The sequence below is a fragment of the Ruegeria sp. CDSB029 genome (assembly GCF_059611125.1).
In genome coordinates this window covers 57,672-111,573 of the sequence record NZ_JBXWOX010000008.1, presented here as the reverse complement: position 1 = coordinate 111,573, position 53,902 = coordinate 57,672, and the positions used below count along the sequence as shown (strand labels likewise).

The following is a 53,902-nucleotide window of genomic DNA, read 5'->3' as shown; positions in this document are numbered from 1 at the left end:
CGGTCGACCATCTTGTCCGACATGGTCTGCACCACGTCCTGAAAGGTGAAATGCCCGGCTTCCTCGGCCATTTGTGCGTGAAAAACCGACTGGAATAGCAAATCGCCCAGCTCGCCTTTCAGCTCATCATAGGCTTCGCGCTCGATGGCATCGGCGACCTCATAGGCCTCTTCGATCGTGTAGGGGGCGATGGTGGCAAAATCCTGTTCGATATCCCACGGGCAGCCCGTTTGCGGGTCACGCAGACGGCGCATGATTTCCAACAGGCGCTCGATACCTGCATCGCTGTCGTGGATCAGAGGATTTTCGGCCATTGCGAACCCTTTCGTTCCGGTGTCAGATGCATCCATTCCGCAGTCCCGATCAGGAGTCCACCCCAGATGCCCGTCGTCAACCGAATTGCCGATTACTCAGCCGATATGGCCGCATGGCGCAAACACTTGCATTCGATCCCCGAGTTGGAGTTCGAATGCCATGAAACGGCAGCGTTCGTAGCGGACCGTCTGCGCGAATTCGGAGTGGACGAGCTGCACGAAGGTATTGCCAAGACCGGGATCGTCGCGATCATTAACGGGCGGGGTGACGGGCCGACGATCGGTCTGCGTGCTGACATGGACGCGCTGCCGATCCCTGAAGAGACGGGGGTCGAGTACGCCTCGACCAAGCCGGGCAAGATGCACGCCTGCGGCCATGACGGGCATACCACGATGTTGCTGGGTGCTGCGCGCTATCTGGCCGAGACACGGAACTTTCGTGGCCGCGTGGCGCTCATTTTTCAGCCAGCCGAAGAAGAAGGCGGCGGCGCGGGCGTGATGGTCGAAGAAGGCATCATGGACCGGTTCGACATCTCTCAGGTCTATGCGCTGCACAATGCGCCAAACCTGCCCGTTGGCGCGTTTCACACCACTCCGGGGCCGATCATGGCGGCTGTGGATACGTTTGAGATACATATTCAAGGCGTTGGCGGCCATGGCGCCATGCCACATGAAACCAGAGATCCGGTAATGGCGGCCTGTGGCATCGCGCAGGCGATTCAAACCATCGTCAGTCGCAACCATTATGCGCTCGACGATCTGGTTGTCTCGGTGACACAGATTCACACCGGGACAGTGAACAACGTGATCCCCGACACGGCATTCATCAACGGAACCGTCCGAACCTTCGATCCAAACGTTCAGCAGATGGTGATCGAGCGTATGCAGCAAATCGTGCAGGGGCAGGCGACCTCATACGGGGTCGAGGCGCGGCTGGACTATGAAAAGAACTATCCGGCCACGATCAATGATGGCGAAAAGGCCGGGTTCGCTGCCGAGGTGGCCCGAGATGTGTCGGGGGCCGAGCGTGTGGTGGGCAACATGGGACGCGAGATGGGGGCCGAGGATTTCTCGTACATGCTGCAATCGCGCCCCGGCGCCTATCTGTTTCTAGGGCAGGGCGAGAGCGCCGGGCTGCACCATCCGAAATACAATTTCAACGACGAGATCGCGCCGATCGGCGCTTCGTTCTTTGCACGGATCGTCGAAAAGGCGCAGCCGCTGGGCTGACGGGGGGAAGACATGGCACTGGAAGACGCAAAGAACCAGGTGGACGAGGCATTCACCAATCCTGATCTCAAGGGACTGTCCTACGAGAACACCTTTGGCGGCGCGACCTCGTTCCTGCGTCGCCTTTACACTAAGGACCTGAAAGGCGTGGATATCGCAGTCACAGGTGTGCCCTTTGATCAAGCGGTGACGAACCGTCCGGGTACCCGTCTTGGACCGCGTGCCATACGTGAGGCCAGCGCGCTGCAATCGCCGGATGCGCCCTACGGCTGGCCGTTCGATGCGCTCAGCGAGTTGGCAATCGTGGATTACGGAGACATGGCTTATGACTATGCCAATATCCCTGCCTTTCCCGATACGTTGACCGACCATATCCACACCATTCTGGCCGCTGATGTGTCTTCGGTTACGTTAGGCGGGGACCACTATATCAGCTTCCCGATCCTCAAGGCCTATGCCGAGAAATACGGCCCGATGTCTCTGCTGCAATTCGATGCGCACACCGACACTTGGGCCGATGACGATATGTCCCGCGTGGATCACGGGACGATGTTCTACAAGGCGGTGAAGTCCGGGATCGTGGATCCGAAACGCTCGGTTCAGGTCGGAATTCGCACGACCAACGAGGATACTCTGGGCGTCAACATCATCGACGCGCGCGAGGTGTACGAATCCGGCCCCGCCGTCGTGGCGCAAAAGATCAAAGGTATTTTGGGCGACAGCCCGGTCTACCTAAGCTTTGACATCGATGGTCTGGACCCGGCCTTTGCCCCCGGCACCGGCACGCCCGTTTGGGGTGGTCTGAGTTCCATTCAGGCGCAGATCATCCTGCGCGATATCGCCGGGATCAATATCAAAGGCGGGGACGTGGTCGAGGTCTCACCGCCCTATGACACCTCAGGCGCGACGGCCATTGCCGGTGCTCACGTGGCGACTCAGATCATTTGCCTGCTGGGGTGGAACAAGCTGGTGCAGGATTAACCTTTGGTTAGCCATCTTTCCTGTATCTGATTAACCAAAAGCCGGACGGGAGAAATACGGGCATGACGGACTTTAACCAACCGATCAGCGGCAATGATCTGGCGAGGTTTTCCGGGCCGAACACATTCATGCGGTTGCCGCAGGCTGACTCGCTGGCAGAACTGGACGTAGCCGTTCTCGGCATTCCGATGGACATCGGCACCTCATGGCGGTCCGGCACGCGGTTTGGGCCAAAACAGATCCGCAGCGAAAGCGCGATGATCCGGCCTTATAACATGGCCAATTCCGCAGCTCCGTTTGATAGCTTGCAAATTGCGGATATTGGCGATCTGGCGATCAATACGTTTTCGCTGGCGGAAAGCCTGAAGATCATCAAGGAAAGCTATGATTCCATTCTCGATCAAGCGGTTATCCCGGTTGCGATGGGAGGTGATCATTCGATCACGTTGCCGATCCTGCGCGCCATTGCCGCCAAGCACGGACCGGTGGCGCTGGTCCATGTGGATGCTCACGCCGATGTTAATGATGAGATGTTTGGTGAGCGTGAGACCCACGGCACCGTCTTCCGGCGGGCTTACGAGGAAGGGCTCATTGTCCCGGATAAGACCTTCCAGATCGGTATTCGCGGCTCGGGCTATGCCGCCAGTGATTGCACCGAAGCCCAGGACTGGGGCTTTCGCCAATTCCCGGCGTGGGAGCTGTGGCAACAGAACCTGACCGAGATCGGCTCACAGATCCGCAAGACCATCGGCGATCATCCGGTCTACATCACCTATGACATTGACAGTCTGGACCCTGCATATGCCCCCGGCACCGGCACGCCGGAAATCGGGGGTCTGACCACGCCGCAAGCGCTGCAACTGATTCATGCGTTGTCGGGTGTGAAAGTGGTCGGATGCGATCTGGTCGAGGTGTCGCCGCCATACGATCCGTCAGGCAACACGGCACTAACCGCAGCAAACCTGTTGTTTGAACTGCTGTGCATATTGCCGGGCGTGACGTCACGGTAGAAGAGTTCGCACCTTGTTTGCCAAAGCTATCCGAATATGGTCAGCGCAAGGGCTGGTCCGGGGATGAAAAAAATGGTGCTGTGGCTGATTGTTGTTCTGGTAATTTTGCTTGGAGCATACATTCGTTTTGCACCATCAGACCCGGCAAAATGGCATGTGGCACCGATAGGTGATCAGGACCGTGATCTTGATGGAGGTGTCGTCCGTGTGGTCGAAACGGGGCCGGATGGCCTGCTGCGGCTGGATGCGTTCGCACGCATTTCAGACCGAACGTCAGTTCTGGCCGGGTCTGTTGATGAAGGGATGATTACCTACATCACGCGTACGAAAGTGATCGGCTTTCCGGACTACACGACAGTGCAACAGGACGGAGACACGCTTCGCATCTACGCTCGTCTCAGGTTTGGCCGGTCAGATTTTGGGGTAAACCGCGCTCGTGTTGATGAGTGGCTTGCTCTGTTGCAGCCCTGAGGACAAGCACCCATCCTGAACCTCGCGCCACATCGGTACGTTCAGAGACATCTGGCATTGCGCCATGAACATGCGGCCATCGACTTGGAGGCAGATCATCTCGCCCAGTTCGACGCGGGTTCCGGATTTGTCGGTGCAATAGCAGTCCTGCACCTTGCCGCCGGGGCCGACCACGTCGGCCAGGGCGGGCGTTACGAGCAGTGTAAAACCAAGTATCAACCGTTTCATGTGCATTAGCCTAGCATAGTGAGGGGCCTTGACCAAAGGGCCGGATTGATAGACACCGCCCGGATGATCCCCGAAGAACGACTTGAACAGATAACCCAGCGATTCCAGTACCTCGAAGCGGCCATGGCAGATGGTGCCTCGGGTGGGGATATTGCGGCCTTGGCCAAAGAATATTCCGACCTCAAACCGGTTGTGGATCAGATCATGGCATGGCGTCAGTTGGTGGCCGATCTGGCCGAGGCCGAGGCGATGCTGGCCGACCCCGACATGAAAGAATTGGCGGAAGAAGAAATTCCCGCGTTGAAGACCCGCATCCCCGAATCCGAACACGCCTTGCAGCTTGCGCTGTTGCCGCGTGATGCGGCGGATGCGCGTCCGGCGATGCTGGAGATTCGTCCCGGAACTGGCGGAGATGAGGCCGCATTGTTCGCCGGGGACCTTCTGCGCATGTACCAGCGCTATTCCGAGGCGCGTGGATGGAAGTTTGAGATTATCGAAGAACAGGCTTCGGATCTGGGCGGGATCAAGGAGGTCGTGGCCCATATCAAGGGCGAGAACGTGTTTGCCCGGATGAAGTACGAATCCGGTGTGCACCGGGTACAGCGCGTGCCGGAAACCGAAAGCGGTGGGCGCATTCATACTTCGGCTGCAACGGTCGCGGTTTTGCCCGAGGCCGAGGATGTGGACATCCAGATCGACGCCAATGATATCCGCATCGACACTATGCGCAGTTCAGGTGCGGGGGGGCAGCACGTGAACACAACGGACTCGGCGGTTCGGATTACCCACCTGCCGACGGGGATAGTTGTAACAAGCTCGGAGAAATCGCAGCACCGCAACCGCGAGATTGCGATGCAGGTGCTCAAGACCCGGCTGTATGATCAGGAACGTCAGCGGATCGACAGTGAACGGTCGGCCGATCGTGCCAGCCAGGTGGGGTCGGGGGATCGATCCGAGCGGATCAGAACCTACAATTTCCCGCAGGGGCGCATGACCGATCACCGCATCAATCTGACGCTTTATAAGCTGGATCAGGTGATGCAGGGCGATTTGGATGAGGTGATCGACGCGTTGACAGCTGACGATCAGGCGCGGCTGCTGGCCGATATGGCGCAATGATCGCCGCACTGACAGCAGCACAGGCGATGGTCGCGGCTACAGCGCGATTACGGGCGGCTGGCGTGGCTGACCCGGCGCGGGATGCGCGCGTTCTGCTTGCCCATGCGGCGCGGATCGAAGCCAGCCGGGTCACTCTGATTGCGCCCGAAGAGCTGTCCCCTGAGGTTGCAGAGCGTTATGATCAGTTGATCTCGCTGCGTGCGGTGCGTGTTCCGGTGTCACACCTGTTGGGCGAGCGTGAGTTTTATGGCCGACGGTTCCGTGTCAGTCGCGATGTGCTGGACCCACGGCCGGAAACCGAAGCGCTGATCGAAGCCGCGCTCAGCGAACCGTTCGATCATGTTCTGGATCTGGGGGTCGGATCAGGTTGTATCCTGATCACGTTGCTGGCCGAACGGGCCAGCGCTTCGGGCGTGGGCGCGGACCTGAGCGAGGCCGCCTGTCTGCAGGCCAGCGCAAATGCAGTGCAGCATCAGGTACAGAGCCGGGTGGAAATTCTGCAATCGGACTGGTTTCAGAATATTGACGGCCAGTTTGATCTGATCGTTTCGAACCCCCCCTACATTTCACTGCAAGAAATGGCCGACCTTTCGCCAGAAGTGCGCGTGCATGAACCGCGCATGGCGCTGACGGACGAAGGGGACGGGCTGGGTGCCTATCGCCGCATCGCCGCGGGTGCGCCGGACTTTCTATTGCCCGGCGGTCGTCTGCTGGTGGAAATCGGGCCAACGCAGGGGCAAAGCGTCGCGGCTTTGTTCGAGTCGGCGGGTTTGACAGCCACAAGGATCATTCCCGATCTGGACGGCCGCGATCGCGTCGTTTTTGCCAAAATGCCGCATTAAAGCGGCAACCTGAGGCCGAAATACGCCGATTAATGTAAAAAAGCTGCGATTTTTGGGACAACCCCCTTGTCTGTACGCACAGGACGTGTTTACTCAACACCAGTCGGAGGGCTGACGCTGGTTCAGCGGGCCCCGGACGCCAAGCCCAAAATAGTCGACATCGCGTCACAGCTAAGCTTTTGAGCAGTGCAGGATGCGAGATGATCGACAGCGAATGACAAGGCTGACGTAAAGTAAATGAGATCTTCCAAATCCCGCTCTCGGGTCAAGAGTAACCGCAACCGTCCTTCTGGGGGCAATGTCGTCAACCGGGTTTTTGACAGCTCGGGTCCCGAAGGCAAGGTGCGTGGTACGCCCCAGCAGATTATCGACAAATACAATCAGTTGACGCGCGACGCCCAACTGTCCAATGACCGTGTGGCCGCCGAGAACTTTCAGCAGCACGCAGAACACTATCTGCGCCTGTTGAGTGAGGCACAGCGCGAAATGGAAGCGCGCCGCGAAGAGCAAGATCGCCAGAACCGTGAGCGTCAGGCCGAGCGGGATCGCGAACGCGCCGAGCGCCAGGAACGCGAAGCTGCTGCCCGTCAGTCGGACCCGGCCGAAGCGCCGCAACCGGACGTGATGGATTTTACACCCGAGGCAGCCACCCCGGAATCCGGTTTGGTCGAGACCCCGGAAAGCAAGGATGCCGCTGCGGCCGCCGAAGCACCGGCGAAAAAAGAAAAAGCACCGCGTCGCCCGCGTACGCGTAAGCCAAAGCCCGCGCCAGAGGGGGCAGAGGACGCACCGACAAGCAACGGTGATGCACCGGAAGCGGCTGAGTAATTTCTGCCATAGAGTTCAAAAAGCCCCGGAGTTCACTCCGGGGCTTTTTCTTTGCGCATTAGCTTTTTTGAACTTCCCGGGCCAGCGCACAGAACGCTTCGAGCGGGACTTGTTCGGCGCGCTCTGTGGGTTGGATACCAGCCGCGAGCAGGCGGTCCTCGATATCCGGCGCCACGCCTTTTAGCGATGCGCGCAGCATCTTGCGGCGCTGGTTGAAGGCTGCGGCCACGACGCGCGACAAAACCCGGGCATCTGCCGGGTAGCGCGGTTCGGGCAGGGCCGTTAGATGCACAACAGCGCTTGAGACCTTTGGCGGAGGCGTAAAAGCCCCGGGCGGCAGGGACATAGCGATGCGCGCCTCGGCCCGCCACTGGGCAAGGATCGCAAGTCGGCCATAGGCTTTGCCCCCGGGTTGGGCAACGATGCGTTCGGCGACTTCGCGTTGGAACATCAGCGTCAGACTTTGCCAGAACGGCGGCCATTCGGGTGGGGTCAGCCAGCGCACCAGTAATTCGGTGCCAACGTTATACGGCAGGTTTGCGGCAATGCGGATAGGTGGGGTCAGATGCGCCAGCGGGTCGATTTCCAGTGCGTCGCCGTTGATGACCTCAAGACGACCCGGGTAAGCAGCAGCGATGTCGTTCAGGGCAGCGATACAGCGGGTGTCTTTTTCGACCGCGACGACCTTGCGCGCACCTTCGGACAACAGACCGCGGGTCAGACCACCGGGGCCGGGGCCGATTTCCAGCACGTCGCATTCCGTCAGATCCCCTGCCTGCCGCGCGATCTTGGCTGTCAGGTTGAGGTCCAGTAGAAAGTTCTGCCCCAGCGATTTACGCGCCGAGAGTTGATGTGTCGCGATAACCTCGCGCAGAGGGGGAAGGGTGTCGATTGAACTCATGATCCGATTACCGTGGCGCGTGTCCGGGGGGGAACGCCAGTGATTTTTTGCCTCCGGCGGGGATATTTTCAGCCAGGTGAAGGATCAAGCGCTTTGTGCCATCCGTTGGGCCAGTTTCAGTGCCTCGATCAGACTGGTGGGGTTTGCTATGCCCTGTCCGGCGATATCCAATGCGGTGCCGTGATCGGGCGAGGTGCGAATGAAGGGCAGGCCGAGGGTCACGTTCACGCCACGGTCGAAGTCGAGTGTCTTGATCGGGATCAGTGCCTGATCGTGATACATGGCAATTGCGGCGTCATATCGGGCGCGGGCGGCGGCGTGGAACATCGTGTCCGCCGGGTGTGGGCCGGTAACCGTGCAGGTATCGCCCGGCAAATCAGATATCAGAGGGGCGATCCAGTCCAGTTCTTCATGCCCCATTTTACCGCCTTCGCCCGCATGCGGGTTGAGGCCTGCAATGGCGATGTGGGGATGGGGGATACCAAACTGTCTGCGCAGGCCTTCAGCGGTAATGGCGATGGTTTCGCGCAGCAGATCGGGGGTAAGCTCAGACGGGACGCGCGACAGCGGGATGTGGATCGTTGCGGGCACCACGCGAAGCAGATCGCTGGCGAGCATCATAACGACACGCTTGCGCCCGGCTAGAGCGGCGAGAAATTCGGTATGGCCGGGATAGGCGAACCCGGCCCCGTCGATCAGGGCTTTTTTGTGGATCGGTGCAGTGCACAGCGCCGACGCCGCGCCGGATTGCACCAGAGAAACACCGGTTTCGATGGCGTCGATCACACTGGGCGCATTGGACGGATCTGGTTGGCCTGCTGTGTTTGTGGCGGGAAAGCTCAATTGCAGAACAGGCAGGGCATTCGCGCAGATATCAATGGCCTGTGCCGGATCGCTGATCCGCTGCGTGGGCGTGCCTGCCGGCAGATGCGCCGCATCGCCGATATAGAAAAACGGGCAGCTCGCGCGCAGTTTTGACCATGCTTTGGCGGCGATTTCGGGGCCTATTCCAGCAGGATCGCCACAGCTAAGCGCGATGGGCGCGGTCATTGCTCGATAATCGTCGCGTCGGCGCGGAGCTGTTCAACCAGACTTTCGGCAAAGGCCTGCAGGCGCTGTTGCGTGAGGGCGTTGGCCACATCCACACGCGTCGTGTCTTCGCCCCGGTCCAATGTGCGTGTGCACAGCATCAGGAACTTCAGAGTCTGGCCATTGTTCCCCGTCAGCGTCGTGGAAACTTCGTTCAGGTCCAGCTTGGACAGCTCAAGCGCTACGTCGCGGGGGATCTCGGAGGGGTTGGCTTCAACACGTTGCAGCACTGCGGCAGGTTGATCCTTGGCGATGCCATAGAGGTCGTCGCAGGTATCGATCTGTTCGCGCAGCTGGGCAGCGCTGGCCAGAGTTTCGGCACTGCGACCGCCGGCCATGTTGTAAATCGCGTAGTCGATCTTGGAGTATCGCGGCGCGCTGGTGCTGACTTCGCGCAATCCGCGCAGCTGGAACAGGGCGATGGCATTGGGCAACGACAAAGGCTGCGTGATGTCGCCTGATTTGAGACCCAGAATCACAGGTTGCAGGGCAGGGGGCAAGTCGGTCAGGTTCAGCCATTCCAAACGCCCGCCGTCATCGCGTGTGCCAGCAGCTGAATACTGCGTGGCAGCAGCAGAAAACGCATCGAAACCTTCAACCTGAGCAATCTCTTCGGCCAGCAATTCGGCCTGTGCAAGGGTCTGCGGAGTGACCGGAATGATTATCTCCGACAACAGAACCTGAAGCCCGCCGCTCCCGGCCTGTCCTAAAGCCCGGTTGATCTCGTCGTCGCTCGGCCTGGCTTGGGACAGAAAGCGCGAACTGACGTAATCGCGCCACGAAAGCTGATCAGCGACGAAATCCCGTACGGTTTCGGGGGAAACGCCGGCTTCGCCCAGCAATTGCAGGAATTCATCGGTCGAAAGGCGACCACGGGCTGCAAATTCATCAATGCCCACCTGAATGTCTTCTGGTGCAACCTCGATTCCTGCGTCGCGCATGGCCTGCTTGCGCAGTCGTTCGTCGATCAACGCGTCGCGGACTTCGTCCTCGGTTGCGCCAGGGGCACCCAGAACGGTCAGGAATTGCTGGCGTTGCTGAAGTTCGTACCAGGTGACAATGTCCTGATTCACCTTGATCGCAGGTGAAAACAGGCTCTGAGCCTGGCTGTGACCAGTGGACAGGGCCAGCAAAGCAGCAGCCAGTGCCGGTGCAACCGGCTTTAACCAACCGGAACGGACTATTCGCGAGAAACGTGAAATCAACTGCATCTTCTCTTGTACTGTTGGCCGCCACCCTCAACGGAGTAACCTGTCAGGGCAACGGTAAACCCGAATTCTGTCGAAGGCTCAATACTTGATGATGAGGTAAATCGTCTGCTGACGGTCATGTTAACCTTTACACACTCATTCTGGTACGTAATGCCCAGACCATAGCGGATCGGTTCGGATTCGCTGAGGTCATAACGCGCATAAGCCTGTGTCAGCCAGTTTTGGTCAACAAGGTAACGCCCATTCATCCAAATTTCTGATATCTCGTCATTCGCATTTTCTGCCGGATCCTTTTCCTGCCACACATAGCTGCCGGTTAGGCCGACATTTGGCTTGTTCCAGCCTGCGCGTACCTCGGCCTTGGCAAAGCTGAAATCACCATTCAACAGGCCACGACCCGCCAAGGACCAGCCATTTGCGGTTTGCAACTGACCGGCCAGCAACACGTCGGAGGCGGTGCCCTGAAGGCCCGATGTCAGGTTGAAGTTGGGGTCAGCGGTCGAGCGGAAGACCTGTCCGACAGTGGCAAGCGCGCGCCAGCCATTTGCGCCATAACGCGCCCAATTGACCCCGAACACAGCCGTCGCGCCATCTTCGCGACGATCCGGGGCCGGAAAGCGGGACAGGGACAACAGGTTCCCCTGGTCGAATTCCTGAAACGTGCTTTCGTCATTGGGAACGTCCTGATCTGTCACGTTCGTCCAACCGACTTGCGCGATGGGTTCAAGCACCTGCGTGGCGCCTGACTTTTCCCGCCGGGTCATCGGGTAACGCAAGGTGAGTGCAGCGCGGGGGGCCGCGCGGGTCACCTGGTCAGGAAACTGGCTGTCATCTCGGATGTCAAAGATATCCACCGATGTCCCGAACCGGGCATCAGCCCTGAGGCCCGATGCGAAAATCCAGCTGCGCATCCAATCCGCATCGAATGTGGCGCGCGCGACATCGCGGCCAACGATGTCCTGATCGCTGGTGCGTGTGTGATTGTGGGCCACAAAGCCCAAGCGTACTTCGCCGCCGACAGAGGTTGGGAAGTAACGTTTCTGGAAATACAGGTCGAAGATCCGAGATGGGATCACTTCCTCATTTTCACTGTCTCGCAGGGATTTGTAATGGATGAAACTGGTGCGGAAGGCGGTATCGCGTTTGATCCGCTCAAGCGCGATTTCGCTGCGCAACCGGTCAAAATCAGGCAGACCATAGTCGGCGAGATACGCGTTATCCGAGGTCGTCTTCACATCAAACAAAAGGCGGAAGTCGTTGTTCAGGAAGAAATAACCGTTGGCAAATAGATAGCCCCGATCCTCATTTTCTTGCAGGTCGTCGCGGGTGAAAGCACCGTTCAGCTCAATCCGGCCGCGTTTGAATGCCTGGCGATAGCGATAGCCCAGTGTTCTAGTTTTCCCCGAGATATAGGGGGTCAGCGTCAGGTCCCTGTGGTCGCCAAGCTTAAAGAAATACGGCACCTGCACGCCAGTTCCCAACTGCGATGTGGTGCGAATCGACGGAACAAGAAAGCCCGTCGCGCGGTCCAGCGTCGGGTCGGGCAGGCGCAGATAGGGGAAGTAGAAAACCGGGAAATCCAGTATCCGGAACTGTGCCCCTTCGAAATACAATTGGCGTTCCAACTGGTCATGCGTGACCTTGCGGGCGCGGATTTGCCAAAGCGGCGGTTTACCATTGGCGCAGACGTGGCAGGACGTGGCCGAGACCTTGCTGAACTGTGTGTAACGCCCCCCCGCGCGCGCAGCCTGGACCGAGGCGATCTGAACCTGCTGATCGAACACCATGCGGGCTCCTATCAGCAGACCGTTCATGATTCCGTCATCCAGTTCGGCGGAATCGGCCAGCAACGTGGTTGCGCCGCCCTGATCAATGCGCACCGGGCCTTCCAGCGACAGATTGCCGGTTTCGCGGTCATAGGTGATGCGCTTGGCAGTGACCTTGATGTCGCCCTGAAAGGCTTCAACATTCCCTTCGGCCACCAGATTGCGTTCGGGCGTGATAAAGATCCGGTCAGCCACCAGCAGGGCAGGCTGATCCTCTTGCGTGGTACCCTGTGCAGCGTTGGCAGCGGGTTGAGATTGCGCGAATGCGCCCGCTGGCATGTTCAGTGCGACCGCACCGGACAGCAACAAACTGGCAATAAGCCGCATCAGCCGTCCTCCGCATGCAGCAAAAGGCCGAGGGACAGAAGAATGGCTGCAAAGGGCGGGGCCCAGGCCGCGACTAAGATAGGCAATTGACCGTTTTCCCCCAGAATTTGGGCAAAGTTGCGAATAAAGTAGATGCCAAAGCCCAGCAGGACGGCGGTCAGAACCGCGATACCGGTGCCGCCAAATCGCACGTGGCGCATGGTGAAGGCCGCGCCGATCAGAACCATCGACATAAGAAACAAGGGACGGGCCAGTTGGACCTGCAACCAGACCTCATATTGCTTGGTCGAAAACCCGGCTTCGCGCAGGTCACGGATCAGTTCCGGCAGGTCATAGACCGAGACGGAATCCTGATCGCCAAGCGTGTCCAGAATCCGTTGGCGTGTCAGCGATGTGGGAACCTCAAGCCGCGCGTGTTCAGTGGCGTGGGTTTCTGGATTCACACCGCCTTCCAGCGCCCAGATCTTGGCATTGGTCAGAACCCACGTACCGTTCTCCAAATCGGCTTGGTCGGCCACGATCTGCTGGGTCGGTGTGCCGTCCGGGGCGAAGGTAATGATCGTCACCTGATTAAGGGTGAACTTGTCGCCGTTGGATGTATCCTGGGCGTGAATCACGGATTGGCCATTGGCCGATCCCTGCCGCAACCAAAGACCATCTGCGCTGATCGACAGCGTTGATCCACCGTTGTTTTTGTAAGATTCGGCAAGCTGTTTGTACTCTTCCGACGTGGCGGCTGCGATGGGGTTCAGCATGCCCACTGCCAGTGCACCTATGATCAGGGCGATCACCACTGGGGCCAACAGGGCGCGGATGCCTGAACGGCCAGTGGCGCGGGTCACGACCAGTTCCGAGCTGCGGGCAAGACCGATAAACAACGCGATCGTGGACAAGATGACCAGCAGCGGCAGCATTTCGCTGATTGCGGCAGGCGTATTCAGCAACGTCAACTGCAACAGCTGACCAAAGGACAGGTTCGCATCGTCAAAGCGGCGCACCTGTTCGATCAGGTCGATCAGAATCATCAGCGTCAGGAAAATGCTGCCGATGACCAGGAAACTCTGAATGAATCGGCGGGCGAAGTAGCGGTCGAGGATCACGAAGGAACTCCTGCCGAAATGACGCGCAAACAGCCCGTGGTCGGGTGCAGACTAGAATCACCGCTGCACGCAATTGTGCGTGACGGCCTATGCCTGCTCTGTCTTGCCAAAACCTTCTCCCCCGAGCCTGTCGGATTTTTTCCGGGACTGTAATCCAAATGCGGGCCGGGGAAAACTGCTATCTGGTCAAGCCGCGCGGCGCGGGCTAGGTCTTGGGGAACTGATTTTGAGGAGTTCGCAATGAGCAGTCTTGTACCGATCCGTTTCCAGGACCCCGACATGGATGCGATGGCGCAGGCCGAAGGGCGCGTGGCCATTATCATCCCGGCTGACGGCAAAATGAACCCTGCCGCCCGCCGCGCCAACCGTCTGACCCGCGGGGCTGTGACACGGCTGGTCGAAAGCGAGCGGTTCGAAAAAGTGAAAACCGGTGACGTGATCTCGATGGCGTGGCCATCCGGCATGGCAGCCGAGGCGCTGGACGTTCTGGTTCTGCCGCGCCGTCCCGAACCCGCCGAGGCCCGCAAGGCCGGTGCCGCGCTGGCCAAGCTGGCGGGCAGCAAGGACCTGCTGGTGATGTCGGGCAATCAGGTTAAGGCCGAGGATCTGGCCATGGGCATCGCGCTGCGCAGCTATGATTTTGATGCGCACAAGACCAAGGATTCGGGTGAAGCTGGTTCGGTCATCATAACCCACCAGAAGGCGGATGAGATCGAGGCTGCGTTTGCACCGCTCTACGCGGTCGCCGACGGTGTCCGCATGACCCGCGATTTGACCAACGAGCCCGCGAATATCCTGACTACCACGGAATTCGCCGACCGGCTGGACGAGATGAAGGCACTGGGGCTTGAGGTCGAAGTGCTGGAAGAAGACAAACTGGCCGAGCTGGGCATGCGTACGCTGCTGAGCGTGGGGCAGGGGTCGGACAGCCCTTCGAAGGTTGTGGTGATGCAATGGAATGGCGGCGACAAAGATGACGCGCCGCTGGCTTTGGTCGGTAAGGGGGTGGTGTTCGACACCGGTGGTATTTCGCTGAAACCTGCGGGTGGCATGGAAGACATGACCATGGACATGGGCGGCGCTGGCGTAGTGGCAGGTACCATGCGCGCGCTGGCCAAACGCAACGCCAAGGCCAACGTTGTCGGCTTGGTCGGATTGGTGGAAAACATGCCTTCAGGCAACGCCACCCGTCCCGGCGATGTGGTCAAATCCATGAAGGGCGACACGGTCGAGATCATCAACACCGACGCCGAAGGCCGTTTGGTTCTGTGCGACGTGTTGTGGTACGCGCAAGAGCGGTTCAAGCCCGTGGGAATGGTCGATCTGGCCACCCTGACCGGAGCGGTCATCATCGGACTGGGGCATGAGAATGCGGGTGTCTTCTCGAACAATGACACATTCTGCAATGCCTTCCTGAAAGCCGCAGGTGCCGAAGATGAAGGCGCATGGCGCATGCCATTGGGCGAAGCCTACGACAAACAGCTGAAATCGCGGATTGCCGACATGAAGAACGTGGGCGGACGTCCTGCGGGTTCGATCACTGCGGCGCAGTTCCTGCAGCGGTTCGTAAAAGAAGATATGCCGTGGATTCACCTGGATATTGCCGGTGTGGCTTCGGTCTCGTCCGAGACATCCTACGCCCCGAAGGGCGCAACCGGCTGGGGCGTACGCGCGCTGAGCCGTTTCGTTCAGGACAACTTCGAGTAAGCCGATGGGGGCCGTCTATTTCTATCACCTGACCCGCCAACCGCTGGAGCATACCTTGCCGGTGTTGCTGGACAAGGCACGGCAGGCCGGGTGGAAGATTGCCGTGCGAGGCAGCGATCCCGCACGGATGGACTGGCTGGATGAAAAGCTGTGGCAGGGGCCCGAAGAAGGGTTCTTGCCACATGGCCGCGCAGGCGGTCCGCACGATGCCGCGCAGCCGATCCTGCTGACGACTGAGGCGCAGGCTGCCAATGACCCGTCTTGTGTCATGGCGGTAGATGGCGCGGCGGTCGACCCCGATGAGATCAAGAAACTGGACCGCGTATGTATCCTGTTCGACGGCAATGACGCAGAGGCCGTTCAACACGCGCGCGGGCAGTGGAAGGCTTTGACCGGTGCGGGATGTTCCGCCCAATACTGGTCCGAAGAATCCGGGCGCTGGGAAAAGAAAGCTGAGGCTTAGGGCCCGAGCCACTTTCCGGAAGGCGTGGTGGTGATTGCGCAAAGATGTGCGATCAGAAATGCCTCAATGACCGGATTGAAGCCCAAATTGACGGATGCGGTGCAAGGCAAAAATGACTGTTTTCGACTGTTAAGGCAAAAGTTTGAGGAACCAAATGTCCAATAAAACCCAGTCTCTCTTGCGCCAGCCGCTAATTCTGCCCTGCGGCGTAACTCTAAAAAACCGAATTGCTAAATCGGCGATGTCTGACTCGCTTGGTGACGGCAAAGGCAATCCAAGTGATGATCAAATCAAGCTCTATGAGCGTTGGGCAACTGGCGGCCTCGCCCTGTCGATCATCGGCGAAGTGCAGGGCACACCTCATTTTGCAGAGAAGCCCGGCAATTTGGTTTTGAACGATCAATCCGATTTCGCAATCACAAGAAAACTTGCACAGGCAGGGGCAACCAACGACGCTCATTTGTGGCCGCAACTTGGACACGCGGGGGCGATGGCGGATGCTCCGATCAGCTCGCCGAAAGGTCCGAGTCGCCTTGATTTGCCCGGTCTGAAATGCGGCGCGCTGTCCTTGGATGAAATCCACGCGCTGCCGGCCGAATTTGCACGCACGGCAAACCTTGCCAAGCGGCTTGGGTTCGGTGGCGTTGAGTTGCATGCGGCCCATGGATTCTTGCTCAACCAGTTTCTGTCTCCGCTATTCAACAAACGCGAAGATGCCTATGGCGGTTCTTTGCAAAACCGGATGAGACTGCTGCTAGAAGTGATCAGCGCCGTGCGTAATGCCGTTGGCCCGGATTTCCCTGTGGGCATCAAGTTGAACGCGACAGATCAACTTGAAGGCGGCTTCGCTGAAGATGAATCCCTTGAGGTCATTGCGGCATTAGACAAAACAACAATTGATCTGATTGATGTCAGCGGTGGCACATATTTTCCGGGTGCTGCGTCATCATCAGATCGTGCGGGTTCCGGCGCCTATTTTCTTGATTTTGCTGAACGTGCGCGTGCGAAAACGAACATTCCCCTTATGGTGACGGGCGGTTTCAAGACGCTTGCACAGGCCAAAAGCGCCATTGCAGAGGGCAAAGCCGATCTCGTTGGATTGGCCCGCGCATTGGTCGTTGATCCAGAATTGCCATCATTTTGGCTTTCCGATCAACGCGACGAGCCGCAATTCCCGCGTTTCAAAAACCCACCGGAAGGCGGTGTGACTGCATGGTACACGATGCAAGTCACGCGGATCGCCAGAGGTGAGGACGCGCTTGAACCAGATGATCTAGACGAAGCAATAGCGGCATACGAGGCCAGAGATGAGATTCGACGAGAGATTTGGAATTCTCATTTCGGCTGAACTTCACGAGCAACCTCAAGCCGACATTGGTGCAGCCGCAGTGATTTGCAGCATTGGTTCGTATAGCCACTCAAAACCTTGAAATGAAAGCGCATTTACTGGAATCTGAGTGGATACCCGTATGGTTGCGGCAGAAACGCCATGCGCTGCGTTTGGCTTTATGCCGCTTTTTTGCAGCGAGGTTTGCATAAGCCCAACCCCTTGTTGCACGGGAATTGATCGCCTGCACCCTTGCCCTACCTGATCTCTGCATTAGGGTGCGCGACGTTGCGAGCGGAAGGATTTTGAGATGAAAAAGAACCCATTGGGGCGCACTGGTATTGAAGTGACGGATCTGTGCCTTGGAACCATGACGTTTGGCGCGCAGACCTCTGAGGCCGATGCACATACCCAGATCGATATGGCGCTGGAGGCGGGGATCAATTTCGTTGACGCTGCTGAAATGTACCCGGTGAACCCGGTCTTGAAAGAGACCGTGGGGCGGACCGAGGAAATCCTGGGCAACTGGAACGCGGTGAACCCCGCGCGGCGGGCGGGGTATATTCTGGCGACCAAACATTCCGGTGCAGGTTTCGCCCATGCCCGCGACGGAGCACCGATTTCTGCGCAAACGATCCCCGAAGCGATCGAGGGGTCTCTGCGTCGTTTGCAGACAGATTGCATCGATCTGTATCAGTTTCACTGGCCCAATCGCGGCAGTTACATGTTTCGACAGAACTGGGACTATGCGCCGTCTGGTCACAACACCAATGACGTACTGGAGAATATGGAGGAGTGCCTTGTCGCTCTGCAACAGCAAGTCGATAAGGGCAATATCCGCGCGTTCGGCCTGTCGAATGAAAGCGCATGGGGCACCGCGCAATGGCTGCGGTTGGCCGAACAGACAGGCGCACCACGGGTCGCTTCGGTCCAGAATGAATATTCTCTGCTGTGCCGCCACTTCGACACCGATATGGCCGAGTTAAGCGTGCACGAAGATGTGGGCCTGATGGCGTTTTCTCCGTTGGCGGCAGGGTTTCTGACGGGCAAATATCAGGGCGGATCGGTGCCTAAGGGCTCGCGCATGGATCTTGTTCCGACCATGGGTGGGCGTAAGTACGAGCGTGTGTTTGGTGCGGTCGATGCCTATCTGGAGATCGCGCAGCGGCATGGCCTGGATCCGGTGCATATGGCGCTGGCATGGTGCCAGACACGCCCGTTCATGATGACTGCCATTTTCGGAGCGACCACGGTTGCGCAACTGGCCCATATTCTGGCGGGCACGGAGGTGGTGTTGGCGGATGATGTCCTGGCGGATATCAGTGCCGCGCATCGCGCGCATCCGATGCCGTTCTAAGGGGGCTCTGCATCCGTCGCGCTTTGCGCGACTCCCCCGGGAAATTTTTAGCCAGATGAAGCGGATCCGGTCAGTGATGTGTGGGCTGGATCCGGTCCTGACGGAGGTCTCTGGCCGACAGGCCGTGCGCGGTGCGGAAAGCACGGGCAAAGCTGGATTGTGAGGCAAAGCCTGTGGCGAGTGCCACGTCCATCAGTGGCATATCCGTATCGGTGACCAGACGCCGCGCTTCGGCCAGGCGCAGTTGCAGATAGTGATCCTGCGGCGTTGTGTTCAGGCGCAGACGGAACTGTTGTTGCAGAGTACGAGGGCTGGTGCCCAAGGTATCGGCGATGTCGGCCAATGGCAGCGGATCCTCAAGAGACCTTTCCATGAGAGAGTTCGCCTTTGCTGTCAGAGCCGTATGACGATGCGGCACGCCTGTACGGCTTTGTGGCTTGGACGGTTCCGGTGCGCCCTCGTAGAGGAACAGGCCGGACACGCGGGCAGCAAAACCTGCGCCGTGGCGCGCGGCGATGATGTGTAGCATCATCTCGACCGCGGGGATCGCGCCGCCTGAGGTCAGACGGTTGCCGGACACAGTGAATCGGTCGGGGCGAACATCGACTTCGGGGAAGCGGGTCGCGAAATTGTCCAGATCCTCCCAGTGCGTTGTGGCGGAGTGGCCGTTCAGCAGGCCGGCTTCAGCCAGTAGCCAGGGGCCGCCGTCGATGCCAGCCATGGTGGCTCCGGTACCGGCAATGCGGCGCAGTCCGGCGAGCAAGCTGGGTGTGGCGTGACGGGCCAGTTGGAAACCTGCAATGACGATCATCAGGTCGCAACCCTGCAACCGAGCCAGTGGTGTGCCTGGAACATTCAGGGCGCTGGTCAGCATCGCCGGTTCCGCTGTGGCCGTCACATAATCCCAGTCAAAGGCTGGGCGGTCCGCCAGACGGTTGGCGGCGCGCATGGGATCAACGGCCGAGGCAAAGCTGAGCGTGTTGCATTCATCCAGAACCAGCACGGCCGTTTTTAGGGCGCGATGTTCGGGCTGCAATATGTTTTTTGCGGATTTCATCAAGTTCGATTCGCATTCTGGCAAGTTGTTTCCATAAAGCTGCGCCAGAGTCGGGGATGAACGCAAATCGGAATCCGGGGAGAAGCCTGAGGATAACTTAGGTCAAAACCGGGTATAAGTTGGGGAAAACACCATGCCACTGGAAATGAACCGCGAAGTCTTCATCACCTGCGCTGTCACCGGCTCGGGCGGAACACAGGATCGCAGCCCGCATGTGCCGCGTTCGCCCAAGCAGATTGCCGAAAGTGCGATCGCCGCGGCCAAGGCAGGCGCGGCCATCGTGCATTGCCACGTGCGTGATCCGGAAACCGGTGCACCCAGCCGTCGTCTGGACCTGTACCGCGAGGTGACTGATCGCATTCGTGAAGCCGAGGTCGACGTTGTGCTGAACCTGACCGCCGGTATGGGCGGTGACATGATCTTTGGCCCGACGGAATCTCCGCTGCCGTTGAACGAGGACGGCACCGACATGATCGGCGCGGCTGCTCGGGTGGAGCATGTGGCTGAATGTCTGCCCGAAATCTGTACTCTTGATTGCGGCACCATGAATTTTGCCGAAGCTGACTATGTCATGACCAACACGCCAGGCATGCTGCAGGCGATGGGCCGGATGATGACGCATCTGGGCGTGAAGCCTGAGATCGAGGCCTTTGATACCGGTCATCTGTGGTACGCCAAGCAGTTGGTGAAGGACGGCGTTCTGGACAGCCCGGCACTGGTTCAACTGTGCATGGGCGTGCCGTGGGGTGCTCCGGATGATCTGAACACCTTTATGGCCATGGTGAATAACGTGCCTGATGACTGGACCTTCAGCGCATTCGCGCTGGGACGGAACCAGATGGCATATGCGTCGGCTTCGGTGCTGGCGGGCGGCAATGTGCGCGTTGGCCTTGAGGACAATTTGTTCCTCGATAAAGGCGTTCTTGCGGAAAACTGGCAGCTGGTTGAACGGGCGAACACCATCGTTTCGAACATGGGCGCGCGGGTGATCGGCGCGCAGGAAGTGCGTGAGAAGCTGGGGCTGGTGAAACGAGCACCTAAGGGCTGAATTTTCTCCTTGTAGGAAGTTCGCCTTGCCATGACACCGGGGCATCAACTGAGGGAATGAGACTCATGAAAGTGATGTTGCGGTGTCTGGCTGTCGTTGGAGCGGGGCTTATGGCGGCTTGCCTTCCGGCGGATGAAAAGGCGGAGGCGGCTTCTGTGAACAATGGGAGGCAGGCCTGCGAAGCCAAAGGCGGTGTCTACGAGGTTGCAGGCAAAGCCCAGCAATATGTGTGCGTTCTGCCGCTGGCAGATGCGGGCAAGACCTGTGAAAAAGGTTCGGACTGTCAAGACTTTTGCCTGTCCGAGACCAAACAATGCAGCGCGGTCACGCCGCAGTTCGGGTGCATTCCTCATCTGGATGAGACCGGACGCGAGCTGGTGATCTGTATCGACTAGGAAAAGAAATGACAAAAACAGCAGCTATCATCGGTGGTGGTGTAATCGGCGGCGGGTGGGCCGCGCGGTTCTTGCTTAACGGTTGGGATGTCCGCGTGTTCGATCCGGACCCGGAGGCCGAGCGCAAGATTGGTGAAGTTCTGGACAACGCGCGCCGGTCTCTGCCGGGGTTGAGTGATGTGCTTTTGCCGTCTGAAGGGGCGCTTACCTTCCACGACGATCTGACGGACGCCGTGCAAGGGGCCACTTGGATTCAGGAAAGTGTACCTGAACGGCTGGATCTGAAGCTGAAGGTTTACAAAAGCTTGCAGGATGCCTGCGATCCGGAGGCGATCATCGGGTCGTCAACCAGCGGGTTCAAGCCGTCCGAGTTGCAGGAGGGCGCGCTGCGCCCAGAACAGATTGTTGTGTCGCACCCGTTCAACCCAGTGTATCTGCTGCCGCTGATCGAATTGGTACCGACCGACAAGAACCGGCCCGAAATGGTCGACCGCGCAAAGGACCTGTTGAAATCGGTGGGTTTCTTCCCTCTGCATGTCAAGAAAGAGATCGATGCGCATATTGCTGACCGGTTCCTCGAAGCCGTCTGGCGCGAGGCGCTGTGGCTGGTCAAGGACGGTATCGCCACGACTGAAGAGATCGACGAAGCAATTCGCATGGGTTTTGGCATTCGCTGGGCACAGATGGGTCTGTTCGAAACCTATCGCGTGGCCGGTGGCGAGGCAGGGATGCGGCATTTCATGGCGCAGTTCGGCCCGGCGTTGCAATGGCCCTGGACCAAGTTGATGGATGTGCCCGAGTTCACTGATGAGCTGGTCGACATGATCGCGGATCAGTCTGACGCACAATCGGGCATGCACTCGATCCGGGAATTGGAGCGTATTCGCGACAATAACCTCGTTGGCATGATGCGGGCGCTCAAGGCGCAGAACTATGGGGCCGGTGCTGTTCTGAACCAGCATGACGCGGCGCTGAAGCCGGGCGCACTTCCGACGATGGATCAGGCCGATCTGAGCCAGCCAATTCTGACCTTGTCGCGCGCGGTGCCGTTGGACTGGACCGACTATAACGGTCACATGAACGAGGCGCGTTACCTTGAGGCCTTCGCCGCGGCGACCGACCGATTCATGGAGATTATGGGGTGTGATGCGGATTACATCGCCTCGGGCGGCAGTTACTTTACGGCCGAAAACCACATCCGCTATATCGACGAAGTCCACGCGGGCGCAAAGATCGAAGTGCGCACACAGATGCTGTTGGGGCAGGGCAAGAAGCTGCACGTGTTCCATTCCATGTACGAAGGCGACAAGTTGTTGGCCACCGGAGAAAGCTTCCTGCTGCATGTCAGTCTGGAAACCCGTCGCCCGAGCGCACCTTCGGCAGAGATCGAAGACGCTATGGCCCGGATCGCCGAAGCTCAGGCTGGATTGCCTTATCCTGAAGGTGCGGGTGCTGCGATCCGCAAACCGGCATGAGTGGGCGCGTTCTGATCACGGCTGGCGCGTCGGGCGTTGGCCGCGCCATGGCCGAGGCCTTTGATACAGCCGGTGCGCAGGTTTGGGTGGCTGATGTTGACCCGAATGCCCTGTCTGATTGTCCGGCCCATTGGCAGCGGTCCGAGGCGAACGTCGCGGATGAGGATGCCGTGGCCACCTTGTTCAATGACATCGAGGCGGAATGGGGTGGTTTGGATACCCTGTGCGCAAACGCAGGAATCGCGGGACCAACCGCTTTGGTTGAAGACGTTGCATTGGACGATTGGCGCATGTGTCTTTCGGTGAACCTGGAAGGGGCCTTTTTGTGCGCCAAATACGCGTCTCCAATCCTGAAACGACAAGGCAGCGGCGCGGTGGTCATAACGTCTTCGACTGCGGGACAATACGGTTATCCCAATCGCGCGCCCTATGCGGCGGCGAAATGGGGGATGATCGGGCTGGCCAAAACTCTGGCGATGGAGCTGGGCGCACACGGAGTGCGGTGCAATGTCATTTGCCCTGGCTCGGTTGAGGGTCCGCGGATGGAAGGCGTCCTGCAGCGCGAGGCCGATGCCAAGGGCATGACACGCGATCAGGTCTATGAGGGTTATGCCTCAGGCACTTCAATGGGTCGCTTCGTCGAAGGGCACGACATCGCCAATATGGCCGTGTTCCTTGCATCAGATGCGGCGCGGTTAGTGTCGGGGCAGGTGATTGCGGTCGATGGGCACACCGTCAACCCCGACCCCAAGGTTTAAGCCTGATTGGGTCCGCGAATCTGGCGGATGCTCTGGCGAACCGCCTGCCAGTCGCGGGCTTGCTGCATGTTCCCGGCGTCTTTGCATTCGCGCATCTTCTGCGCGGCCTCGGCCTCGGCCTGATCTCCGTGGGCGGAATAAAGCGCCCGTGCGTATTGAGCGGTTTTTAGTGCGTCCATTCCTATGGTCCTCCGTCTGTGATCGGATCGCTCGAAAGTTCGCGCCAAGTGACGATATCACACCTTGCTCGCTTCTGCATCTATCGGACTGCGATCAGGCGGATATTGCTGATCGCAGCTGCCTGAGGTGTTCGGGGAAATCCCGCGCCGTCACATCCGCTTCGCGCACCAACGTATCGAAATGACGGGAAAAAACTTCGATCCTGTCGCGGTCCCGAAAGGCCATATAGTGGCTGCCCGCGTAGAACACACACAGCAGCGGGCCAAAAATCGTGACGGGCGCAGAGTAGAGGCGTTTGGCGTCAAACAGATAGATGCGCATGCGGGGATAAAGCTGGTCGCTCAGCTCTAACAGATGGTCGATCTGTTCCAGACGGATTTTCGGGCACAGGCCTTCGTAATAGCCGGTCGCGCGGGCAAAGCTGTCGATCTCATACAGTGGCATGGCGATTTCATAGTCTGATTGCGCGCTGCGCATCCATGTCAGGCGGTCTTCTGATGCGCCGATGGCCTGATCCGCTGTTCGCCCCAGATGCGGGGCGTATTCCCACTCTAGCACGGCGCGGGTTTTCAGCATGTCGGGCAGGGTGGCAGGTACATAGCGAACCTTGTAGCCAGCCGCCTCTTTATGCCATTCAAAAATGCGCTCATCGACCAGCGCGCGTGGCGCCTTGGTCATACTCAGAGAAAGCGCCAGAAGCTCTGCAGCGCTTTCGGGCCGATCCGATAAGCTCAGCAGCCAGTCAGCCGAAACACCAAGCGCTGTGGCGCAGCTGCCAACGACATGCGCGTTCGGCAGGCGCGCACCTTCGCCAGTCAAAAGTTGGGATACGGTCGATCGGTCGACACCGATATCCCGGGCAAGCGCGCTTTGGCTGATGTCACGTTCTTCCATCGCGCGGGCAAGGCGTTGGCGAAACTGCGCAGCGCGATCTCGTTTGTCTAATTTATCCGTCATATGGTGATTTATATCATAAGTGATGAGTTTTGTTAATCATATTCAGAATTTTCAACTCGGCCACGATCCGTAATTCTTAAAACATAACAATATTATGGGTGACGGAATGGAAACGCGACGAAGATCGGTCGTGAAGGCTGTAGTGTGGAACGCGATGGGCCTGGTCATGATGACGCTGGTGGGTCTTATCGCGACAGGCTCTGCTGCAGTTGGCGGGACGTTGGCGATTGTGAACACGGGCATCGGCCTGACGATGTACGTGATCTACGAGCGCGTCTGGGCAGGCATCACATGGGGCCGAAATGTCTGAGCGGCCAGGTCCCGAGTGGGGCACCTTTGCCCTTATAATCGCATGCTACGCAGCTTGGCTTGCTGTGATCTTTATGTTCCCGGTTTGGCTGGCCATTCCCGCAATGGGATTGGTCGCGGCGTTGCACTCATCGCTGACACATGAGGCGCTGCATGGACATCCTTTTCGCACCCGTTGGTTGAACGAGGCACTGTTGGCGCTGCCGTTGACTTTGTTCATCCCATATAACCGGTTCCGCGATCTGCATCTGGCGCATCACAGGGATTCGACCCTGACTGATCCGTATGACGACCCTGAGTCGAACTATCTGGACCCGAAGGTTTGGAATACGCTCAAAGGCTGGCAAAAGCGACTGCTGAGAGCGAATAACACGCTGCTTGGACGCATGGTGCTGGGCCCGGCGATTGGTCAATTCACCTTCATTCGGGATGAGCTGCGCGGCGCTAAACGCGGAGACAAAGACATATTACTGGCCTGGGGGCTGCACCTGATCGGAGCCGCTGTGGTTTTGTGGATAGTCGCGCAATCGCCAATGCCGCTGTGGGCCTTTGTTCTGTCAGCTTACATTGGGTTGGGTTTGGTCAAGATCCGGACGTTTCTTGAACACAGGGCGCATGAAGACTCGGGTGCGCGTACCGTCATAGTTGAAGATCGCGGACTATTGGCTTTCTTGTTTCTAAACAACAATCTGCACGTCGTACATCACATGAATCCCGGTGCGCCGTGGTACCGATTGCCCGCTCTGTATCGGGCTGGAAGAGATCGGTATCAGTCAACGAACGAGGCCTATGTCTATCGGTCCTACGGCCAGATCTTCCGCTCGTACCTTTGGCGCGCGAAGGATCCGGTGGCGCATCCGCTCTGGCCAAAGGGTTGATTTGACGACACAAGGGAATCCATGAGTTTGTGGATTCCCATCACCATCGCCGCCGCGGCATTTCAGACCGTGCGGTTCATGCTGCAAAAGTCGCTGAGCACCGTGAAACTTTCGGCAGCCGGCGCGACTTTTGCGCGGTTTGCGTATTCCATGCCACTGGCCGTTCTGGGCCTGATCGTGGCGATGCAGTTGACTGGTTTCAACCTGCCGGCCCTGACCGGGCGTTTCTGGTTGTTTGCAGTGATCGGCGGGACAACGCAGATACTGGCGACCATCTGCGTGGTGGCCCTGTTCAAACAACGCAATTTTGCCGTCGGTATTACATTCAAGAAGACCGAAGTTATCCAAACCGCCATCGTCGGATTTCTGGTCCTGGGCGATCAGGTGTCCTCGGGTGCGTTGTTCGCGATTGTTCTGGGACTGGTGGCTGTCTTGCTGTTATCGAAAAGCCCTGGTGGGGAAGGGGCTTGGTGGGCACACCTCACCAACCGTGCATCGCGCCTTGGGCTGGGTTCGGGCGTGCTGTTTGCTTTCTCATCCGTCAGCTATCGCGGTGCCTCGTTGGAGCTGGGGGATTTGAACGCCTGGTTCCGGGCGCTGGTCACTTTGGCAGTGGTGGTTTCGTTCCAATTCCTCAGCATGGGACTGTGGTTGCTGTGGCGCGACCGGGCCGAGCTGCGCGCAGTTTGGGACACACGCCGAACGGGCGTTTTTGTCGGGCTCACCAGTCTATGTGGATCGTTCTGCTGGTTCTTCGCCTTCACGCTGCAAAACGCGGCCTATGTCAAAGCTCTGGGGCAGGTCGAACTAATCTTCAGCCTGTTCGCCTCGCTCTTGTTTTTTCGCGAAAGAATCACCCGGCGTGAGATCGCCGGGATGATGTTGCTTGGTGCCTCGATACTGGCATTGGTGCTTACGATTTAGCCTGCGCGGCGTTCGTCAAAGCTGAGGGCGATGAAGCTGGGCAGGTGATCGCCCATCCCGACAACTGCAGGGCCCCTGTCGTCTCTGCGGCCGCGGTCACGGCCTTTGGACTCTTTGTCCTTACGGGGCTCTCTATCCTTGCGCGGTTCTCTATCCTTACGAGGCTCTCTTTCCGTGCGGGGCTCGCTTTTGCGCCGATCGGACTTTTTGGTGTCCGGCGCTTTGGACTGATTCTCGGTCTTTGGGGTATCGGCTTTGGAATCATCCGCCTCAATCGGGTTTTTCAGGCGGGGAATTTCCTTCTGAATCAACTTCTCCACCGCCGCCAGCGCCTTTTCATCGCGGGAAGAGCAGATCGTGATAGCCTTGCCCTCACGCCCCGCGCGACCGGTGCGGCCAATGCGGTGGACGTAATCCTCGGGGTGACCGGGGACATCGAAATTGATCACATGGCTGACGGATGGCACATCCAATCCGCGCGCAGCCACGTCCGAGGCCACGAGTAGGCGCAAAGACCCGTCCCGGAAGCCGTCGAGTGTTTTCGTGCGCTGGGATTGATCCAGATCGCCGTGGATCGCGGCGGCGTCATAGCCGTATTTCTTGAGAGACTTGGCGCAGATATCCACGTCGGTCTTACGGTTGCAGAAGATGATGGCGTTGGTGCACTTCTCGCCTTCAGCGTCGATCAGCGCCCTCAGGACATTGCGTTTCTGGCTGGCCTCACGATCCCGACGACCGCCTTTGAACATGACAACGCCCTGTTCAATAGTTTCCGAAGCAGTGGCCTGACGCGCAACCTCGACCCGCGTGGGTGCGGACAGAAAGGTGTCGGTGATCCGCTCAATCTCGGGCGCCATAGTGGCCGAAAAGAACAAGGTCTGGCGCGTGAACGGCGTCAGCGAGAAGATGCGTTCGATATCGGGGATGAACCCCATGTCCAGCATCCGGTCAGCTTCGTCGACAACCATGATCTGAACACCGGTCAAAAGAAGCTTACCGCGCTCGAAATGGTCCAGCAGGCGACCCGGTGTGGCGATCAGAACGTCCACGCCCCGGTCGATCAACGCGTCCTGCTCTTTAAAGCTGACGCCGCCAATCAACAGCGCTTTGGTCAGTTTTAAATGTTTGGCGTACGTGTCGAAATTCTCAGCCACCTGCGCGGCCAGTTCCCGCGTCGGGCACAGTACCAGCGAACGCGGCATCCGCGCACGAGCGCGCCCACGGGCCAGCAAGGTGATCATCGGCAGCGTGAAACTTGCAGTCTTGCCGGTCCCTGTCTGCGCAATGCCCAGGACATCGCGCCCTTCCAGAGCCGCGGGTATTGCGCCTTCCTGAATTGGGGTAGGGGATTCGTATCCGGCTTCCTCAATGGCTTTGAGGACCTTCGGGTTCAGGTTCAGTTCGTTAAATTTTGTCATGTATGTCCGGTTCATGCGGACACTAGACCTGGCCCGCGCGTCAATGGAATGCCGGGCCCGGATGGCCATGCGCTGTCAGGCACATTTCGGCTTTGCGCGGACATAACAAAATCATGAGGCAGGGTCAAATGAAGAGGTTTTAACCTGACGTCGCTAGCGCCCACTGCTGGTTTTCCGCAACAATTCAGCAGCTTCCGGGGAAGTGTTTCGCAACTTTCGCGTCCAGATCCAGCGGTCTGTGCCGGATCAACCCATATTCTTCGAGACGAGCGCGTACGCCGGGATCGGCACCGCTAATTTCGTCAAAGAACGCGCGCAAGCCGTCCTGGCCCTGTTCTGTCTCGATCCAGTTGAACAACTCATTCTTGTTCAGACCGCCCAGTTCGCGCGGAACATTAGGGGACATGCCGGGTTGATAGGACCCACGCGCCATCCGAAACTGATAATGCGCCGCCCAGTGGTCCCAGCCAGGGGCGTGGCGATGACACAGCTCCAACCCCGGAAGTTCGAATTTGCAGGGCAGAAGCTTTTTGTTTTGAAACAGGTTGTGGATGCGAAAGTTCAGCTTTTCCATGCCTGTGCGGACGAACAGCTTACCCTGAACGTGGCTGAGGAACCCGCCGAGTACAAAGCCGCCATAGTTGGGATAGATGGACTGCACCATGGCTGAGCGGTCCGGGCCGCTGGGGATATGCGCCTTGAACAGATCCTCGCCGCTTGCCATTGCCTCCATTGGCCGGACGCGGACGGCGGGGATGTCGGCGGGGACGGATTGCAACTGCTCCCGGATGGGTTTTGAAGACCACAGGAACTCGTCCACGTCGATATGGGCCAGCCAGTCCAGATCAGTGTTGCGATAGGCGAATGTGGCATGCAGCGTCTGACGAACCTGATGGCGTTCCGGTCGGTCGCGTTTGCGTTTCTCCCAAAAGGCATCGTCGCAGATTCGCGCTCTGATTTTCGGGTGTTTCCTGATGGCCCGGTGCGCCTCACGATTGGGTTCGTCCAGGTAGATGTACAGATAATCCACACCCAGATCGAGGTGATGGGCCGCGAACCTGAGTATGTCGCGGGTCGATCCGCGAACCATTGAGACGATACCCCAGGTCGTCATGCCCAGACCTGTTGTGCGACGCCATATTCACGCGCAACGCAAGAATGAGGGTCGGGCGATTCCATGCTGAATTCAAAAAGTTTTTTCTGGGCGCCGAACCCGTGTAGTGCGCCTGTGGGCGTCTGGAAGTCGTCATTCATGCGGGTAAAATTGCACAGGCCATGTTGCCTGTGCAATCAGTCTGACGCATCACACCATCATTTCTTTCGTGGCCGTCAGGTTCAGTTCGGGATAGTCGCGGATGACCCGGTCGATGTCCCACTGAAGACGCGTCAGATAGACGATGTCGCCATCATGATCATGGGCGATGTGCTGCTTGTTGGCGTTGACGAACTTTTCGACCTCGGCCTTGTCACCACTGACCCAGCGGGCCGAGGTGAACTGAGATGCTTCGAACCGAACGGGCAGGCCGTATTCCATCTCGATCCGGCTGGCGAGCACTTCAAATTGCAGCGCGCCAACGACGCCAACGATAAAGCCCGATCCGATTGAGGGTTTAAACACCTTGGCCGCGCCTTCTTCGGCAAATTGCATCAGCGCCTTTTCCAGATGTTTGGCTTTCATCGGGTCGCCGGGCCGCACGGTCTGCAGCAGTTCAGGCGCGAATGAGGGGATGCCAGTAACCCGGATCGCTTCGCCTTCGGTCAGCGTGTCGCCGATGCGCAATTGGCCGTGGTTGGGGATGCCGATGATATCACCAGCCCAAGCCTCTTCGGCCAGTTCCCGGTCCGATGCGAGGAACAGCACAGGGTTCGAAATTGCCATCGGTTTTTTCGACCGCACATGGGTCAGCTTCATGCCACGCTTGAAATGGCCCGATGCCATACGAACAAACGCCACGCGGTCGCGGTGCTTTGGGTCCATATTGGCTTGAACCTTGAAGACAAAACCCGCGACTTTCTTTTCGTCGGGTGCAATCTGACGCGGTTCGGCAGACTGGATCTGCGGCTGGGGGCCGTAGGCACCAATGCCTTCCATCAGTTCCTTCACACCGAACGAGTTGATCGCCGAGCCGAACCAGATCGGGGTCATATGCCCCTCAAGCACCGCCTGCGGGTCCATGGCGGGCAGCAGCTCGCGCGCCATCTCAACCTCTTCCAGGAACTTTTCCAACAGGTGCTCGGGCACGTGTTCGGCCAGTTTCGGGTCATCCAACCCGTTGATTTCGATACTTTCGGCCACTTTGTTACGATCGGCGCGGTCCATCAGTTCCAGCCGGTCGCGCAGCATGTCGTAGCAGCCGATGAAATCGCGACCTACGCCGATAGGCCATGCGGCAGGGGTAACGTCGATCGCCAGCATTTCCTGAATTTCGTCGATGATCTCGAACGTATCGCGGCTTTCGCGGTCCATCTTGTTACAGAAGGTCAGGATCGGAAGGTCACGCAGGCGGCAGACCTCGAACAATTTCTGCGTCTGGCTTTCCACACCTTTCGCGCCGTCTATCACCATCACGGCGGCGTCCACAGCGGTCAGCGTGCGATAGGTGTCTTCCGAGAAATCACTGTGGCCGGGCGTATCCACCAGATTGAATCTGAAAGTGTCATAGTCAAAGGACATCGCCGATGCGGAAACCGAGATACCGCGGTCCTTCTCCATTTGCATGAAGTCCGAGCGTGTTCGTCTTGCCTCACCCTTGGCGCGCACCTGACCTGCCATTTGAATGGCGCCCCCGTACAACAGGAACTTTTCAGTCAGCGTCGTTTTGCCCGCATCCGGGTGCGAGATGATGGCGAATGTCCGGCGCCGGGCGATCTCGGGCGGCAAAACGGGTTGGTTGGTGGCGGTATCAAGCATGAACGCGCGTATATGCGGGGAATTCTGCCGAAGCAAGACAAAGGGGGTGTTCAGAATCGCCTGACGGTGGCAAAAAGAACATATAGTGAACAAATTATGGAGAGGTGTGATGAATTTAAAAGAAATCGCAAACGAACTGGTCGCTGGTTGCCGAGAAGGCCGGGCCAAAGCGAATTTGGATAAGCTCTATGCGGACGATGCCGTTTCCGTCGAAGCCGTGGATTACTCGGGCATGGGGCGCGAAGTCGCCGGCCGCGACGCGATCCGTGGCAAACAAGAATGGTGGGAAGGTGCACATGATGTGACAAAAACTTCGGTAAGTGATCCATTTGTGCATGGTGAGGACCGCTTTGCCGTAATTTTCGAAGTAAAGGGCACAGTGAAGGAAAGCGGTGACAGCTTTGATATGCGCGAAGTCGCCATTTACCACGTCGCGGATGGCAAGATTGTGCGTGAAGAGTTCTTTTATTGATCAAAGGTCCATTGCTGGTCTTCCCTGAAAGGCTGGTGCTAGATGTGCGGCAAATACAGGGAGGATCAGATGGATCTTGGTATCAAAGGTAAACGTGCGCTGGTCTGCGCCAGTAGCAAAGGTTTGGGTCTGGGTTGTGCCGAGTCGCTGGCCGCCGCGGGTGTTGATCTGGTGATGAACGCGCGGGGGACTGAGGCTTTGGAGGCATCGGCTGACCGCATTCGCGCTGAACATGGCGTACAGGTTCAGACTATCGCCTGCGATGTGACTTCGACTGAAGGACAGGTGCAGGTAATCGAAGCCGCGCAGGGTGTTGATATCCTCGTGACAAATGCCGGAGGCCCGCCCCCGGGTTTGTGGTCGGACTGGGATCGCGATGATTTCATCAAGGCGCTGGACACCAACATGCTGACGCCGATTGCGTTCATGAAGGCTTTGTTGCCTGGGATGATGGACAAAGGCTGGGGCCGGGTGGTGAATATCACCTCGCAATCTGTGCGCGCGCCGATCCCCGCACTGGGTCTGTCGAACGCGGCACGTACCGGTTTGACGGGGTATGTCGCGGGAACTGCGCGTCAAGTGGCGCCGAAAGGGGTAACGATCAATAACTTGCTGCCGGGCATTCATGCCACCGACCGGGCGGACTCGTTGGATGGTGGCGTGGCTGCGCAAAAAGGAATTTCGATGGACGAGGCGCGCGCTGAACGCGCGGCAACCATCCCGGCGCGACGGTATGGAACGCGTGAAGAATTTGGTGCAGCCTGTGCGTTCCTGTGTTCGCAGAATGCCGGTTTCATTGTCGGGCAGAACATACTGCTAGATGGTGGCGCCACTAATCTGACGATGTGATCATGGCACAAAACTTCTCGCTTAAAGATCAACTGTTTAATGTCGAAAAGACCCGCTATTTGGCGGGGCTTTTCGCGGGCGCGGACCCGTCCTTTGATGCCGAGGCGTTTGAGGCGCAGGTCATGTCGCGTCTGCTGGATCTGGAGCTGAAAGAGAGGATGGCCTGGATCGCCGAATGTCTGCAACAGGCGGTGCCGGGCGACTTGCCTCAGATCGCACCTACGCTGCTGCGCGCCTTGCCGCCACCATTGGATCCCGGCAAAACGGATGACGATTTTGGTGATTTCATCTTTGCACCGCTGGGTGACTGGGTTGTTGCCGTGGGGATGGATCATCCTGAGCAGTCATTGGATGTGCTCGAGGAATTGACCCAAAGGTTTTCAATGGAATGGGCCATAAGGCCGTTCCTCAATACCCATCAGGAACAGGTGCTGGCGCGGATGCAGGAATGGTGCGCGCATGACAGCTATCACGTGCGTCGACTGGTCAGCGAAGGCACAAGACCGCGTTTGCCTTGGGGGCAGGCGGTGGGGCTGGACCTGACCGATCCGCTGCCTTTACTGGATCGGCTGCATGCCGATGGAACGCGCTATGTCACTCGGTCGGTTGCCAACCATCTGAATGATATAACCAAAAAAGACCCCGATCTGGTTTTGGACCGGTTGCAGGATTGGGGCGGGAACGGGCGGCAGGATCAGGCCGAGATGGGCTGGATGACCTCGCACACCTTGCGTGGGCTTGTGAAAGCAGGCCATCCGCGCGCCATGAAGATGCTGGGCTTTGATCCTGATGCTGAAGTTTCGGCCGATGTTACCATCAAGGGTGACGCGCAGATCGGTGGAGCGCTGGAGTTTGATGTCGTGCTGAATGGCAATGGAAAACAACCGGTTCTGGTCGATTACATTGTTCATTTTCAAAGGCCTGGGGGTAAAACCTCAGCCAAAGTGCACAAGCTGAAACAGTCCGCGTTGGCAGATGGTGCTCTTACCCTGACCAAAAAGCACAAGCTCAAAGGTGACGCGACCACGTTCAAACTTATCCCCGGTGCGCATCGGCTTGAGATACAGGTTAACGGCAAACTGCGCGCGGGTGTTGATTTCGAACTGTTGGCATAACCCCTACAACCCCTCACGCTTTCGTCAGATTCTAAAGGCTCGGATTGCGCCAGGCCCCGTGCTGCATTAGCTGCTATTCAGCCATCAGACAGAAGGATAACCGCGATGAAGCATGAGGCAGTGCAGAATTACTATGGCGAAGTCTTGCAGGGCAGCTCGGACTTGCAGACAAACGCGTGTTGTACGCCTGATGACATGCCGGATCATGTCAAAAAGATCCTGTCGAAAATTCATGACGAAGTTCTGACGCGCTACTATGGCTGCGGTCTGATCGCTCCGTACGACCTTGAGGGGATGAGCATTCTGGATCTCGGCTGCGGTGCAGGACGTGATGTTTATGCCTTGTCTGCAATGGTGGGCGAAAAGGGGCGCGTTGTCGGTGTGGACATGACGCCGGAGCAACTGGACATCGCGCGCGCGCATCAGGACTATCACGCGCAGGCCTTTGGGCATTCTGCCAGCAATGTAGAATTCCACCACGGCTATATCGAAAAGCTGGATGAGCTTGATCTGGAACCCGGTTCTTTTGACATCATCGTCTCGAACTGCGTGATCAATCTGGCCACCGATAAAGAAGCTGTTTTACGCGGTGCGCACCGGCTGCTGAAAGACGGGGGCGAGATGTATTTCTCGGACGTCTACGCCGACCGCCGAGTGCCTAAAGAGATGGCCGAGGATGAGGTTTTGTACGGCGAATGCCTGTCCGGCGCGTTGTATTGGAACGATTTTCTGTCAATGTCGCGCAAGGCGGGCTTTGGCGATCCGCGTCGGGTCACACACCGTCCGCTGACCATCGAAAACGCGGTGCTCGAAGAGCGTGTTGCGCCTCTAAAATTCCTGTCTGCCACCTACCGTCTGTTCAAGCTGCCCGAGTTGGAGCCTGCGTGTGAGGATTACGGCCAGGCCGTGATCTACAAGGGCACCATCCCGAACGCCCCGCATCTGTTCGAACTGGATGATCACCACGCGATCGAGGCAGGCAAGGTCTTTCCTGTCTGCGGGAACACTTGGATGATGTTGAAAGACACCCGTTTTGCCCGGCATTTCGACTTCATCGGCGATTTCTCGACCCATTACGGGATATTCGAAGGCTGCGGTGGTGAAAGCCCGTTTGAAGCCACGGGCGAGGCCCCATCCGGCGGCTGTTGCTGATCTCTTGCACCTGAGGGGCGGGGTTGTTATCCCCGCCTAAGCCCGATGGAATTGATCGGGAAATGCAACGGGGCCCATCGGTGACAGAAAACGCTACTCCTCCTCGGTTGGAAATCCGAAATCTGATCGCCCGGTATGAGGGGCGGGTTGTCGTGGATGACGTCTCACTGACGGTGCGGGCGGGGCAGGTGACCTGTTTGTTGGGGCCTTCGGGCTGCGGCAAGTCCACGACGCTGCGCATGATCGCGGGCGTCGAGATGCAGGAATCCGGTGAAATCTACGTCGATGGCAAGCTGATCTGTGACACGGTGTTTCGTGTACCGCCCGAGCGGCGCGAAATAGGGCTGATGTTTCAGGACTTTGCCCTGTTTCCGCATCTTAGCGTTGCCGACAACGTGGCCTTTGGCCTGAAGGGGCATAGGGACGAAAAACGCGCCCGCGTCGAAGCGCTGCTGCGCAAAGTCGACCTGATGCGTTTCGTCGATGACTACCCGCATCATCTGTCAGGTGGCGAGCAGCAACGTGTGGCACTGGCCCGCGCATTGGCCCCGCGTCCGCGGATCATGCTGATGGACGAGCCTTTCTCGGGCCTCGACAACCGGTTGCGGGACGGCATTCGGGATGAAACGCTTGCGATCCTCAAGGAAGAGGACGCCGCAGTTGTTCTAGTCACGCATGAGCCTGAAGAAGCGATGCGCATGGCGGATGAAATCGCCCTGATGCGGCGCGGTAAAGTCGTGCAACAAGGCGCGCCCTACAACGTCTTTACCCGCCCGGCGGACAAGGCGGCGGTGGCATTTTTTAGTGATATCAATGTTTTACCATCCAAAGTGAATGGAGCCCTGGCCGAAACGCCATTCGGGCAATTTCTGGCACCCGGCGTTCCGGACAATACAGATGTCGAGATCGTATTCCGCCCACAGCACGTGCGGCTGGACTTTGACCGTAACGGCAAGGGCCCGCTGCCGACACCGACCGACGGCGTTGCGGCGCGGGGCGTGGTCGAGCGGGCACGGTTTTTGGGCAACGAAAGCCTTGTTGAATTTCGGATGGACCATGATGGCTCAATCCTGAGGGCGACGGTGCCCAATGTCTTTGTTCCCAGTCCGGGGCGGGTCATGTGGCTGACCATCCGCCGTGACAGGTGTTTCGTTTTCCCGGTTTAGGCTGGAAAGCCACAGTTTAACGCCAAGTGGTGCGCGAAAGCATCAGATTGGACGCGCGCTTTGCTTGCCGCGACGCGGGGGCGGGTCTATCAAGGGCAAAACGCCGGGTGGATGGGGCTTATGCGTATACTTCTGACCAATGATGACGGGATCAATGCCCCAGGGCTGATCGCACTTGAGGCGATTGCCGCCGATCTGGCAGGCCCGGATGGCGAGGTTTGGGTCGTGGCACCTGCGTTCGAACAATCGGGTGTCGGCCACTGCATCAGCTATACCCACCCGATGATGGTCGCCAAGCTGGGCGAACGCCGCTTTGCCGCCGAAGGCTCACCCGCTGACTGTGTGTTGGCCGGGCTGCACGACGTCATGAAAGACACGCCGCCCGATCTGGTGTTGTCCGGTGTGAACCGGGGCAACAACTCGGCCGAGAACACGCTGTATTCCGGCACGGTGGGTGGGGCGATGGAAGCTGCCCTGCAGGGTATTCCTGCGATTGCCTTGTCGCAGTATTTCGGACCGCGGAACCTGGGTCTGGATGATCCTTTTGAGGCTGCAACGCGTTACGGGGCCGACCTCGTGCGGCGAATTCTAAAAGCAACGCCTGGAGAGCAGGGCGATTACCGCCTGTTTTACAACGTGAATTTCCCGCCTGTCCCAGCGGATGAGGTTCTGGGGACGCGCATCGCGCCGCAGGGTTTTCGTCGGGATACCAATTTCTCGGTTGAACCGCACAGCTCGCCCTCGGGTCGGAGGTTCCTGTGGATCAAGGGCGGCTATCAGCACAACCCGACCGCACCCGGCACGGATGCGGCGGTTAATCTTGGGGGCTACATCTCGGTCACACCGATGCGTGCGGACCTGACGGCCCATGATGTTCTGGAACAACTGAAGTCGATCGAATGAGCGGGCTTGATCCAGAAACAACCATGCAGTTCCTCTTTGCCCTGCGGTCGCGCGGGGTAACGGATGCGCGCGTTCTGGCTGCGATGGAACAGGTCGATCGGGGCCGTTTCGTCAAGGGTCTGTTCGCCGAGCGCGCTTATGAGGATACACCGCTGCCGATCGCCTGTGGCCAGACGATCAGCCAGCCTTCGGTTGTGGGGCTGATGACGCAGGCGCTGGATGTGCGCCCTCGTGACACGGTGCTGGAAGTTGGTACAGGCTCGGGCTATCAGGCGGCGGTTCTGTCCAAGCTGGCGCGCCGGGTCTATACGGTCGAACGTCATAAACGTCTGGTGCGCGAAACCGGCGAGCTGTTTCGAGAACTGGGAATGACCAATGTGACGGCGATGCTGTCTGACGGATCGTTCGGTTTGTCGGAACAAGCCCCGTTTGATCGTATCATTGTGACCGCCGCCGCCGAGGACCCGCCCGGGCCGCTCTTGGCGCAGCTCAAAATCGGCGGTATCATGGTTTTGCCGGTGGGACAGTCGGATGCGGTTCAGACCCTGATCCGGGTCAGACGCACTGAGACCGGCCTGGACTATGATGAATTGTTGCCCGTTCGGTTCGTGCCCCTGCTAGAAGGGCTTGGCAAAGACGGAGCGTAAGGAAATATTTCGCGATAAGCGCTGGAACCCCGGACAACAGGGGCAGGCGGTGAGGACAGTAAAATGAGAGCAGTTTCCAAATCAGCAGTCGCAGCAGGTGTTGCGTCTTTGGCGTTCCTCGCGGGATGCGAGGGCCCCATAGATTATGATCTGCGCGGCAATGTCGGTGGTTTTTCCACGGCCGATGCGGCGCAGGCGGCCACCGCGAACCGGCCTGCTCCGGATGCGCGTGGCGTGATCAGCTATCCCAATTATCAAGTGGCCGTTGCGCGCCGGGGCGACACGGTTGGCGATATCGCTGCCCGGGTCGGATTACCGGCAGCGGAAGTCGCGCGTTTTAACGGATTGCAAGCTGCGGACCAGCTGCGTGATGGCGAGGTGGTCGCCTTGCCCCGTACCGTCAGCGCGGCCAGCTCTGTCGATATCGCGACAATTGCAGGCACTGCGATTGACGCAGCTCCGGCGGATGGGTCGGTGCGCACATCGACGCTGGAACCGGCACAACCAACCGCCGCGCCTGCTCCGGCCCCTGCGCCGGCGGGACCCGAACCCATTCGCCACAAGGTCAAGCGCGGCGAAACCGCGTATACGATCGCGCGCCTGTATAACGTGCCGGTAGATGCCTTGGCCGAGTGGAACGGGCTGGGGTCGGACTTTACCGTGCGTGAAGGACAGTTTCTGCTGATTCCTATCAAGAACCAGCCTGCGCCCCGTCAGGAGGCGGCCGCCGTGACAACAGTCCCTGCGACTACGATCACCCAACCTGGGCAGGGATCGCCGACACCGACGCCGCCCAGCGCGACGCAACCTCTGCCGGATGAAGTCATCAAGCCCGCCGAGCCCGCACCTGACGTGACCGCCGAAGCGCCAACTACGCAAAGCAATTCTGCGCTTGGACTGCCTGTCACAGGTACGATCATCCGCACCTATAAAAAGGGCTCGAACGAAGGCATCGACATTGCGGCCTCGCCTGGTAGCCCGGTTAACGCTGCCGCAGCGGGCACCGTCGCCGCAATCACGGCAGACGCGGATCAAGTGCCGATCATTGTGGTAAAGCACAACAGCGACCTGCTGACCGTCTACGCGAATGTCGAAAACATCACTGTGAAAAAGGGTGCTCGCGTCAAGCGCGGCCAAAAGATCGCCTCCTTGCGCGGTGGCGACAATGCTTATGTGCATTTTGAGGTTCGTAAAGGGTTCGAATCTGTCGATCCGGAACCCTATCTGCGGTGAAGGTTATGGCCCTGAGCGGGCCAAGCATTCGGCCAGAGTATTTGCGAAAAGACGAATCCCGTCAGGCGTGCGGATCATAATCGCTTAGGCGCTTGCCGGGCTCGTCTGCGAAGACCTCCGGCAGGGGCGAGATTGCTTCGATCAGGTCTATGCGAAAAACACGGAACCCCTGACGTAACTCGCACCACGCCGTCAGTGTCCAGACGCGCCCCCAGTATTCCATGTGCAGGGGGCGTATGACCCGATCGGTCAGAACGCCGTCGATCCGGCGGTAAGACAGTCGTAACTTTTGCCGCGATTTGATGGCGGCGCGGATCGGGGCCATATGCGCCAGCCCACGGGCTGCATCGGCAAAGGGATAGACCGCAAATTTCCAACTGTCAGCCTCGGCCACGACCTGCGTGGGCAACACGGCGTCGATCTTGTCGGCCAGCGACGTGGCTGCGGCCTTGAGGTCGGGGTCTGCGGCTTCGGCCACGATGGCCATACCGAGGTTCAACGCCTCAAGCTCGGCAGGGGTTAGATTCAGCGGGGGCAGGGTGATCTGCTCACGCACCATGTAGCCCACACCGCGTTCGCCCTCGACGGGGATGCCCGAGGCAACCAGCGTATCCATGTCGCGATAGATGGTGCGGACCGACACCTCAAGCCGGTCCGCGATGTCCTGCGCACGGTGCAGTTTGCCGTCGCGCAGGATCTGGATGATATCGAACAGCCGGTCAGAGCGGCGCATGGGATGTCCTGTGTGTCATGACGCTCCGATGGTCCAATGGATTGCATCGTGGCGCATGGTGACCGTGTCTGGAGCGATTGCGGCCATCACCGCGGGGGCGAAGTCCTGTTTGGGAAAGGCAGCGGCGGCGGATTGAGCGCAATCCATGTCTGCCCAGATGACGGTGTCGGTCCAAAGCCCGTCATCCCCTGCGCTGAGGCGCCGAAAGACAAATCCATCTGCGTTCCGAACAAAGGATTCGGTGCCTTTCATGATGTTCACGAAATCCTCCTTTGTTACATCGGCCGCGAGTTTGAAGGTTACGGTTTCTGCGATTTGTGTCACGTCATGCTCCTGTTTTGATGGGACAGGGCCGTTCTACGCGCTCTCAACTGACATAAACCTGTCAGTTGAGAATTGCGAGTCCTCAAAAATCACGTGATCCGTTCATTTTTGGGCACAGAACCAGGCCGACACGCTTTTGCGATGGACCGCCCGCGCGTAAACACAGTGCCAGATCATATTCCCGGCGCGCTTGCGCCGACTTCAAAGGAGAAGAGACATGCTTAACAATATCGGACTTCCCGGTCTTCTGCTGATTGCCGTTGTGGTGCTGGTGCTGTTTGGCCGCGGCAAAATCAGCTCGCTTATGGGCGAAGTGGGCAAAGGCATCACCTCGTTCAAGAAAGGCGTGAAAGAAGGCGCGGACGAGTTGGAGCAGGACGCGTCCGAGGTGGCAAAAGACGTCACGCCCGAGACAGACAAAGACAAGGTCTAAGCGCAGATGTTTGATCTGGGCTGGACCGAGCTTCTGGTCATCGGCGTTGTTGCCCTGATCGTTGTTGGGCCAAAGGACCTGCCAGTGTTGTTCCGCAATGTCGGCCGCTGGGTTGGCAAGGCCCGTGGCATGGCGCGCGAGTTCAGCAGCGCCATGAACGAGGCAGCGGATCAGGCGGGCGTGAACGAGATCAAGAAGGGTCTGAATGCGGCTACCAATCCTGTGAACACCGCCATGGACGGTGTCAAAGAGGCCGCACAGGAAATGGCCAAGAGCATGGACCCGACCAAGTTCGACCCCGACAGCGAAACCGGCAAGCTGGCTGCTGAACGTGCCGAGCAGGCCAAGAAGATCCAGGCCTCGACCGCGCGTGCCGCTGCCGAGCGTAAGGCCAAAGAAGCTGCGGATGCGCTAGCCAAGGCTGAAGAGGCCGAAGCCGCGCTGAATACTGAAAGCAAGACATGAGCAATACCGACGAGATCGAAGACAGCTCGGCCCCATTGATCGAGCATCTGGCAGAACTGCGCACGCGGTTGATTCACTGCGTCGTGGCGTTCCTGATCGGGATGATAATCTGTTTCACGGTCGCTACGCCGCTGTTTAACTTCCTGACGAATCCCTTGTGTCAGGTTCTAGCTGATCGCGGACAGGATTGTGGGCTGATCTTCATCTCACCGCAGGAAGGTTTCTTCGTTGCTATCAAGGTTTCGTTGCTGGGCGGCTTCATACTGGCGTTCCCCTATATCGGGATGCAGATGTGGCGGTTCGTGGCACCAGGCCTTTACCGGACAGAAAAGAATGCGTTCCTGCCGTTCATGCTGGCGTCGCCGTTCATGTTCCTGCTGGGGGCAAGCTTTGCGTTTTACGTGGTCACGCCGCTGGCTTACGACTTTTTCCTGGGTTTCCAGCAGTTCGGAGCGGAAGGCGAGGCAGTAGTTGACGGCACGGTCACAGCGCCGCTGAGCGTGGTCTTCCAGGGCTCGGCACAGGAATACCTGAACCTGACGATCAAGTTCATCGTGGCCTTTGGGCTGTGTTTCCAGCTGCCGGTTCTATTGACCCTGATGGGCAAAGCCGGGTTGGTAACTGCCGAAGGTCTGGGGGGCGTGCGTAAATACGCTGTGGTTGCCATTCTGGTTCTGGCCGCGCTGGTGACGCCGCCTGACGTGATCACGCAGGTCATCCTGTTCGTGGTCGTCTATGGGCTGTACGAGGTTTCGATCTTCCTGGTCGCACGTGTTGAGAAGAAGCGCGAGGAACAACTGCGCGCCGATGGATACTATGACGACGAAGAAGAAGCGGATGAAGAGATCATTCAGGAAGAAGAAGGCAAGTAATCCTGATGATCGGTAACAATCAGGCGCGCCCGTTGGGGCGCGCCTTTTTTGTGCGCGGCTCTTGTTGCGCCCGGCGGAACATGGTTTGAAACCAGCAAAACCGACCGGAGGCGCCTATGAACGACCAAGCCCTGAACCGTATCGCTGACGCCTTGGAACGCATGGCACCGGCGCCTTTGGCCGCGCCTGACTTCGCGGCAGCCCCGGCCTTTGTCTGGCAAGTCGAGCCGGACCGGCTGGAGCCGGTCAAACAGGTCAACCGTGTCGATCTGGACCTGCTGGTGGGCATTAATCGCTCACGTGATACGTTGCTGGACAACACGCGCCGCTTTGCGGCCGGATACAAGGCCAACAACGCGCTGTTGTGGGGTGCGCGGGGCATGGGCAAATCCAGCCTCGTGAAAGCTGTCCACGGTACGTTGCAGGCGGAATTTCCTGACCTCAAACTAGTCGAACTCCAGCGTGAAGACATGGGCTCGGTCGCGCGCCTTCTCAACCATCTGCGCGCCGCTCCGCACCGGTTCATTCTGTTCTGCGATGACCTGTCGTTCAGCCACGATGATCAGCATTACAAATCACTCAAGGCGGTGCTGGACGGAGGCATCGAGGGCCGCCCCGAAAACGTTGTCTTCTACGCGACCTCGAACCGCCGTCACCTGATGCCGCGGGACATGATCGAAAACGAACGCTCCAGCGCGATCAATCCGTCAGAGGCGGTCGAGGAAAAAGTCTCGCTCTCTGACCGGTTCGGCCTGTGGCTGGGCTTCCATCCCTGCGATCAGGATGAATACCTTGCGATGATCGACCGGTATTGCGCGGCTCATGGTGTAAGCGTCGACGCCGATATCCTGCGCGCCGAGGCCATCGAATGGCAAGCCACCCGGGGCGGACGCTCGGGTCGCGTGGCATGGCAGTTCTTTGTCGATCTGGCTGGGCGCAACGGCGTGCATATCGCCTAGACCGCCCGCTACATCAGGCCAAAATACCCCCACTGGAGGCATGGCCTAAAGGGCAATTCCTACAACAATGCCAAAATTCTGGCAGCCTCATCCGCCGGGTTTATCAACGCATTGCGGTCTTCGCCGGGATGGAACCTGGCGCGTACGGCCGTCGGCATCGGCGCGGGTTCCACGATCGAAACGCGCGGACCCGTGCGTTCTGTCTCCACCGCCCAACTGCGGGCAAGCGCCAATTGCGCGGCCTTAGTTGCTCCATAGATGCCATAGAACTTCTCACCCGCTTTGGGATCGTCAAAAAACACCGCATGGCCGCTGTCGCCCAACAGGGGGGCAATATACGGGATCAGAACCGACGTGGCTGTTGCGTTGATGTTGACCGCCTTCGTCCATTCCTTGGGGTCCACGAAATGCACAGGCGTCAGGGCCGAGGTGTGGACTGCAGTGTGCATCCACAGATCAACTTTGCCCCATCGGTCATGGATTCCCCGGCACAGGGTCGCCATGGCGTTCGGGTCCGCGATGTCCATCGGCGCAAGCGTGGCCGCGCCACCTTTGGCTGTGATCCGGTCGTCTAACTCTTCCAGCCCACCAGTGGTGCGGGCAACGGCGACGATGTGATACTCGGGTGCCAGAGCTTCGGCCAGGGCAGCACCCAATCCGCGCGAAGCCCCGGTGATGAGGGCAATTTTAGTCTGATCGGTCATAAGGGCGGTTTGAACCCATGCGCGCAGGGCGTCAAGACAGATTAACTTCCGGGGATGACGATCCGCTTGGTCTGGCCGCTTTGTCGCAGCATGACGCCTTCGTCATCAATGGCAATCACAGTGCCCGACGACACCCGGCTGCCGGGCTTGACCTCTTTGACCCGGCCTGACGACAGGCGCACCAACGCACGCATGTCAGCTTTTGGACCAAAGACGCCCAGCACAGAGACTGAGTTCTTCTTTAGCGCGCCCGTCTGTGTGGCCGCGTTTTTGACGTTGGCGTTTGACATAATTTTCGGCCTGGCCACGTTGGCCTGACCCCTTGTTTTATGAGTGGTTCGGCAAATGCGCTATCAAACGAAGGACAGGAACTAAAGAGGCGGGGATTGCGCGATAGCGCGGCTGAATAACTGCGCCGCCGAAGCTCCTGCAATTGCGGTTTCTTCATCGAAAAGTTGTGCGCGAAAACCAACCGATCAGGCGCGGCCCATACGTGAAAAGGCCCGCATCGCAATTGCGAAACGGGCCATCACTGCAGTCTGATTCGGGCGCGTATTCTTAGCCGGACGCCAGTTTGGCCGCATTCCAGGACCCGCCGGGCACCTGCATGTCCTGCTTTTTCTTGCTGACCCGGCTGCTGTTTTCGAGGCTGTCCAGATAGTCTTCGCTGACGCTGCCGGTAATGTAATTCCCGTCAAAGCACGAGCAATCGAAGGATTCGATATCCGGGTTACCTTCCTTGGCGGACCAAATCAGGTCATCGAGATCCTGATAGAACAGGGCGTCTGCGCCCAGCTCCTGCCGGATATCCTCAATGTTCTTACCGTTTGCGATCAACTCATGCTTTGTGGGCATGTCGATACCATAAACGTTGGGGAATTTTACCGGTGGCGAGGCGCTGGCGATGAACACCTTCTTGGCCCCGGCTTCACGGCACATTTGAACGATCTTTTTGATCGTGTTGCCGCGCACGATGGAATCGTCGATCAGCAATACGTTGTGACCTTTGAACTCCAGCGGAACCGCGTTCAGCTTGCGGCGTACGGATTTCTGACGCTCTTCCTGACCGGGCATGATGAATGTGCGGCCTACATAGCGGTTCTTGACCAGACCCTCACGGTAAGGAATGCCCGTGGCTTTCGCGACCTCAAGCGCCACAGGGCGCGCGCTGTCCGGCACAGGAATGATGCGGTCGATCTCAAGGCCTGCAGCCTCAATCTGGCGCGCCAACGTCTGGCCCATACGCATCTGGGTTTTGTAGACCGAAACACCATCTAACAGCGAATCCGGACGGGCCAGATAGACGTATTCGAAGATACAGGGGGTCAGTTGACCTTCGACCGCCTGGAACGTGTGCATGTTGCCATCGAGGTCAATCAGGATGGCCTCACCCGGTTTCACATCGCGCAGCTTTTCAAATCCGTTGATGCCGAATGCCACGTCTTCGGACGCAAAGGCATAGTCGTCGCCGTCTCCATCCACATCGCGCTTGGCAACCGACAGCGGTCGAATGCCGTAGGGATCGCGAAACGCCAGCATGCCAACACCGGCCACCAGACAGATCACTGAATAGGCACCCTGAACGCGTTCCATTGTCATCTTCACACCGGCAAAGATGTTGCGGATCGGTTCGGCATTGCCATTGACCTTGATTGCGTCGGCCACTTTGTCGGCCAGCACATTCAGCATAATCTCTGAATCCGACGTGGTGCGCAGATGACGACTGTATTTGGCGGTGACTTTCTCGCGCTGCTCGGCGGTGTTGGTGATGTTGCCGTTATGGACCAGATAGATGCCATAGGGCGCGTTGACGAAGAACGGCTGTGCCTCAGCCGCGCTAAGCGATCCGGCCGTAGGGTAGCGCACATGCCCCATACCGACCTGTCCCAGCAGGGTCTCGGCGTCGCAGGCGTTAAAGACGTCTTTGACCAACCCGTTGGCTTTCTTCTCTCGGAAGAATTCACCGGTATAGGTCACGATCCCCGAGGCATCCTGACCCCGGTGCTGCAACATCAGCAGCCCGTCATAGATTTCCGCAAAGACATCATGTGTCCTGCTTGCGATCCCTAAAATGCCACACATATACGGGCTCCAATTTCCATGACGTGTTTATGTTGATTAGGTGTGCGGGTCGGACCGTCTGGACAGCGGTATCTGTACGCATTGTCGCCCGGCCGATTGGCGGCGCGCACACGCCAGCGTCGCAACGGTAAGCGCGTAAGAAAACAGATACAGCAAGATCGGCAGCTCCGATTCCATGTCAGTTCGCCACTCACATAATGCCTAAGCGCGCCTGTGTCATCAAAGGATCACATTCGCGATTTGACGCATGCGGATTCTGCCAAAAACAAATTGAAAAGGTGACAGCGGCCGCGGGCATGTGGTGTCATGGTCGACATAGTGAGTTTTCGGCAATGATACAGGTTCGATCGGATACCCGGCATGTGGCAGCACAAACAAGGAAACAAAAAAGAAGAACCGGTAAAGCGCCGGTGTCACCGATGCAGGGGCATGGGGCGGGCACCCTGTCAGATCTGTAATGGATCGGGGGAGGTTATCAAAAGCCGCGACATTCACGGGAAGCCGATTTTCAATCGCTGCGACGGCTGTTTCGGTTTAAAGACGATTAGATGCACGGTTTGTGCAGGCGAAGGGTTCGTCTGAGCCCGAATGCGATCTGGAAAATTCCCGGCTACATTCCAGTTCATCAGGACAAGTATTGCAGCTTGTTCGGTATTGCTGTCGTCATCATTTGATGTCGACGATCTGTTCCCAAATTCGTTGGGACGCCTGCGGTGGTTCAGTTTGTGGTCGGCGGATTTTCTTACTTTCGCTGTGGCAGCGCGGATGGCTGCTATCCACCAGATGACAACGACTTTCGAACATCCACCATCAACCTCTCAAAGTTCACTTCAGCGTCAGTTCGAACTTCTAACAACGTGCCCATTCGAAGAGGAAAGCGATTGGTCCAAGAATCTAAGCGCTTTGCCAGTTCTTTGGTGTCACGTTGCTTATCTAGGTGTCCTGGATGTCTCGTTCTCGACAAAAATCGCCTGAGGGCCTCTTCTGGGGAGCACAAGCAACACACCTCAACCAATGAATCGTATTCCTCAACTAACCAATCCGACGGCGTTCCGCTATCTGCGGTACTTCGTAGCGGCCGCCAATGTGACACGAGGACGGCGGAACCTGACTTTTTAGCTGCTTTTTGGAATGCGTCATCGCTTTGCCTGCTGAGGCTTTTTCGATGGTTCCATGAAGAGACACTCTCACGCTCGTATAGGTCTTCGAGGAAATCGTCTTTGTCTAGAAACTCAAAGCCCAAGGGTTTAGAGATTTCACGAGCGACTGTCGTTTTTCCACTTGCTGGAAGACCCGTTACGATCACTGCGTGTCTCATGAAAACACCCTTCCATAGGACCCGGGGAAACAGGCTCGCCTGTATATCGTGACCTTCATTCGACGGCGCGTCCGGAGTAGATCCTACGAATTGACTGCCCAGAAACAGCGGCGGACATTGGTGGAGATTGTTGTATGCGATGCGTTGGGCTCAATACTGCCATTGACCGCTCGTAAATATGATCGCTGCAGACCACCGTTCGATGATCTGCAGCATTTGTTCAAAGGCCATGCCCACAGCAAGGGAAACTTTATTCCGTAGTCGTGGGGGCTGTCAGATCCTCGGCCGGTGCGGAACCTTCCGCACAGCTGGCGACCAGTTCTTCATATTGGCGGGTAACCCAGCCAAGGGCCGCTTCGGGGTTCTGTTCTTCGATCTTATCGCTGAACTGTTCGAACACTTTGGCCGAGCGGCTTTCGTCAACGATCGTATAGGACTGACCCGTCATCACAGTGTCATAGACAAAGAACGCGATGGCAACCAACAGGATGCCGCGGGCGATGCCGAAGAAGAAACCGAGTGCCTGATCCAGACCGCCCAACGCAGATCGCTGGACGATCGACGAAAACAGGGGCGTAAAGATGCTGACAATAATAAGTGCAACTGCGAATACCGCAGCAAAGCCCGTGATGACGGACAATTCGCAGCTGTCGCGCAGGAAATCCCCAACAACCGGAATCTCTTTGACCAGTGGCACCGCTTGGGGCGCGAAAATAAAGGCCAGCACTGCGGCTGCGACCCAGCCTGCGATGGCCAGAACCTCACGTAAGAAGCCGCGCGAATAGGCAAGAATGCCTGAAACGACGATGATCAGGGCAACGACCCCGTCAATTATTGTAAAACCTTCCATGGCCCTCGCCTGTTCTTTTTCTGCCCCTCAGGGGGCGACCTTAACCTGCTCCGAAGGTTTCGCCAACAAACCCAACCAAATCAGAGGGTCGGGTGAGTGTCAGACCTGCCACAGTACCGGTTTTGCCGCCCGCCGGAGCGATTGCCGATGTGAAACCAAGTTTTTGGGCTTCTTTCAACCTGTTTTCGGTCTGTGGGGCCGGTCTAAGTGCCCCAGATAACGAGATTTCTCCGAAAACAACGGTATCTGCGGGCAGGGCTGTGTCTTCTCGGGCACTCAACAGGGCTGCTGCAACGGCCAGATCTGCGGCGGGTTCACCGATTTTCAATCCGCCGGCGACGTTGAGGTACACATCGAGACCCGCAAAAGGGATGCCGCAGCGTGCTTCGAGCACGGCGAGGATCATTGCCAACCTTCCACTGTCCCAACCGACAACGGTCCGGCGCGGTTGTGAATGCGGGGACGGGGCTACAAGCGCTTGTAATTCAACTAAAACGGGGCGTGTGCCTTCGATCCCGGCAAAGACTGCCGATCCGGGGCTGGGCGTGCCGCGTTCGGACAGGAACAAGGCCGATGGGTTGGTCACCTGTGCCAGCCCTTTGCCAGTCATTTCAAACACGCCGATCTCGTCCGCAGGGCCAAAGCGGTTCTTGACCGCCCGTAGGATGCGGAACTGATGGCCGCGCTCGCCTTCGAAATAAAGGACGGTGTCCACCATATGTTCGACGACGCGGGGACCCGCAATTTGGCCTTCTTTGGTGACGTGGCCGACCATGATGATTGAAACACCGTGTCGTTTCGCAAAGGTGGTCAATTCATGCGCAGCGGCCCGGACTTGTGACACCGAGCCCGGTGCGCTGTCCACATTGTCGGCCCACATGGTCTGAATCGAGTCGATGATGGCCAGACCGGGTTTCTCAGCCTCAAGCGTCGTCAGTATGTTCCGCAGATTGGTTTCGGCGGCCAGTTGGACCGGTGCATCCTCTAGCCCCAGCCGGCGCGCGCGCATGCGCACCTGAGCGCTGGCTTCTTCGCCAGATACGTAGATGGTCTTGACGCCCGCACGTGCAAACCGCGCTGCGGCCTGTAACAGCAGCGTCGACTTGCCGATACCTGGATCACCCCCAACCAGCAGGGCCGAGGCCGGGACCAGACCGCCACCCAAAACGCGGTCCAGTTCTTCTACGCCGCACAAGGTGCGCGGCGGCGGTGTTTCCTCGGTCGACAGGTCCGTGAGTGTAATGGACTGGCCACGTTTGCCGCCGAGGGATTTCTTTGCAGGGCCAGCCGAAAGAGGCACGTCTTGCGTGATTGTGTTCCATTCACCGCAGGCGTCGCACCGCCCGGACCACCGGGAATGCGTTGCGCCACAAGCCGAGCAGGAGAAAGTTGTCTTTGCCATTCGGCCTTGGTGCCCGAGCGCGGGCGGTTCTTCAAGCCCTTGTTGGGCTTTCATCTCTGCCGGAGGCGCGCCGCGTCCTCAGGCCCTATGGGCCATCGTCCCCGGCGGGCACTGTCGCGCCTATTCCGCTGCGCGGGGCGGCGACATTGCTATGACGCTCGATTTCTTGGGATCGCGGTCGTCCACGGGCGATTGAAGCTGTGCCGACAATTCGGGCAACAGTTCAAACAGTTCGTCCCGCAAACGTGCCAGCTGCGATTTGGCAATGGATTCTTCCATTTCTATATCGTGGGTCCATTGGCGCAGCTCATGCTGGATGACCTGCGCTTCTTCGATCCGCTTCTGGAACGTCTCAATTTCTTCCTGACGTTGCTGCAGGAACGTGCGAGCACGGCTGACGCGCGCATCGCCATAGGTTTCTGCCAGCTCTTGGCTGATTTGGCTCATTTGTGCGGCCAGCTCCAGGATTTCGGGTTCAAGCGATTGCAGGTCAGGGTGGTGGCGCAGGAAGGCCATCCTTTCCTTGACCGCGTCGAATTCTGAGGACAGCAGAAACGTTTCGCCGCGATCTGCTGAATGGGCCAAGTGATAGGCCTGAGCCACGTCATGCATGTTCAATGAGAACTTACGATGTGACGTTTCAAGCGCCATCATCCGGGCGTTTGCGGGAAGATAAAACGCCAACATGAGAATCAGCACCGTCAGGCCTGTCTGAACATACATACCTGCGTCGACAGCTGGACCTGTGCCGAAACCGGCCTGCATGGATAGCCAGGGCAGTACCCCCAAAGCGGACAGAAAACACGCGCCAACCGAGAACAGGGCCGCAGTGCATATGAGGAAAAAAGTCAATCTTAAAAAGGCATTCTGAAATTGCAATGTGATGTTGTGGAGGGCAGTCATCTTAGACGAACTCCTTTTGAAACCGGAACACACCAGCCCAAAGCGGGGACATCTAACGCACACAGAATGATCCGCTCAGGACCGAAACTACAAAAATTTTCTGCTCGAAATATAAAGATGATACTCAGATAAGCGTTTTCAATCAATTACGTCTGAGAATTTCGTGATCCGCGTGTCATTTCGGTAATGTGGCCTAGTGCGAGCGAGGCCAGAATGCACGCCGTGAACAGGTAAAGACCCCATGCAGTTTCGATGGTCGCGTAGGAGATTCCCTTCGCCAGCGTGATATAGAGCGCGATCAGGAAGATGTCCGCCATGGCGAGTTTCCCGAGTAGGTTGAGCGCAGGTTGGACGCGCGGGTCCAACAAGTCCCATTGGATAAGCGCTGTGCCGATGGTTTTGATGTATGGTGCGAAGAGGGCGAAGATGGTGACAATCAGGGCCAGAAAGACGTCCGATTTCCACAAGGATTGCAGGCCGGTGATGACACTGATCTCGCTGAGGCCGAAGATTGGGAGAAGCCCTGCGCGCATCAGCGGGGCGAACCACGCGATGGGGTAGAGGATCAGGAGCGAAAGGGTGGCGAAGCGGAGCATGAATCTATATTTGGGTAATCAAAATAAACAATCCAACCAGAAAGCTTGCAAAGTCGATTTTCCATGCTTTTCCAGCCCATTTTCGCAAAAACAGCCTGCGGCAGTTAAGCCCCAAAAGGATGCACGTAATTCCCAGAGTAACATTCAGTGCAGGGATTTGTGCATTTTCTGCCCAGCGCAAGCCAAAGAAGGCCACCGCGATTAGTACAACTACCGCTATCCAAGTCAGAACGGTAGCCTTTGCATTGCTCTCGTCTTCGGCATACAGTCCGAAACTCCAGCCGAGCTGTTTTCTTTGAATAGTGGTCTGAGATTCGTCGTATTTGCTGTTCGAAAACTGTGACTTCGCAAAGGCAGGAAAAACGCCGGATGTAGAGATCACAATACCCGTCAAATACGCAAGGCCCAAAAGCCTGATGAGATCTGACAGTTCTATCAGGCTGACGTTCATCTTTATCTCACCGCCTCAATCGGCCCTTCCGCACTCCCGCTGATAAACTGCTCCACATAAGGATCACCCGACGCATCCATCTGGCTGACCGGGCCGGTCCATTGGATGACGCCTCCGTGCAGCATGGCCACGTTGTCCGCAATCGCGCGGACAGAGCTCATGTCGTGGGTGATGGTCATCGCGGTGGCGCCCATCTCGGTCACGATCTCGCGGATCAGGTCGTTGATGACGCCGGACATGATCGGGTCCAACCCTGTGGTGGGCTCGTCGAAGAAAATGATCTCGGGCTCGGCGGCGATGGCGCGGGCGAGGCCCACGCGTTTTTGCATCCCGCCCGACAGTTCGGAGGGGAAGCGGTCCGCGACGTCGGATTTCAGGCCCACGCGGCGCAGTTTTTCGATGGCGATCTCACGCGCGTACTCGGCTGGGCGTTTCAACGGACCGCGCAGCAGACGGAAGGAAACGTTTTGCCAGACGGGCAGGGAATCGAACAGCGCCGCGCCCTGAAACAGCATCCCGAAGCGGGCCAGGAATTTATCGCGGTCACCTTTTGCAGCGTCCTTACCGTTTACGTAGATCATCCCGCTATCGGGTTTGATCAGGCCCAGAATGCACTTCAGCGCCACGGACTTGCCGGTGCCCGAACCACCGATGATGACCATCGAGGTGCCCTTGGGGATCTCAAGGCTCATGCTTTGCAGAACCTGATTGTCGCCAAAGGCTTTTGCTACGTTCTCCATCCTGATCATACCGAGAAGAACACTCCTGTGAGAATGAAGTTGGCGGCCAGGATCATGATCGCGGCGGATTCGACCGATGACTTGGTCGCTCGGCCAACGCCTTGCGCACCCCGGCCCGAGTTCATGCCGTAGTAACAGCCCATGATGGCTGCGATCAGGCCAAAGGCTGCGCCTTTGACCAGCGATGACACGATGTCTTTGGTTTCAAGAAAATTGACCGTGTTTTGCAGGTACGTCGCTGCGTTGAAGCCCAGATTTTGGGTCGCAACCACATAGCCGCCTGCGATGCCGATGATATCACCGATACCGACCAGTAAGGGCACGGTGATGAGTGCGGCCAGAACCCGCGGCGCGGTTAGGTATTTCATCGGGTGGGTCGACAGGGTGACCAGCGCGTCAATCTGCTCGGTCACTTTCATCGTAGCGATTTCTGCTGCAATGGATGAGGTTACGCGCGCGGCGATCATCAGGCCAACCAGCACCGGCCCAAGCTCGCGCACCATGCCGATGGCAACGATCTGGGGTACCACGGCCTCGGCGTTAAAACGCGCGCCGCCCGCATAGATTTGCAAGGCCAGCGCACCACCAGTGAAGATTGCGGTCAGGCCAACAACCGGCAGTGACAGCCAGCCCACATTCATCAGGGCAACGGCAAATTCGCGCGGGTAATAGGGTGGCCGAAAGATGTGTGAGATCGCGTCCAGCGCAAAAATTCCCACCTTGCCAAAATTGGCAAGCATGGACAGGACAGCACGGCCCAACCCACCCAGCACGGCCAAAGGGTTCATTCCACGTATCCCCGGGAATAACGCGCGCCCAGCGACGTCAGGATTTCATAGCCGATGGTGCCGGCGGCTTCGGCCAAGTCGTCGACTGTTTGATGTCCGTTCAGGATGCGCAGGCGTTCGGGATCTTCGGGCAGATCGGTGACGTCGACCGTGATCAGATCCATCGAGATGCGTCCAACAACGGGGCAGGGCTGGTTGCCAAAAAACACGTCGATCCCACCACCGATGGCGCGGTGCAATCCATCAGCGTAACCGGCGGCAACGGTTGCAATGCGAGAGGGACGACGCGCAATCCAGCTGTTGCCGTATCCGACCGTTTCACCGACGTCGACAGGGCGGACTTGGATAACAGGCAGGTCGATCGCGACAACGGGTTTCGCGTCGGCAAAGGGCATGCCGCCGTACAGGCCGATGCCGGGGCGGCAGAAGTCAAAGTGGAACTCGGACCCCAACATCGTACCACCCGTAGCAGCCAGAGAACGGGGGGCAGTCACGCCATCTGTCATCTCGCGGAAGGATTTCAACTGCTGTTGGTTCATCGGGTTATCAGGCTCATCCGCGCAGGCCAGATGTGACATAACTACCACCGGGTTATTGGCCTCCATCTCGGGCCGCAGTTCAGCCCAGTCTGCGGGCTCAAGCCCAAGGCGGTTCATGCCACTGTTCAATTGGACCCCAAAAGGGCGATCCGGCATTGCCTGCCGGAGCCTCTTATACTGTTCCGGCGAATTGATCAAAGGGATCAGATTATCTGCATAATGTAGCCCATTGTCCCCTTCCATGAAACCAGAGAACACGAAAATCTGCGGCTTGGGGCCTACCGCGTCGCGCACAGCGGCGCCTTCTTCGGCGGCGGCGACAAAAAATTGGCGAACCCCTTCTTCAGCCAGGGTCGCAGACACTGGCCCAGCTCCAAGCCCATAAGCATCAGCTTTGACAACTGCTCCGGTTTCGACTTTTGTTTTTGCGTCCAATGCCCGCCAATTGCTGGCGAGCGCATGAAGATTGATCGTTAAGTGTGCGGTACCCATGGAGTGTTCATGACATTGGATTGCGGCAGGTCAAGGGGGTAAACAGCAATTCTTGAGGAGATTTTGCGAGTGCTGGGCGGCTTCTAGCTGCTATCGCAGGGACAATGGCGGTTTGCCTGACTTTTAGGAGTATTACAGTTGCATCGACATTGTATCCGCCACGTATTCAACGAACGTTGTATAAGTAAATCGTTTACTCAGAGCCGGACGATGAAGTGAGAGGAATTCCATGCTGAAAATAACCTGGGACTACAATGCGTATGCGACCGAACTGCCTGAACTGTTTCGCGACGTATTCAGGGCATCTGAGAGTAAAGAAGAGGGAGCAGTGATCAGTGCGCTGGTCAGCGATTTGTTGGAGACGACGGACAGAGATGACCTGCACGCCGCCATTGCCCATGATGGCCCCCAAGTGCTGGGTTGCATCCTGTTTTCGCGGCTGCTCTTTGACCAAGATCCGCGACAGGTGTTCCTGATGTCGCCGGTTGCCGTGCGTACGGATCGCCAGAAAGCGGGGATAGGGCAGCGACTGATCGCGTTTGGGTTGGACGAGCTGCGCCGTGACAAAGTGGATTTTGTGGTGACTTACGGCGATCCGAACTACTACGGCAAAACCGGGTTTTTTCCGATTTCAGAAAAAGTCGCCCAAGCTCCTCTGCCGTTAAGCCATCCGCACGGGTGGTTGGGGCAATCGTTGACAGGGGCTGAGATGGCGCCGTTCAAGGGGCCATCTCAATGTGTCAGTGCATTCAACAAACCCGAGCTGTGGTGAGGATTAATACCCCTCAATCTGTCCGTCCTGTTGCCACGGTTTGACCAGATTTCCAAAACGGGTGAACTGCGCCTCGAACGAGAGGTCAACCGTGCCGATGGGACCGTGGCGCTGCTTACCTACAATGACTTCGGCCTTGCCGTGCAGACGCTCCATGGCCTGCTTCCACTCTTCCATCTTTTCAAGTTCGTGATCGCCGGGCTTTTCGCGTTCCTTGTAGTACTCCTCACGGTATACGAACATCACCACGTCGGCGTCCTGTTCGATCGAGCCTGATTCCCGCAAGTCGGACAGTTGTGGG

Annotated in this window: 61 protein-coding genes (2 of these 61 only partly in view); 31 read left to right on the top strand and 30 right to left on the bottom strand. The window is 58.1% G+C overall.

Annotated features, from left to right (window positions below):
- Positions 1-314, bottom strand: the start of a protein-coding gene (gene mazG / locus AC2FI8_RS11810; protein WP_496779291.1) for a nucleoside triphosphate pyrophosphohydrolase. It extends 544 nt beyond the left edge of the window; only the first 314 of its 858 coding nucleotides appear in the window; the start codon lies at positions 312-314; its stop codon lies beyond the left edge, outside the window.
- Positions 315-380: 66 nt separating this feature from the next.
- Here mazG and AC2FI8_RS11805 point away from each other — a divergent pair, with 66 nt between their 5' ends.
- The 4 genes from AC2FI8_RS11805 (at position 381) to AC2FI8_RS11790 (ending at position 4,006) form a co-directional block, all read left to right on the top strand.
- Positions 381-1,544, top strand: a complete 1,164-nt coding sequence (locus tag AC2FI8_RS11805) for a M20 aminoacylase family protein (RefSeq protein WP_496779180.1) — start codon at positions 381-383, stop codon at positions 1,542-1,544.
- Positions 1,545-1,556: 12 nt separating this feature from the next.
- The gene (gene speB / locus AC2FI8_RS11800) at positions 1,557-2,525 is read left to right on the top strand and encodes an agmatinase (RefSeq protein WP_496779178.1); all 969 of its coding nucleotides are present in this window, start codon (positions 1,557-1,559) and stop codon (positions 2,523-2,525) included.
- 62 nt (positions 2,526-2,587) lie between these two features.
- Complete coding sequence (gene speB, locus AC2FI8_RS11795) at positions 2,588-3,535, top strand: agmatinase (protein WP_496779176.1); 948 nt, start codon at positions 2,588-2,590, stop codon at positions 3,533-3,535.
- Positions 3,536-3,598: 63 nt separating this feature from the next.
- Positions 3,599-4,006: a DUF1499 domain-containing protein gene (locus AC2FI8_RS11790; RefSeq protein WP_496779173.1), complete on the top strand. Its 408-nt coding sequence runs from the start codon at positions 3,599-3,601 to the stop codon at positions 4,004-4,006.
- Here AC2FI8_RS11790 and AC2FI8_RS11785 read toward each other — a convergent pair.
- Positions 3,947-4,234 (bottom strand): hypothetical protein, encoded by a 288-nt coding sequence (locus tag AC2FI8_RS11785; protein WP_496779171.1) that lies wholly within the window; start codon positions 4,232-4,234, stop codon positions 3,947-3,949. The two genes, AC2FI8_RS11790 and AC2FI8_RS11785, sit on opposite strands and share 60 nt — an antisense overlap.
- Before the next feature lie 63 nt (positions 4,235-4,297).
- Between AC2FI8_RS11785 and prfA the strand changes: the two genes are divergently transcribed.
- The 3 genes from prfA to AC2FI8_RS11770 all read left to right on the top strand — a co-directional run bounded on the left by prfA (position 4,298) and on the right by AC2FI8_RS11770 (position 7,023).
- The gene (prfA, locus tag AC2FI8_RS11780) at positions 4,298-5,353 is read left to right on the top strand and encodes a peptide chain release factor 1 (protein ID WP_058277596.1); all 1,056 of its coding nucleotides are present in this window, start codon (positions 4,298-4,300) and stop codon (positions 5,351-5,353) included.
- Positions 5,350-6,195: a peptide chain release factor N(5)-glutamine methyltransferase gene (gene prmC / locus AC2FI8_RS11775; RefSeq protein ID WP_496764506.1), complete on the top strand. Its 846-nt coding sequence runs from the start codon at positions 5,350-5,352 to the stop codon at positions 6,193-6,195. Before prfA ends, prmC begins: the two co-directional genes overlap by 4 nt.
- Before the next feature lie 237 nt (positions 6,196-6,432).
- Entirely contained in the window at positions 6,433-7,023 is a 591-nt protein-coding gene (locus AC2FI8_RS11770) for a DUF4167 domain-containing protein (protein WP_496779169.1), read from the top strand.
- 58 nt (positions 7,024-7,081) lie between these two features.
- Here the strand turns inward: AC2FI8_RS11770 and rsmA are convergent, their stop codons facing one another.
- The 5 genes from rsmA to lptG all read right to left on the bottom strand — a co-directional run bounded on the left by rsmA (position 7,082) and on the right by lptG (position 13,477).
- Positions 7,082-7,924, bottom strand: a complete 843-nt coding sequence (gene rsmA / locus AC2FI8_RS11765; RefSeq protein ID WP_113790091.1) for a 16S rRNA (adenine(1518)-N(6)/adenine(1519)-N(6))-dimethyltransferase RsmA — start codon at positions 7,922-7,924, stop codon at positions 7,082-7,084.
- Positions 7,925-8,008: 84 nt separating this feature from the next.
- Complete coding sequence (gene pdxA / locus AC2FI8_RS11760) at positions 8,009-8,974, bottom strand: 4-hydroxythreonine-4-phosphate dehydrogenase PdxA (RefSeq protein WP_496779166.1); 966 nt, start codon at positions 8,972-8,974, stop codon at positions 8,009-8,011.
- Positions 8,971-10,224, bottom strand: coding sequence for a peptidylprolyl isomerase (locus tag AC2FI8_RS11755; protein WP_496779164.1), 1,254 nt, complete (start codon positions 10,222-10,224; stop codon positions 8,971-8,973). Before AC2FI8_RS11755 ends, pdxA begins: the two co-directional genes overlap by 4 nt.
- Complete coding sequence (locus AC2FI8_RS11750) at positions 10,215-12,377, bottom strand: LPS-assembly protein LptD (RefSeq protein WP_496779162.1); 2,163 nt, start codon at positions 12,375-12,377, stop codon at positions 10,215-10,217. The genes AC2FI8_RS11755 and AC2FI8_RS11750 overlap by 10 nt, the downstream gene beginning before the upstream one ends.
- On the bottom strand, positions 12,377-13,477 hold the full coding sequence (lptG, locus tag AC2FI8_RS11745; RefSeq protein WP_496738421.1) for an LPS export ABC transporter permease LptG: 1,101 nt from the start codon (positions 13,475-13,477) through the stop codon (positions 12,377-12,379). The genes AC2FI8_RS11750 and lptG overlap by 1 nt, the downstream gene beginning before the upstream one ends.
- A 240-nt stretch (positions 13,478-13,717) precedes the next feature.
- Between lptG and AC2FI8_RS11740 the strand changes: the two genes are divergently transcribed.
- From AC2FI8_RS11740 to AC2FI8_RS11730, 3 genes are all read left to right on the top strand, one after another.
- Entirely contained in the window at positions 13,718-15,184 is a 1,467-nt protein-coding gene (locus tag AC2FI8_RS11740) for a leucyl aminopeptidase (protein WP_496779160.1), read from the top strand.
- Between the two features lie 4 nt (positions 15,185-15,188).
- Positions 15,189-15,647, top strand: a complete 459-nt coding sequence (locus AC2FI8_RS11735; protein WP_282118261.1) for a DNA polymerase III subunit chi — start codon at positions 15,189-15,191, stop codon at positions 15,645-15,647.
- A gap of 154 nt (positions 15,648-15,801) precedes the next feature.
- Complete coding sequence (locus AC2FI8_RS11730; RefSeq protein ID WP_496779158.1) at positions 15,802-16,995, top strand: NADH:flavin oxidoreductase/NADH oxidase family protein; 1,194 nt, start codon at positions 15,802-15,804, stop codon at positions 16,993-16,995.
- A 15-nt stretch (positions 16,996-17,010) separates the two neighbouring features.
- Here the strand turns inward: AC2FI8_RS11730 and AC2FI8_RS11725 are convergent, their stop codons facing one another.
- The gene (locus AC2FI8_RS11725) at positions 17,011-17,184 is read right to left on the bottom strand and encodes a hypothetical protein (RefSeq protein ID WP_496733520.1); all 174 of its coding nucleotides are present in this window, start codon (positions 17,182-17,184) and stop codon (positions 17,011-17,013) included.
- A 100-nt stretch (positions 17,185-17,284) separates the two neighbouring features.
- Between AC2FI8_RS11725 and AC2FI8_RS11720 the strand changes: the two genes are divergently transcribed.
- Positions 17,285-18,331: an aldo/keto reductase gene (locus AC2FI8_RS11720; protein ID WP_496779156.1), complete on the top strand. Its 1,047-nt coding sequence runs from the start codon at positions 17,285-17,287 to the stop codon at positions 18,329-18,331.
- Between the two features lie 70 nt (positions 18,332-18,401).
- Here the strand turns inward: AC2FI8_RS11720 and AC2FI8_RS11715 are convergent, their stop codons facing one another.
- Positions 18,402-19,388 carry a GlxA family transcriptional regulator gene (locus tag AC2FI8_RS11715; RefSeq protein WP_496696628.1) on the bottom strand — a complete coding sequence of 329 codons (987 nt, stop codon included), beginning with the start codon at positions 19,386-19,388 and terminating at the stop codon, positions 18,402-18,404.
- A gap of 133 nt (positions 19,389-19,521) precedes the next feature.
- Here AC2FI8_RS11715 and bcoG point away from each other — a divergent pair, with 133 nt between their 5' ends.
- From bcoG to AC2FI8_RS11695, 4 genes are all read left to right on the top strand, one after another.
- Entirely contained in the window at positions 19,522-20,436 is a 915-nt protein-coding gene (gene bcoG / locus AC2FI8_RS11710; protein ID WP_282151376.1) for a 3-dehydrocarnitine:acetyl-CoA trimethylamine transferase BcoG, read from the top strand.
- Positions 20,437-20,501: 65 nt separating this feature from the next.
- Entirely contained in the window at positions 20,502-20,831 is a 330-nt protein-coding gene (locus tag AC2FI8_RS11705; protein WP_282168169.1) for a hypothetical protein, read from the top strand.
- Between the two features lie 8 nt (positions 20,832-20,839).
- Positions 20,840-22,306, top strand: a complete 1,467-nt coding sequence (locus tag AC2FI8_RS11700) for a carnitine 3-dehydrogenase (RefSeq protein WP_496779154.1) — start codon at positions 20,840-20,842, stop codon at positions 22,304-22,306.
- Positions 22,303-23,064 (top strand): SDR family oxidoreductase, encoded by a 762-nt coding sequence (locus tag AC2FI8_RS11695; RefSeq protein ID WP_496779152.1) that lies wholly within the window; start codon positions 22,303-22,305, stop codon positions 23,062-23,064. The genes AC2FI8_RS11700 and AC2FI8_RS11695 overlap by 4 nt, the downstream gene beginning before the upstream one ends.
- Here the strand turns inward: AC2FI8_RS11695 and AC2FI8_RS11690 are convergent.
- Both AC2FI8_RS11690 and AC2FI8_RS11685 read right to left on the bottom strand, forming a co-directional pair.
- The gene (locus AC2FI8_RS11690) at positions 23,061-23,243 is read right to left on the bottom strand and encodes a hypothetical protein (RefSeq protein WP_496738430.1); all 183 of its coding nucleotides are present in this window, start codon (positions 23,241-23,243) and stop codon (positions 23,061-23,063) included. The two genes, AC2FI8_RS11695 and AC2FI8_RS11690, sit on opposite strands and share 4 nt — an antisense overlap.
- A gap of 94 nt (positions 23,244-23,337) precedes the next feature.
- Positions 23,338-24,201, bottom strand: a complete 864-nt coding sequence (locus AC2FI8_RS11685) for a helix-turn-helix domain-containing protein (RefSeq protein WP_496779150.1) — start codon at positions 24,199-24,201, stop codon at positions 23,338-23,340.
- A 106-nt stretch (positions 24,202-24,307) separates the two neighbouring features.
- Between AC2FI8_RS11685 and AC2FI8_RS11680 the strand changes: the two genes are divergently transcribed.
- Genes AC2FI8_RS11680 through AC2FI8_RS11670 form a run of 3 tightly spaced genes read left to right on the top strand, consistent with a single transcriptional unit; the run spans position 24,308 to position 26,312 of the window.
- Positions 24,308-24,511, top strand: a complete 204-nt coding sequence (locus AC2FI8_RS11680; RefSeq protein ID WP_058278218.1) for a DUF2061 domain-containing protein — start codon at positions 24,308-24,310, stop codon at positions 24,509-24,511.
- Entirely contained in the window at positions 24,504-25,388 is an 885-nt protein-coding gene (locus AC2FI8_RS11675) for a fatty acid desaturase (RefSeq protein WP_496738432.1), read from the top strand. Before AC2FI8_RS11680 ends, AC2FI8_RS11675 begins: the two co-directional genes overlap by 8 nt.
- A gap of 21 nt (positions 25,389-25,409) precedes the next feature.
- Complete coding sequence (locus AC2FI8_RS11670) at positions 25,410-26,312, top strand: EamA family transporter (RefSeq protein WP_496779148.1); 903 nt, start codon at positions 25,410-25,412, stop codon at positions 26,310-26,312.
- Here AC2FI8_RS11670 and AC2FI8_RS11665 read toward each other — a convergent pair.
- From AC2FI8_RS11665 to AC2FI8_RS11655, 3 genes are all read right to left on the bottom strand, one after another.
- Positions 26,309-27,730: a DEAD/DEAH box helicase gene (locus AC2FI8_RS11665; protein WP_496779146.1), complete on the bottom strand. Its 1,422-nt coding sequence runs from the start codon at positions 27,728-27,730 to the stop codon at positions 26,309-26,311. The two genes, AC2FI8_RS11670 and AC2FI8_RS11665, sit on opposite strands and share 4 nt — an antisense overlap.
- Before the next feature lie 184 nt (positions 27,731-27,914).
- On the bottom strand, positions 27,915-28,844 hold the full coding sequence (locus AC2FI8_RS11660; protein WP_496779145.1) for a glycosyltransferase family 2 protein: 930 nt from the start codon (positions 28,842-28,844) through the stop codon (positions 27,915-27,917).
- Positions 28,845-29,033: 189 nt separating this feature from the next.
- Entirely contained in the window at positions 29,034-30,641 is a 1,608-nt protein-coding gene (locus AC2FI8_RS11655) for a peptide chain release factor 3 (protein WP_496723114.1), read from the bottom strand.
- 109 nt (positions 30,642-30,750) lie between these two features.
- On the opposite strand from AC2FI8_RS11655, the gene AC2FI8_RS11650 reads away from it, so the two are divergent.
- The 8 genes from AC2FI8_RS11650 to AC2FI8_RS11615 all read left to right on the top strand — a co-directional run bounded on the left by AC2FI8_RS11650 (position 30,751) and on the right by AC2FI8_RS11615 (position 38,178).
- Positions 30,751-31,113 carry a SnoaL-like domain-containing protein gene (locus AC2FI8_RS11650; protein ID WP_496723112.1) on the top strand — a complete coding sequence of 121 codons (363 nt, stop codon included), beginning with the start codon at positions 30,751-30,753 and terminating at the stop codon, positions 31,111-31,113.
- A 69-nt stretch (positions 31,114-31,182) separates the two neighbouring features.
- On the top strand, positions 31,183-31,962 hold the full coding sequence (locus AC2FI8_RS11645) for an SDR family oxidoreductase (protein ID WP_496764547.1): 780 nt from the start codon (positions 31,183-31,185) through the stop codon (positions 31,960-31,962).
- A gap of 2 nt (positions 31,963-31,964) precedes the next feature.
- Positions 31,965-33,077: a YhaZ family DNA alkylation repair protein gene (locus AC2FI8_RS11640; protein ID WP_496764549.1), complete on the top strand. Its 1,113-nt coding sequence runs from the start codon at positions 31,965-31,967 to the stop codon at positions 33,075-33,077.
- Positions 33,078-33,182: 105 nt separating this feature from the next.
- Complete coding sequence (locus tag AC2FI8_RS11635) at positions 33,183-34,229, top strand: methyltransferase domain-containing protein (RefSeq protein ID WP_496779144.1); 1,047 nt, start codon at positions 33,183-33,185, stop codon at positions 34,227-34,229.
- Positions 34,230-34,291: 62 nt separating this feature from the next.
- Entirely contained in the window at positions 34,292-35,395 is a 1,104-nt protein-coding gene (locus AC2FI8_RS11630) for an ABC transporter ATP-binding protein (protein WP_496779142.1), read from the top strand.
- Between the two features lie 120 nt (positions 35,396-35,515).
- Positions 35,516-36,298 (top strand): 5'/3'-nucleotidase SurE, encoded by a 783-nt coding sequence (gene surE, locus AC2FI8_RS11625; protein ID WP_496779140.1) that lies wholly within the window; start codon positions 35,516-35,518, stop codon positions 36,296-36,298.
- Entirely contained in the window at positions 36,295-36,945 is a 651-nt protein-coding gene (locus tag AC2FI8_RS11620; protein ID WP_058271826.1) for a protein-L-isoaspartate(D-aspartate) O-methyltransferase, read from the top strand. Before surE ends, AC2FI8_RS11620 begins: the two co-directional genes overlap by 4 nt.
- A 63-nt stretch (positions 36,946-37,008) precedes the next feature.
- Complete coding sequence (locus tag AC2FI8_RS11615; RefSeq protein WP_496779138.1) at positions 37,009-38,178, top strand: peptidoglycan DD-metalloendopeptidase family protein; 1,170 nt, start codon at positions 37,009-37,011, stop codon at positions 38,176-38,178.
- A gap of 61 nt (positions 38,179-38,239) precedes the next feature.
- On the opposite strand, the gene AC2FI8_RS11610 is transcribed toward AC2FI8_RS11615, so the two are convergent.
- Positions 38,240-38,911, bottom strand: a complete 672-nt coding sequence (locus AC2FI8_RS11610) for a helix-turn-helix transcriptional regulator (protein ID WP_496779136.1) — start codon at positions 38,909-38,911, stop codon at positions 38,240-38,242.
- A gap of 15 nt (positions 38,912-38,926) precedes the next feature.
- Complete coding sequence (locus AC2FI8_RS11605) at positions 38,927-39,235, bottom strand: hypothetical protein (RefSeq protein ID WP_058278112.1); 309 nt, start codon at positions 39,233-39,235, stop codon at positions 38,927-38,929.
- A gap of 217 nt (positions 39,236-39,452) precedes the next feature.
- Here AC2FI8_RS11605 and AC2FI8_RS11600 point away from each other — a divergent pair, with 217 nt between their 5' ends.
- The 4 genes from AC2FI8_RS11600 (at position 39,453) to AC2FI8_RS11585 (ending at position 41,964) form a co-directional block, all read left to right on the top strand.
- On the top strand, positions 39,453-39,668 hold the full coding sequence (locus AC2FI8_RS11600) for a twin-arginine translocase TatA/TatE family subunit (protein WP_058271822.1): 216 nt from the start codon (positions 39,453-39,455) through the stop codon (positions 39,666-39,668).
- Positions 39,669-39,674: 6 nt separating this feature from the next.
- Entirely contained in the window at positions 39,675-40,133 is a 459-nt protein-coding gene (gene tatB, locus AC2FI8_RS11595; RefSeq protein ID WP_058271821.1) for a Sec-independent protein translocase protein TatB, read from the top strand.
- Positions 40,130-41,005 carry a twin-arginine translocase subunit TatC gene (gene tatC / locus AC2FI8_RS11590; RefSeq protein ID WP_058278110.1) on the top strand — a complete coding sequence of 292 codons (876 nt, stop codon included), beginning with the start codon at positions 40,130-40,132 and terminating at the stop codon, positions 41,003-41,005. Before tatB ends, tatC begins: the two co-directional genes overlap by 4 nt.
- A gap of 116 nt (positions 41,006-41,121) precedes the next feature.
- Positions 41,122-41,964 carry an ATP-binding protein gene (locus AC2FI8_RS11585; protein WP_496779133.1) on the top strand — a complete coding sequence of 281 codons (843 nt, stop codon included), beginning with the start codon at positions 41,122-41,124 and terminating at the stop codon, positions 41,962-41,964.
- A 59-nt stretch (positions 41,965-42,023) separates the two neighbouring features.
- On the opposite strand, the gene AC2FI8_RS11580 is transcribed toward AC2FI8_RS11585, so the two are convergent.
- From AC2FI8_RS11580 to alr, 13 genes are all read right to left on the bottom strand, one after another.
- Positions 42,024-42,668 (bottom strand): SDR family NAD(P)-dependent oxidoreductase, encoded by a 645-nt coding sequence (locus AC2FI8_RS11580; RefSeq protein WP_496779131.1) that lies wholly within the window; start codon positions 42,666-42,668, stop codon positions 42,024-42,026.
- A 41-nt stretch (positions 42,669-42,709) separates the two neighbouring features.
- The gene (locus AC2FI8_RS11575; protein ID WP_058271935.1) at positions 42,710-42,958 is read right to left on the bottom strand and encodes a hypothetical protein; all 249 of its coding nucleotides are present in this window, start codon (positions 42,956-42,958) and stop codon (positions 42,710-42,712) included.
- Positions 42,959-43,226: 268 nt separating this feature from the next.
- Positions 43,227-44,750 carry an amidophosphoribosyltransferase gene (purF, locus tag AC2FI8_RS11570; protein WP_496764571.1) on the bottom strand — a complete coding sequence of 508 codons (1,524 nt, stop codon included), beginning with the start codon at positions 44,748-44,750 and terminating at the stop codon, positions 43,227-43,229.
- Between the two features lie 36 nt (positions 44,751-44,786).
- Entirely contained in the window at positions 44,787-44,927 is a 141-nt protein-coding gene (locus AC2FI8_RS11565) for a hypothetical protein (protein ID WP_496764573.1), read from the bottom strand.
- 595 nt (positions 44,928-45,522) lie between these two features.
- Positions 45,523-46,068, bottom strand: coding sequence for an AAA family ATPase (locus tag AC2FI8_RS11560; RefSeq protein ID WP_496779129.1), 546 nt, complete (start codon positions 46,066-46,068; stop codon positions 45,523-45,525).
- A 250-nt stretch (positions 46,069-46,318) separates the two neighbouring features.
- Entirely contained in the window at positions 46,319-46,918 is a 600-nt protein-coding gene (locus tag AC2FI8_RS11555) for a CvpA family protein (protein WP_496738449.1), read from the bottom strand.
- Positions 46,919-46,958: 40 nt separating this feature from the next.
- Complete coding sequence (gene radA, locus AC2FI8_RS11550; protein ID WP_496779127.1) at positions 46,959-48,320, bottom strand: DNA repair protein RadA; 1,362 nt, start codon at positions 48,318-48,320, stop codon at positions 46,959-46,961.
- A 120-nt stretch (positions 48,321-48,440) separates the two neighbouring features.
- Positions 48,441-49,223, bottom strand: coding sequence for a DNA repair protein (locus AC2FI8_RS11545; RefSeq protein WP_496779125.1), 783 nt, complete (start codon positions 49,221-49,223; stop codon positions 48,441-48,443).
- Between the two features lie 146 nt (positions 49,224-49,369).
- Complete coding sequence (locus AC2FI8_RS11540) at positions 49,370-49,819, bottom strand: paraquat-inducible protein A (protein WP_496779123.1); 450 nt, start codon at positions 49,817-49,819, stop codon at positions 49,370-49,372.
- Positions 49,820-49,823: 4 nt separating this feature from the next.
- On the bottom strand, positions 49,824-50,270 hold the full coding sequence (locus AC2FI8_RS11535) for a hypothetical protein (RefSeq protein ID WP_496779121.1): 447 nt from the start codon (positions 50,268-50,270) through the stop codon (positions 49,824-49,826).
- Between the two features lie 2 nt (positions 50,271-50,272).
- On the bottom strand, positions 50,273-51,019 hold the full coding sequence (locus AC2FI8_RS11530) for an ABC transporter ATP-binding protein (protein WP_108858454.1): 747 nt from the start codon (positions 51,017-51,019) through the stop codon (positions 50,273-50,275).
- On the bottom strand, positions 51,016-51,798 hold the full coding sequence (locus AC2FI8_RS11525) for an MlaE family ABC transporter permease (protein ID WP_472723887.1): 783 nt from the start codon (positions 51,796-51,798) through the stop codon (positions 51,016-51,018). Before AC2FI8_RS11525 ends, AC2FI8_RS11530 begins: the two co-directional genes overlap by 4 nt.
- Positions 51,795-52,829: an alanine racemase gene (alr, locus tag AC2FI8_RS11520; protein ID WP_496764585.1), complete on the bottom strand. Its 1,035-nt coding sequence runs from the start codon at positions 52,827-52,829 to the stop codon at positions 51,795-51,797. The genes AC2FI8_RS11525 and alr overlap by 4 nt, the downstream gene beginning before the upstream one ends.
- A 229-nt stretch (positions 52,830-53,058) precedes the next feature.
- On the opposite strand from alr, the gene AC2FI8_RS11515 reads away from it, so the two are divergent.
- Positions 53,059-53,601, top strand: coding sequence for a GNAT family N-acetyltransferase (locus AC2FI8_RS11515; RefSeq protein ID WP_496779119.1), 543 nt, complete (start codon positions 53,059-53,061; stop codon positions 53,599-53,601).
- A gap of 3 nt (positions 53,602-53,604) precedes the next feature.
- On the opposite strand, the gene AC2FI8_RS11510 is transcribed toward AC2FI8_RS11515, so the two are convergent.
- Positions 53,605-53,902 carry the end of a replicative DNA helicase gene (locus AC2FI8_RS11510; protein ID WP_496723064.1) on the bottom strand. Its footprint extends 1,193 nt past the window's final position, so only the last 298 of its 1,491 coding nucleotides appear in the window; the start codon falls outside the window, past its right edge — the gene reads right to left on this strand; it ends in the stop codon at positions 53,605-53,607.

What these genes read in the sequence shown, in the direction of transcription:
- AC2FI8_RS11545 (WP_496779125.1), bottom strand. Translation starts at nt 49,223, where the DNA reads ATGACTGCCCTCCACAACATCACATTGCAATTTCAGAATGCCTTTTTA.
- AC2FI8_RS11690 (WP_496738430.1), bottom strand. Translation starts at nt 23,243, where the DNA reads ATGGACGCACTAAAAACCGCTCAATACGCACGGGCGCTTTATTCCGCC.
- radA (WP_496779127.1), bottom strand. Translation starts at nt 48,320, where the DNA reads ATGGCAAAGACAACTTTCTCCTGCTCGGCTTGTGGCGCAACGCATTCC.
- AC2FI8_RS11790 (WP_496779173.1), top strand. Translation starts at nt 3,599, where the DNA reads ATGAAAAAAATGGTGCTGTGGCTGATTGTTGTTCTGGTAATTTTGCTT.
- AC2FI8_RS11700 (WP_496779154.1), top strand. Translation starts at nt 20,840, where the DNA reads ATGACAAAAACAGCAGCTATCATCGGTGGTGGTGTAATCGGCGGCGGG.
- prfA (WP_058277596.1), top strand. Translation starts at nt 4,298, where the DNA reads ATGATCCCCGAAGAACGACTTGAACAGATAACCCAGCGATTCCAGTAC.
- AC2FI8_RS11560 (WP_496779129.1), bottom strand. Translation starts at nt 46,068, where the DNA reads ATGAGACACGCAGTGATCGTAACGGGTCTTCCAGCAAGTGGAAAAACG.
- tatC (WP_058278110.1), top strand. Translation starts at nt 40,130, where the DNA reads ATGAGCAATACCGACGAGATCGAAGACAGCTCGGCCCCATTGATCGAG.
- AC2FI8_RS11805 (WP_496779180.1), top strand. Translation starts at nt 381, where the DNA reads ATGCCCGTCGTCAACCGAATTGCCGATTACTCAGCCGATATGGCCGCA.
- tatB (WP_058271821.1), top strand. Translation starts at nt 39,675, where the DNA reads ATGTTTGATCTGGGCTGGACCGAGCTTCTGGTCATCGGCGTTGTTGCC.
- pdxA (WP_496779166.1), bottom strand. Translation starts at nt 8,974, where the DNA reads ATGACCGCGCCCATCGCGCTTAGCTGTGGCGATCCTGCTGGAATAGGC.
- AC2FI8_RS11540 (WP_496779123.1), bottom strand. Translation starts at nt 49,819, where the DNA reads ATGCTCCGCTTCGCCACCCTTTCGCTCCTGATCCTCTACCCCATCGCG.
- AC2FI8_RS11675 (WP_496738432.1), top strand. Translation starts at nt 24,504, where the DNA reads ATGTCTGAGCGGCCAGGTCCCGAGTGGGGCACCTTTGCCCTTATAATC.
- AC2FI8_RS11715 (WP_496696628.1), bottom strand. Translation starts at nt 19,388, where the DNA reads ATGAAATCCGCAAAAAACATATTGCAGCCCGAACATCGCGCCCTAAAA.
- AC2FI8_RS11635 (WP_496779144.1), top strand. Translation starts at nt 33,183, where the DNA reads ATGAAGCATGAGGCAGTGCAGAATTACTATGGCGAAGTCTTGCAGGGC.
- AC2FI8_RS11725 (WP_496733520.1), bottom strand. Translation starts at nt 17,184, where the DNA reads ATGCAAACCTCGCTGCAAAAAAGCGGCATAAAGCCAAACGCAGCGCAT.
- AC2FI8_RS11515 (WP_496779119.1), top strand. Translation starts at nt 53,059, where the DNA reads ATGCTGAAAATAACCTGGGACTACAATGCGTATGCGACCGAACTGCCT.
- surE (WP_496779140.1), top strand. Translation starts at nt 35,516, where the DNA reads ATGCGTATACTTCTGACCAATGATGACGGGATCAATGCCCCAGGGCTG.
- AC2FI8_RS11530 (WP_108858454.1), bottom strand. Translation starts at nt 51,019, where the DNA reads ATGATCAGGATGGAGAACGTAGCAAAAGCCTTTGGCGACAATCAGGTT.
- AC2FI8_RS11730 (WP_496779158.1), top strand. Translation starts at nt 15,802, where the DNA reads ATGTCCAATAAAACCCAGTCTCTCTTGCGCCAGCCGCTAATTCTGCCC.
- rsmA (WP_113790091.1), bottom strand. Translation starts at nt 7,924, where the DNA reads ATGAGTTCAATCGACACCCTTCCCCCTCTGCGCGAGGTTATCGCGACA.
- AC2FI8_RS11735 (WP_282118261.1), top strand. Translation starts at nt 15,189, where the DNA reads ATGGGGGCCGTCTATTTCTATCACCTGACCCGCCAACCGCTGGAGCAT.
- AC2FI8_RS11665 (WP_496779146.1), bottom strand. Translation starts at nt 27,730, where the DNA reads ATGACAAAATTTAACGAACTGAACCTGAACCCGAAGGTCCTCAAAGCC.
- AC2FI8_RS11655 (WP_496723114.1), bottom strand. Translation starts at nt 30,641, where the DNA reads ATGCTTGATACCGCCACCAACCAACCCGTTTTGCCGCCCGAGATCGCC.
- AC2FI8_RS11600 (WP_058271822.1), top strand. Translation starts at nt 39,453, where the DNA reads ATGCTTAACAATATCGGACTTCCCGGTCTTCTGCTGATTGCCGTTGTG.
- AC2FI8_RS11750 (WP_496779162.1), bottom strand. Translation starts at nt 12,377, where the DNA reads ATGCGGCTTATTGCCAGTTTGTTGCTGTCCGGTGCGGTCGCACTGAAC.
- speB (WP_496779176.1), top strand. Translation starts at nt 2,588, where the DNA reads ATGACGGACTTTAACCAACCGATCAGCGGCAATGATCTGGCGAGGTTT.
- AC2FI8_RS11740 (WP_496779160.1), top strand. Translation starts at nt 13,718, where the DNA reads ATGAGCAGTCTTGTACCGATCCGTTTCCAGGACCCCGACATGGATGCG.
- AC2FI8_RS11575 (WP_058271935.1), bottom strand. Translation starts at nt 42,958, where the DNA reads ATGTCAAACGCCAACGTCAAAAACGCGGCCACACAGACGGGCGCGCTA.
- AC2FI8_RS11565 (WP_496764573.1), bottom strand. Translation starts at nt 44,927, where the DNA reads ATGGAATCGGAGCTGCCGATCTTGCTGTATCTGTTTTCTTACGCGCTT.
- AC2FI8_RS11720 (WP_496779156.1), top strand. Translation starts at nt 17,285, where the DNA reads ATGAAAAAGAACCCATTGGGGCGCACTGGTATTGAAGTGACGGATCTG.
- AC2FI8_RS11670 (WP_496779148.1), top strand. Translation starts at nt 25,410, where the DNA reads ATGAGTTTGTGGATTCCCATCACCATCGCCGCCGCGGCATTTCAGACC.
- AC2FI8_RS11645 (WP_496764547.1), top strand. Translation starts at nt 31,183, where the DNA reads ATGGATCTTGGTATCAAAGGTAAACGTGCGCTGGTCTGCGCCAGTAGC.
- AC2FI8_RS11685 (WP_496779150.1), bottom strand. Translation starts at nt 24,201, where the DNA reads ATGACGGATAAATTAGACAAACGAGATCGCGCTGCGCAGTTTCGCCAA.
- prmC (WP_496764506.1), top strand. Translation starts at nt 5,350, where the DNA reads ATGATCGCCGCACTGACAGCAGCACAGGCGATGGTCGCGGCTACAGCG.
- purF (WP_496764571.1), bottom strand. Translation starts at nt 44,750, where the DNA reads ATGTGTGGCATTTTAGGGATCGCAAGCAGGACACATGATGTCTTTGCG.
- AC2FI8_RS11705 (WP_282168169.1), top strand. Translation starts at nt 20,502, where the DNA reads ATGAAAGTGATGTTGCGGTGTCTGGCTGTCGTTGGAGCGGGGCTTATG.
- AC2FI8_RS11585 (WP_496779133.1), top strand. Translation starts at nt 41,122, where the DNA reads ATGAACGACCAAGCCCTGAACCGTATCGCTGACGCCTTGGAACGCATG.
- AC2FI8_RS11770 (WP_496779169.1), top strand. Translation starts at nt 6,433, where the DNA reads ATGAGATCTTCCAAATCCCGCTCTCGGGTCAAGAGTAACCGCAACCGT.
- AC2FI8_RS11525 (WP_472723887.1), bottom strand. Translation starts at nt 51,798, where the DNA reads ATGAACCCTTTGGCCGTGCTGGGTGGGTTGGGCCGTGCTGTCCTGTCC.
- AC2FI8_RS11785 (WP_496779171.1), bottom strand. Translation starts at nt 4,234, where the DNA reads ATGAAACGGTTGATACTTGGTTTTACACTGCTCGTAACGCCCGCCCTG.
- AC2FI8_RS11695 (WP_496779152.1), top strand. Translation starts at nt 22,303, where the DNA reads ATGAGTGGGCGCGTTCTGATCACGGCTGGCGCGTCGGGCGTTGGCCGC.
- AC2FI8_RS11620 (WP_058271826.1), top strand. Translation starts at nt 36,295, where the DNA reads ATGAGCGGGCTTGATCCAGAAACAACCATGCAGTTCCTCTTTGCCCTG.
- AC2FI8_RS11755 (WP_496779164.1), bottom strand. Translation starts at nt 10,224, where the DNA reads ATGCAGTTGATTTCACGTTTCTCGCGAATAGTCCGTTCCGGTTGGTTA.
- speB (WP_496779178.1), top strand. Translation starts at nt 1,557, where the DNA reads ATGGCACTGGAAGACGCAAAGAACCAGGTGGACGAGGCATTCACCAAT.
- AC2FI8_RS11630 (WP_496779142.1), top strand. Translation starts at nt 34,292, where the DNA reads ATGCAACGGGGCCCATCGGTGACAGAAAACGCTACTCCTCCTCGGTTG.
- AC2FI8_RS11580 (WP_496779131.1), bottom strand. Translation starts at nt 42,668, where the DNA reads ATGACCGATCAGACTAAAATTGCCCTCATCACCGGGGCTTCGCGCGGA.
- AC2FI8_RS11615 (WP_496779138.1), top strand. Translation starts at nt 37,009, where the DNA reads ATGAGAGCAGTTTCCAAATCAGCAGTCGCAGCAGGTGTTGCGTCTTTG.
- AC2FI8_RS11555 (WP_496738449.1), bottom strand. Translation starts at nt 46,918, where the DNA reads ATGGAAGGTTTTACAATAATTGACGGGGTCGTTGCCCTGATCATCGTC.
- AC2FI8_RS11535 (WP_496779121.1), bottom strand. Translation starts at nt 50,270, where the DNA reads ATGAACGTCAGCCTGATAGAACTGTCAGATCTCATCAGGCTTTTGGGC.
- AC2FI8_RS11680 (WP_058278218.1), top strand. Translation starts at nt 24,308, where the DNA reads ATGGAAACGCGACGAAGATCGGTCGTGAAGGCTGTAGTGTGGAACGCG.
- AC2FI8_RS11610 (WP_496779136.1), bottom strand. Translation starts at nt 38,911, where the DNA reads ATGCGCCGCTCTGACCGGCTGTTCGATATCATCCAGATCCTGCGCGAC.
- bcoG (WP_282151376.1), top strand. Translation starts at nt 19,522, where the DNA reads ATGCCACTGGAAATGAACCGCGAAGTCTTCATCACCTGCGCTGTCACC.
- alr (WP_496764585.1), bottom strand. Translation starts at nt 52,829, where the DNA reads ATGGGTACCGCACACTTAACGATCAATCTTCATGCGCTCGCCAGCAAT.
- AC2FI8_RS11660 (WP_496779145.1), bottom strand. Translation starts at nt 28,844, where the DNA reads ATGACGACCTGGGGTATCGTCTCAATGGTTCGCGGATCGACCCGCGAC.
- AC2FI8_RS11650 (WP_496723112.1), top strand. Translation starts at nt 30,751, where the DNA reads ATGAATTTAAAAGAAATCGCAAACGAACTGGTCGCTGGTTGCCGAGAA.
- AC2FI8_RS11640 (WP_496764549.1), top strand. Translation starts at nt 31,965, where the DNA reads ATGGCACAAAACTTCTCGCTTAAAGATCAACTGTTTAATGTCGAAAAG.